56 protein-coding genes and 4 tRNA genes (2 of these 60 cut by a window edge) are annotated in these 54,914 nt (G+C 63.5%); 25 read left to right on the top strand and 35 right to left on the bottom strand.

The window, feature by feature from the left end; all coding sequences use genetic code 11:
• Together cysT and U5A67_RS21620 are read right to left on the bottom strand one after the other, a co-directional pair.
• Positions 1 to 73, bottom strand: the 5' portion of a protein-coding gene (cysT, locus tag U5A67_RS21625) for a sulfate ABC transporter permease subunit CysT (RefSeq protein ID WP_321815808.1). It extends 818 nt beyond the left edge of the window; only the first 73 of its 891 coding nucleotides appear in the window; its start codon is at positions 71 to 73; its stop codon lies off the left edge, out of view.
• A gap of 142 nt (positions 74 to 215) precedes the next feature.
• A complete protein-coding gene (locus U5A67_RS21620; protein WP_205983915.1) occupies positions 216 to 1,259 on the bottom strand; it encodes a sulfate ABC transporter substrate-binding protein in 1,044 nt (347 codons plus the stop codon).
• Positions 1,260 to 1,562: 303 nt separating this feature from the next.
• On the opposite strand from U5A67_RS21620, the gene lexA reads away from it, so the two are divergent.
• The 3 genes from lexA (at position 1,563) to U5A67_RS21605 (ending at position 3,414) form a co-directional block, all read left to right on the top strand.
• Positions 1,563 to 2,213: a transcriptional repressor LexA gene (gene lexA / locus U5A67_RS21615; RefSeq protein WP_205983914.1), complete on the top strand. Its 651-nt coding sequence runs from the start codon at positions 1,563 to 1,565 to the stop codon at positions 2,211 to 2,213.
• Between the two features lie 56 nt (positions 2,214 to 2,269).
• Complete coding sequence (locus tag U5A67_RS21610; protein WP_205983913.1) at positions 2,270 to 2,641, top strand: hypothetical protein; 372 nt, start codon at positions 2,270 to 2,272, stop codon at positions 2,639 to 2,641.
• Positions 2,642 to 2,730: 89 nt separating this feature from the next.
• Complete coding sequence (locus U5A67_RS21605) at positions 2,731 to 3,414, top strand: DUF2939 domain-containing protein (protein WP_321815807.1); 684 nt, start codon at positions 2,731 to 2,733, stop codon at positions 3,412 to 3,414.
• Positions 3,415 to 3,498: 84 nt separating this feature from the next.
• On the opposite strand, the gene U5A67_RS21600 is transcribed toward U5A67_RS21605, so the two are convergent.
• Entirely contained in the window at positions 3,499 to 3,969 is a 471-nt protein-coding gene (locus U5A67_RS21600; protein WP_205983911.1) for a universal stress protein, read from the bottom strand.
• A 359-nt stretch (positions 3,970 to 4,328) separates the two neighbouring features.
• Between U5A67_RS21600 and nodI the strand changes: the two genes are divergently transcribed.
• Together nodI and U5A67_RS21590 are read left to right on the top strand one after the other, a co-directional pair.
• Positions 4,329 to 5,237, top strand: a complete 909-nt coding sequence (gene nodI, locus U5A67_RS21595; protein WP_205983910.1) for a nodulation factor ABC transporter ATP-binding protein NodI — start codon at positions 4,329 to 4,331, stop codon at positions 5,235 to 5,237.
• Positions 5,238 to 5,299: 62 nt separating this feature from the next.
• Positions 5,300 to 6,145, top strand: coding sequence for an ABC transporter permease (locus U5A67_RS21590; protein WP_205983909.1), 846 nt, complete (start codon positions 5,300 to 5,302; stop codon positions 6,143 to 6,145).
• 2 nt (positions 6,146 to 6,147) lie between these two features.
• On the opposite strand, the gene U5A67_RS21585 is transcribed toward U5A67_RS21590, so the two are convergent.
• The 4 genes from U5A67_RS21585 to U5A67_RS21570 all read right to left on the bottom strand — a co-directional run bounded on the left by U5A67_RS21585 (position 6,148) and on the right by U5A67_RS21570 (position 9,601).
• Positions 6,148 to 6,570, bottom strand: a complete 423-nt coding sequence (locus U5A67_RS21585; protein WP_205983908.1) for a hypothetical protein — start codon at positions 6,568 to 6,570, stop codon at positions 6,148 to 6,150.
• A gap of 146 nt (positions 6,571 to 6,716) precedes the next feature.
• Positions 6,717 to 7,817, bottom strand: a complete 1,101-nt coding sequence (locus U5A67_RS21580) for a permease (protein WP_205983907.1) — start codon at positions 7,815 to 7,817, stop codon at positions 6,717 to 6,719.
• A gap of 262 nt (positions 7,818 to 8,079) precedes the next feature.
• Positions 8,080 to 9,132: an NADP(H)-dependent aldo-keto reductase gene (locus U5A67_RS21575; protein ID WP_321815806.1), complete on the bottom strand. Its 1,053-nt coding sequence runs from the start codon at positions 9,130 to 9,132 to the stop codon at positions 8,080 to 8,082.
• 139 nt (positions 9,133 to 9,271) lie between these two features.
• A complete protein-coding gene (locus U5A67_RS21570; RefSeq protein ID WP_415767899.1) occupies positions 9,272 to 9,601 on the bottom strand; it encodes an RcnB family protein in 330 nt (109 codons plus the stop codon).
• A 207-nt stretch (positions 9,602 to 9,808) separates the two neighbouring features.
• Between U5A67_RS21570 and U5A67_RS21565 the strand changes: the two genes are divergently transcribed.
• Entirely contained in the window at positions 9,809 to 10,051 is a 243-nt protein-coding gene (locus U5A67_RS21565; protein WP_205983904.1) for a hypothetical protein, read from the top strand.
• 103 nt (positions 10,052 to 10,154) lie between these two features.
• On the opposite strand, the gene U5A67_RS21560 is transcribed toward U5A67_RS21565, so the two are convergent.
• Positions 10,155 to 10,430, bottom strand: coding sequence for a hypothetical protein (locus tag U5A67_RS21560; protein WP_205983903.1), 276 nt, complete (start codon positions 10,428 to 10,430; stop codon positions 10,155 to 10,157).
• Between the two features lie 442 nt (positions 10,431 to 10,872).
• On the opposite strand from U5A67_RS21560, the gene dusA reads away from it, so the two are divergent.
• Both dusA and U5A67_RS21550 read left to right on the top strand, forming a co-directional pair.
• Complete coding sequence (dusA, locus tag U5A67_RS21555) at positions 10,873 to 11,886, top strand: tRNA dihydrouridine(20/20a) synthase DusA (protein ID WP_205983902.1); 1,014 nt, start codon at positions 10,873 to 10,875, stop codon at positions 11,884 to 11,886.
• Positions 11,887 to 11,994: 108 nt separating this feature from the next.
• Positions 11,995 to 12,070, top strand: a tRNA-His gene (locus U5A67_RS21550).
• Positions 12,071 to 12,225: 155 nt separating this feature from the next.
• Here the strand turns inward: U5A67_RS21550 and U5A67_RS21545 are convergent.
• The 6 genes from U5A67_RS21545 to ssuD form a co-directional block, all read right to left on the bottom strand.
• Entirely contained in the window at positions 12,226 to 12,888 is a 663-nt protein-coding gene (locus U5A67_RS21545) for an SOS response-associated peptidase (RefSeq protein WP_321815804.1), read from the bottom strand.
• Positions 12,889 to 13,127: 239 nt separating this feature from the next.
• Positions 13,128 to 13,370 carry a hypothetical protein gene (locus U5A67_RS21540; RefSeq protein ID WP_205983895.1) on the bottom strand — a complete coding sequence of 81 codons (243 nt, stop codon included), beginning with the start codon at positions 13,368 to 13,370 and terminating at the stop codon, positions 13,128 to 13,130.
• Positions 13,371 to 13,472: 102 nt separating this feature from the next.
• Complete coding sequence (locus tag U5A67_RS21535; RefSeq protein ID WP_205983894.1) at positions 13,473 to 13,688, bottom strand: TOBE domain-containing protein; 216 nt, start codon at positions 13,686 to 13,688, stop codon at positions 13,473 to 13,475.
• An 87-nt stretch (positions 13,689 to 13,775) separates the two neighbouring features.
• Positions 13,776 to 14,690, bottom strand: coding sequence for an ATP-binding cassette domain-containing protein (locus tag U5A67_RS21530; protein ID WP_321815803.1), 915 nt, complete (start codon positions 14,688 to 14,690; stop codon positions 13,776 to 13,778).
• Positions 14,687 to 15,541 (bottom strand): aliphatic sulfonate ABC transporter permease SsuC, encoded by an 855-nt coding sequence (gene ssuC / locus U5A67_RS21525; protein WP_205983892.1) that lies wholly within the window; start codon positions 15,539 to 15,541, stop codon positions 14,687 to 14,689. Before ssuC ends, U5A67_RS21530 begins: the two co-directional genes overlap by 4 nt.
• Positions 15,542 to 15,613: 72 nt before the next feature.
• Positions 15,614 to 16,771, bottom strand: coding sequence for an FMNH2-dependent alkanesulfonate monooxygenase (ssuD, locus tag U5A67_RS21520; RefSeq protein WP_321815802.1), 1,158 nt, complete (start codon positions 16,769 to 16,771; stop codon positions 15,614 to 15,616).
• A 402-nt stretch (positions 16,772 to 17,173) separates the two neighbouring features.
• Between ssuD and U5A67_RS21515 the strand changes: the two genes are divergently transcribed.
• Entirely contained in the window at positions 17,174 to 17,599 is a 426-nt protein-coding gene (locus U5A67_RS21515; RefSeq protein ID WP_205983890.1) for a hypothetical protein, read from the top strand.
• Positions 17,600 to 17,677: 78 nt separating this feature from the next.
• On the opposite strand, the gene U5A67_RS21510 is transcribed toward U5A67_RS21515, so the two are convergent.
• From U5A67_RS21510 to U5A67_RS21500, 3 genes are all read right to left on the bottom strand, one after another.
• Positions 17,678 to 18,841: an enoyl-CoA hydratase/isomerase family protein gene (locus U5A67_RS21510; RefSeq protein WP_321815801.1), complete on the bottom strand. Its 1,164-nt coding sequence runs from the start codon at positions 18,839 to 18,841 to the stop codon at positions 17,678 to 17,680.
• Positions 18,842 to 18,954: 113 nt separating this feature from the next.
• Positions 18,955 to 19,599, bottom strand: a complete 645-nt coding sequence (locus U5A67_RS21505) for a TetR/AcrR family transcriptional regulator (protein WP_321815800.1) — start codon at positions 19,597 to 19,599, stop codon at positions 18,955 to 18,957.
• A 36-nt stretch (positions 19,600 to 19,635) separates the two neighbouring features.
• Positions 19,636 to 19,920, bottom strand: a complete 285-nt coding sequence (locus tag U5A67_RS21500) for a DUF1488 domain-containing protein (RefSeq protein WP_205983887.1) — start codon at positions 19,918 to 19,920, stop codon at positions 19,636 to 19,638.
• A gap of 279 nt (positions 19,921 to 20,199) precedes the next feature.
• Here U5A67_RS21500 and U5A67_RS21495 point away from each other — a divergent pair, with 279 nt between their 5' ends.
• On the top strand, positions 20,200 to 20,400 hold the full coding sequence (locus U5A67_RS21495; protein ID WP_321815799.1) for a hypothetical protein: 201 nt from the start codon (positions 20,200 to 20,202) through the stop codon (positions 20,398 to 20,400).
• A gap of 29 nt (positions 20,401 to 20,429) precedes the next feature.
• Here U5A67_RS21495 and U5A67_RS21490 read toward each other — a convergent pair whose 3' ends face one another.
• A complete protein-coding gene (locus U5A67_RS21490) occupies positions 20,430 to 20,768 on the bottom strand; it encodes a DMT family transporter (RefSeq protein ID WP_205983885.1) in 339 nt (112 codons plus the stop codon).
• 4 nt (positions 20,769 to 20,772) lie between these two features.
• Positions 20,773 to 21,270, bottom strand: a complete 498-nt coding sequence (locus U5A67_RS21485; protein ID WP_321815798.1) for a heme-degrading domain-containing protein — start codon at positions 21,268 to 21,270, stop codon at positions 20,773 to 20,775.
• A gap of 243 nt (positions 21,271 to 21,513) precedes the next feature.
• Here U5A67_RS21485 and U5A67_RS21480 point away from each other — a divergent pair.
• From U5A67_RS21480 to U5A67_RS21450, 7 genes are all read left to right on the top strand, one after another.
• Positions 21,514 to 21,590 (top strand) — tRNA-Met (locus U5A67_RS21480).
• A gap of 216 nt (positions 21,591 to 21,806) precedes the next feature.
• Positions 21,807 to 22,352: an NUDIX hydrolase gene (locus U5A67_RS21475; protein WP_205983883.1), complete on the top strand. Its 546-nt coding sequence runs from the start codon at positions 21,807 to 21,809 to the stop codon at positions 22,350 to 22,352.
• A 12-nt stretch (positions 22,353 to 22,364) separates the two neighbouring features.
• Positions 22,365 to 23,135, top strand: a complete 771-nt coding sequence (gene aat / locus U5A67_RS21470; protein WP_205983882.1) for a leucyl/phenylalanyl-tRNA--protein transferase — start codon at positions 22,365 to 22,367, stop codon at positions 23,133 to 23,135.
• A gap of 220 nt (positions 23,136 to 23,355) precedes the next feature.
• Positions 23,356 to 24,120 carry an arginyltransferase gene (locus U5A67_RS21465; RefSeq protein ID WP_321815797.1) on the top strand — a complete coding sequence of 255 codons (765 nt, stop codon included), beginning with the start codon at positions 23,356 to 23,358 and terminating at the stop codon, positions 24,118 to 24,120.
• Positions 24,121 to 24,265: 145 nt separating this feature from the next.
• Entirely contained in the window at positions 24,266 to 25,300 is a 1,035-nt protein-coding gene (locus U5A67_RS21460; protein WP_205983880.1) for a quinone-dependent dihydroorotate dehydrogenase, read from the top strand.
• Between the two features lie 108 nt (positions 25,301 to 25,408).
• Positions 25,409 to 26,206 carry a transporter substrate-binding domain-containing protein gene (locus U5A67_RS21455; protein ID WP_321815796.1) on the top strand — a complete coding sequence of 266 codons (798 nt, stop codon included), beginning with the start codon at positions 25,409 to 25,411 and terminating at the stop codon, positions 26,204 to 26,206.
• 145 nt (positions 26,207 to 26,351) lie between these two features.
• Positions 26,352 to 27,011 (top strand): amino acid ABC transporter permease, encoded by a 660-nt coding sequence (locus U5A67_RS21450; protein ID WP_205983878.1) that lies wholly within the window; start codon positions 26,352 to 26,354, stop codon positions 27,009 to 27,011.
• 49 nt (positions 27,012 to 27,060) lie between these two features.
• Here U5A67_RS21450 and U5A67_RS21445 read toward each other — a convergent pair whose 3' ends face one another.
• From U5A67_RS21445 to U5A67_RS21435, 3 genes are all read right to left on the bottom strand, one after another.
• Positions 27,061 to 28,047: a Gfo/Idh/MocA family oxidoreductase gene (locus tag U5A67_RS21445; protein WP_321815795.1), complete on the bottom strand. Its 987-nt coding sequence runs from the start codon at positions 28,045 to 28,047 to the stop codon at positions 27,061 to 27,063.
• 176 nt (positions 28,048 to 28,223) lie between these two features.
• The gene (locus U5A67_RS21440; RefSeq protein WP_205983876.1) at positions 28,224 to 28,940 is read right to left on the bottom strand and encodes a FadR/GntR family transcriptional regulator; all 717 of its coding nucleotides are present in this window, start codon (positions 28,938 to 28,940) and stop codon (positions 28,224 to 28,226) included.
• 368 nt (positions 28,941 to 29,308) lie between these two features.
• On the bottom strand, positions 29,309 to 30,886 hold the full coding sequence (locus U5A67_RS21435) for a mannose-1-phosphate guanylyltransferase/mannose-6-phosphate isomerase (RefSeq protein ID WP_321815794.1): 1,578 nt from the start codon (positions 30,884 to 30,886) through the stop codon (positions 29,309 to 29,311).
• Between the two features lie 919 nt (positions 30,887 to 31,805).
• On the opposite strand from U5A67_RS21435, the gene U5A67_RS21430 reads away from it, so the two are divergent.
• The gene (locus U5A67_RS21430; protein ID WP_205983874.1) at positions 31,806 to 32,540 is read left to right on the top strand and encodes a Crp/Fnr family transcriptional regulator; all 735 of its coding nucleotides are present in this window, start codon (positions 31,806 to 31,808) and stop codon (positions 32,538 to 32,540) included.
• A gap of 287 nt (positions 32,541 to 32,827) precedes the next feature.
• Here U5A67_RS21430 and rpiA read toward each other — a convergent pair whose 3' ends face one another.
• The 4 genes from rpiA to rnr all read right to left on the bottom strand — a co-directional run bounded on the left by rpiA (position 32,828) and on the right by rnr (position 38,013).
• Complete coding sequence (rpiA, locus tag U5A67_RS21425; RefSeq protein WP_205983873.1) at positions 32,828 to 33,523, bottom strand: ribose-5-phosphate isomerase RpiA; 696 nt, start codon at positions 33,521 to 33,523, stop codon at positions 32,828 to 32,830.
• A 143-nt stretch (positions 33,524 to 33,666) separates the two neighbouring features.
• Positions 33,667 to 34,557, bottom strand: a complete 891-nt coding sequence (locus tag U5A67_RS21420) for an N-acetylmuramoyl-L-alanine amidase (protein ID WP_321815793.1) — start codon at positions 34,555 to 34,557, stop codon at positions 33,667 to 33,669.
• A 20-nt stretch (positions 34,558 to 34,577) separates the two neighbouring features.
• Entirely contained in the window at positions 34,578 to 35,318 is a 741-nt protein-coding gene (gene rlmB / locus U5A67_RS21415) for a 23S rRNA (guanosine(2251)-2'-O)-methyltransferase RlmB (RefSeq protein WP_205983871.1), read from the bottom strand.
• Positions 35,319 to 35,469: 151 nt separating this feature from the next.
• On the bottom strand, positions 35,470 to 38,013 hold the full coding sequence (gene rnr / locus U5A67_RS21410) for a ribonuclease R (protein WP_321815792.1): 2,544 nt from the start codon (positions 38,011 to 38,013) through the stop codon (positions 35,470 to 35,472).
• A 311-nt stretch (positions 38,014 to 38,324) separates the two neighbouring features.
• On the opposite strand from rnr, the gene U5A67_RS21405 reads away from it, so the two are divergent.
• The 4 genes from U5A67_RS21405 (at position 38,325) to U5A67_RS21390 (ending at position 39,350) form a co-directional block, all read left to right on the top strand.
• A tRNA-Leu gene (locus tag U5A67_RS21405) sits at positions 38,325 to 38,411 on the top strand.
• A gap of 6 nt (positions 38,412 to 38,417) precedes the next feature.
• Complete coding sequence (locus U5A67_RS21400; RefSeq protein WP_321815791.1) at positions 38,418 to 38,684, top strand: hypothetical protein; 267 nt, start codon at positions 38,418 to 38,420, stop codon at positions 38,682 to 38,684.
• 89 nt (positions 38,685 to 38,773) lie between these two features.
• A tRNA-Leu gene (locus U5A67_RS21395) sits at positions 38,774 to 38,860 on the top strand.
• 169 nt (positions 38,861 to 39,029) lie between these two features.
• Positions 39,030 to 39,350 (top strand): hypothetical protein, encoded by a 321-nt coding sequence (locus tag U5A67_RS21390; protein WP_321815790.1) that lies wholly within the window; start codon positions 39,030 to 39,032, stop codon positions 39,348 to 39,350.
• 6 nt (positions 39,351 to 39,356) lie between these two features.
• Here U5A67_RS21390 and oxlT read toward each other — a convergent pair whose 3' ends face one another.
• The 7 genes from oxlT to U5A67_RS21355 all read right to left on the bottom strand — a co-directional run bounded on the left by oxlT (position 39,357) and on the right by U5A67_RS21355 (position 48,438).
• A complete protein-coding gene (gene oxlT / locus U5A67_RS21385; RefSeq protein WP_321815789.1) occupies positions 39,357 to 40,685 on the bottom strand; it encodes an oxalate/formate MFS antiporter in 1,329 nt (442 codons plus the stop codon).
• Between the two features lie 139 nt (positions 40,686 to 40,824).
• On the bottom strand, positions 40,825 to 42,219 hold the full coding sequence (locus U5A67_RS21380) for an NAD(P)(+) transhydrogenase (Re/Si-specific) subunit beta (RefSeq protein ID WP_321815788.1): 1,395 nt from the start codon (positions 42,217 to 42,219) through the stop codon (positions 40,825 to 40,827).
• A 9-nt stretch (positions 42,220 to 42,228) separates the two neighbouring features.
• A complete protein-coding gene (locus tag U5A67_RS21375; protein WP_321815787.1) occupies positions 42,229 to 43,797 on the bottom strand; it encodes a Re/Si-specific NAD(P)(+) transhydrogenase subunit alpha in 1,569 nt (522 codons plus the stop codon).
• Positions 43,798 to 43,860: 63 nt separating this feature from the next.
• Complete coding sequence (locus U5A67_RS21370; protein ID WP_205983866.1) at positions 43,861 to 44,301, bottom strand: PAS domain-containing protein; 441 nt, start codon at positions 44,299 to 44,301, stop codon at positions 43,861 to 43,863.
• A 105-nt stretch (positions 44,302 to 44,406) separates the two neighbouring features.
• Positions 44,407 to 45,657 (bottom strand): formyl-CoA transferase, encoded by a 1,251-nt coding sequence (frc, locus tag U5A67_RS21365; protein ID WP_205983865.1) that lies wholly within the window; start codon positions 45,655 to 45,657, stop codon positions 44,407 to 44,409.
• A gap of 60 nt (positions 45,658 to 45,717) precedes the next feature.
• The gene (oxc, locus tag U5A67_RS21360; RefSeq protein WP_205983864.1) at positions 45,718 to 47,463 is read right to left on the bottom strand and encodes an oxalyl-CoA decarboxylase; all 1,746 of its coding nucleotides are present in this window, start codon (positions 47,461 to 47,463) and stop codon (positions 45,718 to 45,720) included.
• A gap of 255 nt (positions 47,464 to 47,718) precedes the next feature.
• Complete coding sequence (locus U5A67_RS21355; protein WP_205983863.1) at positions 47,719 to 48,438, bottom strand: GntR family transcriptional regulator; 720 nt, start codon at positions 48,436 to 48,438, stop codon at positions 47,719 to 47,721.
• Between the two features lie 248 nt (positions 48,439 to 48,686).
• Here U5A67_RS21355 and U5A67_RS21350 point away from each other — a divergent pair, with 248 nt between their 5' ends.
• A complete protein-coding gene (locus U5A67_RS21350; protein WP_321815786.1) occupies positions 48,687 to 49,067 on the top strand; it encodes a hypothetical protein in 381 nt (126 codons plus the stop codon).
• 84 nt (positions 49,068 to 49,151) lie between these two features.
• On the opposite strand, the gene U5A67_RS21345 is transcribed toward U5A67_RS21350, so the two are convergent.
• Together U5A67_RS21345 and U5A67_RS21340 are read right to left on the bottom strand one after the other, a co-directional pair.
• On the bottom strand, positions 49,152 to 50,855 hold the full coding sequence (locus U5A67_RS21345; protein ID WP_321815785.1) for a long-chain fatty acid--CoA ligase: 1,704 nt from the start codon (positions 50,853 to 50,855) through the stop codon (positions 49,152 to 49,154).
• Between the two features lie 158 nt (positions 50,856 to 51,013).
• Positions 51,014 to 51,787 carry an SDR family oxidoreductase gene (locus U5A67_RS21340; protein ID WP_205983860.1) on the bottom strand — a complete coding sequence of 258 codons (774 nt, stop codon included), beginning with the start codon at positions 51,785 to 51,787 and terminating at the stop codon, positions 51,014 to 51,016.
• Between the two features lie 370 nt (positions 51,788 to 52,157).
• Between U5A67_RS21340 and U5A67_RS21335 the strand changes: the two genes are divergently transcribed.
• Both U5A67_RS21335 and U5A67_RS21330 read left to right on the top strand, forming a co-directional pair.
• Positions 52,158 to 53,567: a hypothetical protein gene (locus U5A67_RS21335; protein WP_321815784.1), complete on the top strand. Its 1,410-nt coding sequence runs from the start codon at positions 52,158 to 52,160 to the stop codon at positions 53,565 to 53,567.
• 322 nt (positions 53,568 to 53,889) lie between these two features.
• Positions 53,890 to 54,914 carry the 5' portion of an MFS transporter gene (locus U5A67_RS21330; RefSeq protein WP_321815783.1) on the top strand. The gene runs 190 nt beyond the window's last position, so only the first 1,025 of its 1,215 coding nucleotides appear in the window; the start codon lies at positions 53,890 to 53,892; its stop codon lies beyond the right edge, outside the window.

The raw sequence follows: 54,914 nt of genomic DNA, 5'->3' as shown, positions 1-54,914 counted from the left end.
ACGCCACCGTAATGCCGAGCGTCACGCCGAACCCGGGCAAGGCGCCAGGCTTCTGTAATCGGAACGTCGTCATGCTCTATCTCTTCACATGGGTTGCGCGGCGTCTTCTGCAACTTCAAGGCGTGCAGGCCGCTGCGCCGAAAGGCGCGCCTCGTTGGGCGCGCCTTGTTTTATGGTGCTTTTATGTTTGCTGCTTGCGGCTCGTATTGCAACTCTTACTGCGGCTGATAAATCGAGTCGAACACGCCGCCATCGGCAAAGTGCGTCTTCTGCGCGTTGGTCCAGCCGCCGAAGGTGTCATCCACCGTGTAGAGTTTGAGCTTCGGGAACTTCGCCGTGAGCGCCGCCGGCACCTTGTCCGAACGCGGACGGTAGAAGTTCTTCGCGGCGATCTCCTGGCCTTCCTCGCTATAGAGGAATTGCAGATACGCCTCGGCCTGCTTGCGCGTGCCTTTCTTGTCGACGACCTTGTCGACCACGGCCACCGGCGGCTCGGCCAGAATGCTCACCGACGGCACCACGATCTCGAACTTCTCCGGCCCGAACTCCTTGAGCGACAGGAAGGCCTCGTTTTCCCAGGCAATCAGCACGTCGCCGATCCCGCGCTGCACGAAGCTGGTGGTCGCGCCACGCGCGCCCGAATCGAGCACGCCGGCGTTCTTGTAGAGCTTCGTGACGAATTCCTTGGCCTTCTGGTCGTTGCCGCCCGGCTGGTGTTCCGCATACGCCCAGGCCGCAAGGTAGTTCCAGCGCGCGCCGCCCGAGGTCTTCGGATTCGGCGTGACGATCGACACACCCGGTTTGGTCAAATCGTCCCAGTCCTTGATGTGCTTGGGATTGCCCTTGCGCACAAGAAACACGATGGTCGAGGTGTACGGCGAGGCGTTATCGGGCAGACGCTTTTGCCAGTCCTTCGCGACGATGCCCTTGTTGGCCAGTGCGTCGATGTCCCAGGCCAGCGCCAGCGTCACCACATCGGCCTGCAGGCCGTCGAGCACCGAGCGCGCCTGCGCGCCCGAACCGCCGTGCGACTGCTTGATCGTGAGCGTTTCGCCGGTCTTGGCCTTCCACTGCTTGATGAAGGCTTCGTTGACCTCCTGGTACAGCTCGCGCGTCGGATCGTAGGAGACGTTGAGCAGGGAGGTATCCGCGTGCGCAGCCGGCGCCATCGCGACCATGCCCAGCAGCGGCGCCGCGCCGATAACCAGTTTTGCCGCCAGTGTCGTGAACCAGCCGCGCCCCGTAGTGCCTTGTTTCATCCCGCTTTCTCCGTGTTGTCGTGTGCCGTGTGGTGCTGCGCGCCACCGCGTTCTTGTCTGTGCGGCGATCGATGAAGGCCAGTCTAGCGATTGGCTTACATTATTAAAAATGATGTTTTTTCATTTTTTAATACGCAAAAGTGGTAAGCGCGGATAAATCGGCTGTCGGAGCACGTTTTCGTCCGTCAGACCATCGCAAAACGCCGTTGTAGCGCCACCCAAACGACAAACCTCAAGTAACACTTGAAAAGCGGCGAGTACTGTATAAAAATACAGCTACCTGTTCAAACATACAGTGTCGACATGACCAAACTCACCGCACGACAGCAGCAGGTTTTCGATCTGGTCCGCCGCGCGATCGAGCGCACCGGCTTTCCGCCCACGCGCGCCGAGATCGCTGCCGAACTCGGCTTCAGCTCGGCCAACTCCGCTGAGGAGCACCTTCGCGCGCTGGCGCGCAAGGGCGTGATCGAACTGGCTGCGGGCGCCTCGCGCGGCATCCGCCTGATGCCGGGGCCCGACGACCTGCCGCATCAATTCACGCTGCCGCACGCAAGCATCATGCAGCTCACGCTGCCGCTGGTTGGCCGCGTGGCCGCGGGTAGCCCGATCCTCGCGCAGGAACATATTTCGCAGAACTATGCGTGCGACCCGGCGCTCTTCTCGAGCCGCCCCGACTACCTGCTGAAGGTGCGCGGCCTGTCGATGCGCGACGCGGGCATCCTCGACGGCGACCTGCTCGCCGTGCAGAAGAAAGCCGAAGCGAAGGACGGCCAGATCATCGTCGCGCGTCTGGGCGACGACGTGACCGTGAAACGTCTGAAGCGTCAGCCCAACGGTATCGAGCTGATCGCCGAAAACCCCGACTACGACAACATCTTCGTCGCCGCCGGCAGCGCTGAATTCGCGCTCGAAGGCATCGCCGTCGGTCTGATCCGTCCCACCGAATTCTGATAATTCCGACCGCGCCTTGTCAGCGCCTGGTCCGCGCATCTTCTGGAGAGAGAGTCATGGAACGCCTTGCCCGCCTGTTGCCCTTCCGTCAATTCGGCCGTCTGCGCCATCTGCGCGGGATCGCGTCGTGTGCATTGCGCGACGCGCGCGCCTCGGCGGCAGCGCTCAATGGCTCGCTCTTCGAGAACACCGCTGAAGAGACGTACACGCCGGAACTGCCGCCCCTGCCGTCGGCACAACCTGCGTTCGCGCGCGTGTCGCTCAACAGCACGCTGAATACGGAACAGCCGGATCGCCGCGCGCCGGTGCGCGTCTATCACGGTCCGTCGCGCCTCATCATGGTCGGTACGATGGATGCGGTGTGCCGCGCGCTCGACCGTTGCATCGCCGAACAAACCGGCGACATGCCGGTGGCACTGGCGAAGTAACAAGCTGTTTCATGGGAAATTTTCTGGCGCGCGGGCGGTCAACACCCTGATTGAACTTTTGCCCCGTTCGCGCGGGGCCGCCCTGCCCGATGACCCATCCGACTGTCTCCACGCCTTCAGGCGCGTCCTCGAACTGGAAGAAACCCGTTGCGATTGCAGTCGCGGCGGTGGCCGTTGTCGCGGCGCTCGGCTATGGCTATGCGTCGCCGTACATCGCGCTCAACCACCTCAAGCAGGCGGCGGATGCGCGCGACGCCGTCGCGTTGAACGAATACGTCGATTACCCGGCGTTGCGCGTGAGTCTCAAGCAGCAGGTGGGCGAGATGCTGCAGGAGCGCATTCACGCGCAGCACAGTAGCAATCCGCTGTTGATGCTGGGCGCGGTGATCGGCTCGGCGTTGATCGGGCCGCTGGTGGATGCGTACGCGACGCCTGAAGGTGTGGCGGCGCTGCTCAATGGCATGCCGCCCACGGGCAAGCCCGGCGATCGCCCGGCACCGCCGCCGCCCGGGACGCAGGCTTCATCGGCACCGGCTGAAACAGCGCCGCCGGCGCAGCAACCCGCGCCCGCCAATACGGATACGTCGCAAGCGCCACCGCGTGCGCAAACCTCGGCGGGTTATCGCAGCCTCAATGAATTCGCCGTGACATGGCAGCGCAGCGCGAGCGGCGAGCACTATGCCGCCATCCTTCAGCGGCACGGGCTTTTCTCGTGGAAGCTTGCTGCGGTGGAATTGAACAACGCGAATGCCGGCAACGGCGCGGCCAATTAATCGAACGCCATTGAACCGCTACGCGCCCAGCCATTGCGACTGGGCGCATGTGAGTGCCTGTCACTGACAGAACACGGCGCGCCGTTACGCGGCCGCCTGCTGCTGCTTCTCTTCGGCTGCCGAAGAACACGCCACCAGAATGCTGCACGACACGCGATCGAGCAGCGGCGTAGTGCCCGCGCCCATCCACCAGCGCGACAGCCCCGTGCGGCAGCGATGCCCCACCACCACCAGATCCGCCTGGATTTCATTGGCCAGATTGGCAATTTCGTCGATCGGATGACCGAACGCGAAATGCCCCTGCGCGCGCACGCCGCGCTCGGTGAGCCAATCGACGCCTTCCTGCAGGATCTCGCGCGCCGTTTCCTCGAAGCGCCCGCACGCCACATCGGTCAGCAAACCGGCGCTTTGCGCGATGGTCGAACGCATATCCACCACCGAAAGCAGGTGCGTTTCCGCCTGCAGATCCAACGCCAGATCGGCGCCGCAGCGCAGCGCCTTGCGGCCCTCGCGCGAGCCGTCGTAACAGAGCAGAATCTTTTTGTAGCTCGCCATGATCGCTTCTCCCCACCCGCTCGAAGCGCAGGTTGTAACTGCATGATGGTGCGCCGCAATTCAGCGCGCAAGGGTTGGAAAACGCCAGGTAAGCGGACGACATGCATGCACCGTTCTGGCGCCTCGAAAGCCTTACGGCACGGGCTTTGCGCTGAATCTGGATGCTTGCCGTGACAGCCATTGCCGCAGCATCGGAATCGCGTTTGTGGCGCGGGCGCGCGCCACCTCGCGCGCGGCGATGCACTAGAATAGGCCGCCTTGCGACGTGCGACGCGTGCACCCCATGCACGCCCTGCGCACGATCGAAGGGACGCTTCAGGCGAACCCAAACCGACGATAAAACCGGAAAACGGTACGACATGCCCGCCATCGAATTCGAGCAGGTAATCAAACACTATGGAGACCGGACGGTCGTGAACGGCCTCTCGTTCAACGTCGTCCCCGGCGAATGTTTCGGACTGCTCGGCCCTAACGGCGCGGGCAAGACCACGACGCTGCGCATGCTGCTCGGCATTGTTTCGCCCGATGCGGGACGCATCAGCCTGTGCGGCGAGCCGGTGCCCGCGCGTGCGCGTCACGCGCGGGCACGCGTCGGCGTCGTGCCGCAGTTCGACAATCTCGATCCCGATTTCACCGTGCGCGAAAATCTGCTCGTGTTCGGCCGGTATTTCGGGCTTTCGGCAAGCGAGGCGAAGGCGCTTGTCGCGCCGCTGCTCGAATTCGCGCGCCTCGAAAGCAAGGCCGATGCGCGCGTGAGCGAGTTGTCCGGCGGCATGCGCCGGCGTCTCACGCTCGCCCGCGCGCTCGTCAACGACCCCGATGTGCTGGTGATGGACGAACCCACCACCGGGCTCGATCCACAAGCGCGCCACCTGATCTGGGAGCGGCTGCGCTCGCTGCTCGCGCGCGGCAAGACGATTCTGCTCACCACGCACTTCATGGAAGAAGCCGAGCGGCTGTGCAACCGCGTCTGCGTGATCGAGGAAGGCCGCAAGATCGCCGAGGGCGCACCGAAAGCGCTGATCGAATCGGAGATCGGCTGCGATGTGATCGAGGTCTATGGACCGGACCCGGCCGCGCTGCGCGACACGCTCGCGCCCTTCGCCAAGCGCACGGAAATCAGCGGCGAGACGCTGTTCTGCTATGTCGACGATCCCGCGCCCGTGCATGCGCAATTGCGCCCGCGCTCGGACCTGCGTTATCTGCATCGGCCTGCGAATCTGGAAGATGTTTTCCTGCGGCTGACGGGCCGCGAGATGCAGGACTAAGCCGCGGCATTCAGCCCCCAACGCACGCAGCGAAACCACCCAGCAGAACAGCCGATCACGCCATGCAGACACGCACTCAACCTCCGCCGCCCACGCGCCCCACCCGCCCCGCCCACCCGCCGCTGCGCGAGCCGCGCGCGGCCCTGCCCTCGAACGCGACGCACTGGATCGCCGTGTGGCGGCGCAACTATCTGGTCTGGCGCAAGCTCGCCATCGCGTCGATGTTCGGCAATCTCGCCGATCCGATGATCTATCTGTTCGGTCTGGGTTTCGGCCTCGGCCTGATGGTCGGGCATGTGGACGGCGTCTCGTACATCGCGTTTCTGGCGGCGGGCACGGTGTCGTCTTCGGTGATGATGTCGGCGAGCTTCGAGTCGATGTATTCGGGCTTTTCGCGCATGCACGTGCAGCGCACGTGGGAGGCGATCATGCACACGCCGCTCTCGCTCGGCGACGTGGTGCTCGGGGAAGTGATGTGGGCCGCCAGCAAGTCGATGCTCTCGGGCGCGGCCATCATGATCGTGGCGGGCGGGCTCGGCTATGCGAGCTTTCCGTCGATGCTGCTGGCGCTGCCCGTGATCGCGCTCGCGGGCCTCGCCTTCGCGAGCTGCGCGATGATCGTCACCGCGCTCGCGCCGTCCTACGACTTCTTCATGTTCTATCAGACGCTCGTGCTCACGCCGATGCTGCTGCTCTCGGGCGTATTTTTCCCGATCACGCAATTGCCGCCCGCCGCGCAGCACATCACGCTGATGCTGCCGCTCGCGCACGCCGTCGATCTGATCCGGCCGGCCATGCTCGGACGGCCTGTCGAGCACGCCGCGCTGCATCTGGGCGTGCTCGCGTTCTACATCATCGTGCCGTTCAGCATCGCGTCGATCCTGTTCCGGCGCCGCATGATGCGCTGAGGTCAGTCTTCGTCGTCGCCCCAGGGAATATCGACGTCCGAAATAAACGCGACCGTGGCGAACGGACCGCCTTCCTGACGGCCAATCTTGCCGTCCGAGCGATGCCACTCGACGCGGAACACCGTCGCCTGGGTCTGCGCGTGCAGACGCACGGTGCGGATTTCTTCCGGGTCGGCTTCCTCGACGGGTTCGTCCAGCGAGATCAGCAGTTGCTGCGGCCAGAGGCCGTCGGCGGGATCGTAAATACGGTCGCCGTCGGGGATCGAGACGTGCGCCTGCACGCCGATGGTCGCCGAAGCCTCGACGATCATCTTGCCGAGCGCGCGCAGCACCGCCGTCGCGCGAGCGGAATTGGCCTGGCGGATCGCGAGGTCGCCGCGCGTGAGCGCCTGTTCGAGTTTCGGATTGGTTTTTTGCTGTGCCATACCGTTTCCTGGGCCTGAGCCCTCATCTATGCGGACGGCCTGGCGGCCATCCGCGGTCTTAAGCTTGATCGTTAAAACGTCGTCGTTAGCGCCGCGCGATCGCTATCGATTCATCGTAGCACCGCGGCCACTGGCCCGACGCGCATTCAGGCCGCTACGCCGAACCCCAGCCCCACGGCCGCCAGCCCGGACACGATGCCGAACAGCACGACCACCACCGCCACGAGCGTCAGCACGCGCGGACGGAACGAGCCTGCCAGCATCGCCAGCGACGGCACGCTCACGGGCGGCAGCGTCAGCAGCAGCGCGCCCGCCGGGCCAACGCCCATGCCGAGCGCCAGCATCGCCTGAATGATCGGCACTTCGCCGGCGGTCGGAATCACGAACAGCATGCCCGCCACCGCAAACGCGACGATCCAGCCGATGCTGCTGGTGACGTCCGGGCCGATGTGCGGGAACAGCCACGCGCGCGCCGCGCCCAGCAGCAGCACGAGCACGATGTACTCCGGCACGAGGCGCACGGCCATGCGCGCAAAAATCCGCGCCCAGCGCGCGAACACATTGCCGCCTTCGGCCTGCTGGCGCGCGAGCAGCGCGAGACGGTCGTCGGCGGCGCGCGCTTCCTGCGGCGTCACGAGACGGTTGGCCAGCCAGCCGAGACCAAACACCAGCAGCACGCCGAGCACCAGACGCAGCGCGCTCCATTGCCAGCCCAGCACGAAACCCATGAACACGAGCGTCGCGGGATTGAGCACGGAATTGCCGAGCCAGAACGCGATCGCGCCGCCCGCCGACGCATTGCGCGCACGCAGGCCCGCCACCACGGGCGCCGCGCAGCAGGTGCACATCATGCCCGGCACCGACAGCAGACCGCCCGCCGCCACGCTGCCGAAACCGCGCCGCCCAAGCACGCGCGCGACCCACTGCACCGGCAACAGCGCCTGCACGCCGGAGCCGAGCAGCAAGCCCAGCACCATCGCTTGCCAGATCGCCTTACCGTACGCAAGGGCGTAATCGAGCGCGGCACCCAGCGACGGCGCGGGCGCGCTGGCCGAAGCGCCCATCAGGATCGATTTGCCGATCGAATGGGTCGATTCGGCGGTGAAAGCGCGGTGGTAATAAGGGAACCACTTCACGTAAAACAGGCCGGCCACGGCCAGCAACAGAAAAATGGCCCAGCCATAGCCGGGCACGGCCGCGCCGGATTGAGGCGACTGTGGCGATTGCGCGTTCGGTGCGCTCGTCATCGTGGGGTACTCCGCAAAGGGCGATAGGTCTAAGGATTGATTGCAAACGAGCCGCGCGGAACGTTTTCGGCGCAGGACGCGCGAATGGCCCGATCGGGGAAATCCACGGCCGCGCGGGTGTTGGCAGGATCGTAGTGCATGCCTTGCGAATCGCCAACGACTTTGGCGTGACACGCGTGGCCGCAACAGCGGCCGATACAGCAGGGAAGAACCGATTCGGGCCGCCCGGCGACAGCAAACCGCCGGGCGGCGAAGGCACGCGTTACGGTGCCGGATTAGGCTGCTGTTCGTGCAGCGCATCGATGCGCGCGAGCACGTCGGCCGACAGTTTCACATCGACATTGGCGATGTTTTCCTTCAGTTGCGCCATGCTCGTCGCGCCGATCAGGTTGCTCGTCACGAACGGACGGCTGTTCACGAACGCCAGCGCAAACTGCGCGGGCGTGTAACCGAGTTCCTTCGCGAGCGCCACGTAGCTCGACGTCGCGGCCACCGCCTGCGGCTTGCTGTAACGCTGGAAGCGCTCGAACTTCGTGATGCGCGCACCTTCGGGCCGCGCCCCGCCCTCGTACTTGCCCGAGAGCCAGCCGAACGCCATCGGCGAATAAGCCAGCAGGCCGAGCTTGTCGCGATGCGAATACTCGGAAAGCCCGAATTCGAACGTGCGGTTCACGAGGCTATACGGATTCTGGATGCTGACGATGCGCGGCAAGCCCAGCTTTTCGGCCGCGCGCAGGAATTGCGCAACGCCCCAGGGCGTTTCATTCGACACGCCGATGTGGCGCACCTTGCCCGCCTTGACGAACTCGGCGAGCACCGCAAGCGTTTCCTCGATCGGCACCGTGTAGGCGTCGTCGACCCACGGATACATCGGGCGGCCGAAAGTCATCGTGCTGCGGTCGGGCCAGTGCAGCTGATACAGATCGACGTAATCGGTCTGCAGGCGCTTGAGGCTGCCGTCGAGCGCTTCGGTCAGATTCTTGCGATCGAACTGGTTGCCTTCACCGCGGATATGACGCGGATTGTGCGGCTGGCGCGCCGGACCGGCGATCTTGGTCGCCAACACGATGCGCTCGCGCGCGGCCCGATGTTGCGCGAGCCAGGTGCCGATAAAGCGCTCGGTCTGACCTTGCGTTTCGGGGCGCGGCGGCACGGGATACATCTCCGCGGCGTCGATCAGCGTGACGCCTTGATCGAGCGCGTAGTCGATCTGTTCGTGTGCGTCGCGCTCGGTATTCTGTTCGCCCCACGTCATCGTGCCGAGGCCGATCAGGCTTACCTTGACGTCCGTATCGCCGAGTGTGCGGTATTCCATCGAAGCGTTTTCCATCATTGGTTGGGGAGAACGCAGAAGCTATCACGGCGCACGATTTTTTTCAGGAGACGCCGAATAACGGCAAAGCCGGGCTCGACCCGGCTTTGTGCGTTGCATTGAGGCGATGCTTGCGCCCGGCTTACGGCCCGACGCGTTCCACGGCCCAGTTCGAGTTATGCACGAGGTAATACTGGCCACCGACGCCTACCCAGTGATAACCGCGCGGCGGCGGCTTGAGGTGATATTGACGCCAGTCGTCGATCACGTACTGACGGTCGCGATATTCAGGCGCGACGCGATCGCCCTTGTGCCACTGCGGCGGCGGCATATCGGCCGGAGGATGTTCCGGCGGCGGCCCGCCGCGATACTCGTTCGGCCCGCCATGCGGCGGCGGTTGCTGCGCGATAGCCGCGGCCGACACGAAAACAGCCGGCAGCGCCAGTGCGGCGAGAAGCACAACGCGTTTCATCATCGTTCACCTCCTGTTGGGCCAGCGACGGCCTGGCGTGGCGGGCGAACGCCACTCAGAGAACGGCGCGCGCCCATCGCAACTGCTGCAGATCATGGTAGTACAGCGCGCGCGAGGGCCGGCGCGAACGCGTCCGCGCAAAGAGCGGCGGCGCGGGCGCGGGACGTGCCATCATCGGCGGAGGATCACGCGACGCGGAGGAGCGGCATGCAACACGAGCGCAGCTACGAATATATGGGCTACACCATGACCGCCGGCGTGGATGGCGAACACGACACCGGTTTTACGATCACGACCCAGCGCATCCATAGCCTCACCGACGACACCCACGCGGATGTGCCCATCGACGGTATCGCCGATGAACGCTTTCCCACCCAGGACAACGCCTTCGACGCTGCCTTCGACCGCATCCGCGACGCCATCGACCAGCGCGTGCGCGCGGCGTCGTAGCGGATTGCTTGAAGTATCGGCGCAGAAATGCAGAACGCCGGGGTCTGAAAGACTCCCGGCGTTCCAGCCGCCCCTGCAGGCGCGGCGCTTCGGCTAATCGCGCTTAGTTGCCGAAGAACACTTGCTGCGCGCGCGGCGTTTGTGCGTTGTGCGCGCCCGACTGGGTCGATGCACCTGCAACGCCACCGTACGACGAATCGACGCCTTGCTGCTGGGCGCGTTCGGCGGCCACGGTCTGGGCGCTCTGGCCTTGCTGCGAAGCCGGTGCGCCAACGTTCGGACGGTAGAACGGTGCCGGGCCGTAGCCGCTGGCGAATGCCGGAGCGGCGATGGAAGCGGAAGCTGCGACGAGCAGTGCGGCGATCAGTTTGGTCTTCATGGTGGACTCCAATATCCGGTTCAACTTGCGGGGAAAGGCGCCACACATGGGAGTCGGAGAGAGCCCACGAGCCGCGTCAATGAGGCTCAGTGTATACACCTACTATCGGAAAATAATCTCGATAATCCGAATTGTTTATTCCGACTTTGGAAACAATCCGGAGTCGCAATCCTGGCTTGGCTGAGCGACGAACAGACCCTAAAAAGGCGTCTCAAAAAAATTTTCGCGCCGCAACATTGGACAGGCGGATTACATAACGCCGGAAGGGTCTTTCGGCCTGGAAGAACCGGTGGAACCGCTTTCTGTCTGGGTTTGCAAACATCTCAAGCGTGTCGATCGGAGGATGGCGCAGCGCAAAATCGCGGCCGGCGCGAGAGCAAAAATACGTTAAAATACAAGGTTGTTCCTCGTCTGCCGCGCGTTGATTGCGCACGTATTTACCATGTCTTCAAACCGTATCGCCAGCCCCCGCCGCGTTTCCGTTGCGCCCATGATGGACTGGACGGATCGCCACTGCCGCTCGCTGCACCGCTTCATCTCGCAGCACACCTGGCTGTATACAGAGATGGTGACGACGGGCGCCCTGCTCCACGGCGACGTGCCGCGTCATCTGGCGTTCACGCCCGACGAAGCGCCGGTCGCCCTGCAACTGGGCGGCAGCGAACCCGACGACCTCGCCCGTTGCGCCAAGCTCGGCGAACAATGGGGCTACGACGAGATCAACCTGAATTGCGGCTGCCCGTCCGAGCGCGTGCAGCGCGGTGCGTTCGGCGCCTGCCTGATGAACGAGCCGAAGCTCGTGGCCGATTGCGTGAAGGCGATGCGCGACGCGACGTCGGTGCCGGTGACGGTCAAGCACCGCATCGGCGTGGATGCGGTCGAGGAATACGCTTTTGTGCGCGATTTCGTCGGCACGATTGCGGATGCCGGTTGCGAAGTGTTCATCGTCCACGCGCGCAACGCGATCCTGAAGGGCCTAAGCCCGAAAGAGAACCGCGAAATCCCGCCGCTCAAGTATGACTACGCGTACCAGCTCAAGCGCGATTTCCCGCAGCTCGAAATCATCATCAATGGCGGCATCAAGACGCTCGACGAAGTCGAAACGCATCTGGAACATGTCGATGGCGTGATGCTCGGGCGCGAGGCCTATCACAACCCCTACGTGCTGGCCGATGTCGACGCGCGCTTCTATGGCGCGACCGGGCCGGCGCTCACGCGCGATGAAGTGGAAGCGAAGCTGATCGAGTATTGCGCGGGCGAGATCGAGCGCGGTACGTTCCTCGGCTCGATCACGCGTCACGCGCTCGGACTCTATCGCGGCGAAGCCGGCGCGCGTGGCTGGCGTCGTGTGCTGTCGGATAGCCGTGAGCTTGCCAAGGGCGATCTCGCCATCTTCGAAACGGCGCGTGCGCACCTGCGCGCCCCGCTCGAAGCCGCCGCCGAACTTTCTTCATAATTTTTTGAATAAAGGGCTAGGCAAGATCGATATGGCATGTATATAATCTTGCTTCTTGATTGACGCCGCTAACAAAGCAGCGACAAACAAGAAAACAGTAAGACAGTGGTGGCTGTAGCTCAGTTGGTAGAGTCCAGGATTGTGATTCCTGTCGTCGTGGGTTCGAGTCCCATCAGCCACCCCAAAAGATTCAAGCGAAAGCCCAGTCCTCGTGACTGGGCTTTTTGCTTTGTGCGCCTGAAAATCGCTTACGACGATGCAGGTGTATGCGCAGTCGCTAGAGCGACACGACCTGCCTCAAGCTGGCATCGCGAGCAATCATTCGCAATGCCAATCAATCTACTCTTCACCTGCCCCACTGGCAGTTGACCTCGGCGCAACCGCATCCTCCACCGCCGCCATCTGCTGTGCCGGGAAAGGCGTCAAGAACGATCGCGCCTCATCCATTGATCGGCTGCCAAGCCAATCTTCCCGCACACTTTGCGCGAGGATCACCACCGACCGCTTCTCGTCACCGGGTTTGTGAAAGCGCGACATCAGCGCATGCTCCGCCGCATTGACCGTGAGCATGGTGAATGAGAACGCGGGGCCGTCGGGTTCATCCCACTCGCGCCACAACCCCGCGATCGCCAGCGGCTCGCCGGACGTCAACCCAATCCTCCAGCGCACCGCTTTGCCGGTTTCATAACACGGCTCGTAAAACGCCTCGCAAGGCACGAGACACAATTGCTGACGCTTCCACGCGCCGCTGAAACTGCGCTTCTCGCCGACCGTCTCGGCACGCGCATTCATCGTGTCGAATACACGCACGCCGGGTGGAATATGTTTGCGCGGCACCATGCCGAAGGTCGCGAGATCGGCGCGTGGCGCGCCATCGACATGCCGGATGATCGGCGCCGCATAGTCTTTATAGATTTCGTCGCGCCAGGGCGAATCGGGCGGTTCGATGCCAAAGTGCCGGAAAAGACGGTCGCGTCGCGCGGCGGCATAGTTAGTGCACATGGCGGCTCCAGTCGGAATGCCTCCATCTTAGGCGCCGTTCAAGGCACGCGCTCGTTCGAAGCAAACAACGAAGCATCCATCCGAAGTAAGAAATCGAAATATCACCGTGTATACAGCGATAGTCCGATTTGTTACCTTTGAACCTGATCGAAGGCACGGGGTCATCTCTCCAACATCGGCTGGCCCCGTCTTCCCCTGAGCCGCGCTCCCCCCAGAGTGCGGCATTTTTTTATCCGCAATCAGGGCACGGCGCCCTGCTCGATCCATGCGCGCGCAGCCGCGAAACCGGCTTCGGCGGCCGCATGTTCGGTCGACCAGAGACGGTCGATGTGGACCAGTTCCCAATCCTTGAGCACGACACCCGCGCGCGTGACGCGAAAATGCGCTTTCACGCCCGTGAGCACCTGCTCGACCGCGACTTCGATGTCGTAGTCCTTGTAGCGCTCCTCGTAGTCGCCCATGTCGAGGCCTTTCGGCTCCATGATCGTCCCTCCGTGGTGGCTTGACCGCATGCCGGTTCATCGTAGCACTTTGGCGTCGGCCGCCAGCGAGGGACGCACGCGTTCACGGGCTGATCTGCGCGCTCACAGGCGCGCGATCGACACCTCCGTCGATTTCACCAGCGCGACAACTTCCGAGCCGACCTTCAGGTCGAGTTCGTCGACCGAACGCGTGGTGATCACCGACGTCACCACGCCGAACGGCGTATCGACATCGACTTCCGAGACGACGGACCCGCGGATGATCTCCTTGATCTTGCCGCGAAACTGGTTACGCACGTTGATGGCGGAAATGCTCATTGATTCGGCTCCAAAGTTTTCAGGTTTCAATGTTTGAAAAGCAGGTTTGCCCAGCGGATGTGGCGAAAAGCTGGCGATACGCGGGATTCAAAGTGCCCAGCGCACGTCGGTGGGACGCAGGCCATAGGCGTTGTGCGGATGCGGCACGTGCGCGGGCGGCGGCGTCGCGCTGCCCAGCACGCGTTGCAGCACGCGCTCTTCCAGCGCCGCGAAACGCGCATCGGCGCGCGCACGCGGACGCTCGAGCGGCACGGTCTGGTCGAGCGCAATGCGGCCCTCCTCCACCAGCAAAATGCGATCGCCCAGCGCGACGGCTTCGTGCACGTCATGCGTCACCAGCAAGGCCGTGAAGCGATGCTCGCGCCACAGACGCTCGATCAGCGCGTGCATTTCGATGCGCGTGAGCGCGTCGAGCGCGCCCAGCGGTTCGTCGAGCAGCAGCAGGCTCGGACGATGCACCAGCGCACGCGCCAGCGCCACGCGCTGACGCTGGCCGCCCGACAGACGCGCCGGCCATTCGTCGGCGCGCGCGAGCAGTCCCACTTCGTCGAGCACGGCGCGCGCATCGTCACGGGCACCGCGGCCGAGGCCCAGCATCACGTTCTGCAGCACCGTCTTCCACGGCAGCAGGCGCGCGTCCTGAAACATGATGCGGGTGTCGAGCACCGCGCCCGCTTCGCCGCGTCGCGTGAGTTCGCCTGCATCGGGCTGCTCGAGCCCCGCCACCAGACGCAGCAGCGTGGACTTGCCGCAACCGCTACGCCCCACGATCGCCACGAAGCTGCCGCGCTCGATCGAGAGATTGAAATCGTCGAGCACCACGCGCTCGCCATAATGCTTGCCGACACCGCGCAATTCGATCGCAGGGTCCTGCGCACGCGCTTCGCCGCGCAGGCTCACGTTCCGGTCGACGTTCGCCACGTTGTCGCCGCGCGACTGGTCGGCTTCGCGCTCGCGGCCCGCCACGCCGCCAAAAGCCGCTGCCAATGTGCTTGCGTTCATGCGTCGCTTCCTTGTTGATACGCGGGGTGCCAGCGCAGCGCCACGCGCTCGAGCCATTTGGCGAGCACGTCGGCGAGTTTGCCGAGCGCGGCATAGAGCAGGATGCCGACCACCACCACGTCGGTCTGCAGGAATTCGCGTGCGTTCATCGTCATATAGCCGATGCCCGATTGCGCCGAGATCGTCTCCGCCACGATCAGCGTGACCCACATCAGGCCGAGCGCGAAACGCACGCCCACGAGAATCGACGGCAGCGCGCCGGGCAGGACCACTTCGCGATAGAGCGCAAAACCCTTGAGGCCATAGCTGCGCGCCATCTCGACCAGATTGGCGTCCACCGACCGGATGCCATGAAAGGTATTCACGTAGACCGGGAAGAACACGCCCAGCGCAACGAGAAACACCTTCGCTTCTTCTTCGATACCGAACCAGAGGATCACGAGCGGAATCATCGCGAGCGCCGGAATATTGCGGATCATCTGGATGGTGGAATCGAGCGCGGTTTCGACGGGCTTGAATAGACCCGTGGCGAGACCGAGCGCAAGACCGATACCGCCGCCGATCGCAAAGCCCGAGATCGCACGCCACGTGCTCACGCGCACGTCCTGCCACATCTCGCCCGACTGGATCAGCGACCACGCAGCCTTCACAACCGCGAGCGGTTCGGGCAGCACGCGCGTGGACAGCGCGCCGCTACGCGCCGCCAGTTCCCACGCGGCGAGGATCGCGAGCGGCACGAGCCACGGCGCGAGGCGCTTGAATGCCGCACGCGCGAGCGCGGCAAACGGCCGTGCGCCGCGCGACGCGTAACGCACGCCTGCGCCGCCGGCAGCGACAGTGGATTGAGTCATCGGTTGGTCCTCTTCTTGCAAACTTGCTGCATACGGGCGATGTGCCATGCACACCGCCCGCGTGATTGCGTATCAGCTCTGGCTCGCTTTCGGCAGATAGTGATTGCCGACCACTTCGCCAAACGGCCCCGACAGCGGACCGCCCGCCGTCTTCGCCTGGCGGCCCGGCAGCAGCGGGAACACCAGCTCGGCGAAACGGTAGGATTCCTCAAGATGCGGATAACCCGAGAGAATGAAGGTCTCGATACCCAGCGACGCGTATTCCTGCATGAGCGCCGCGACCTGCTGCGGATTGCCCACCAGCGCCGTGCCCGCCCCGCCGCGCACGAGGCCCACGCCCGCCCACAGATTCGGATAGACCTCCAGATCCTTGCGCGAACCGCGCTTGCCGCCGTGCAGCGCAGCCATGCGGCGCTGGCCTTCCGAATCCATCTTGTTGAACGCGGCCTGGGCACGCGCGATGGTGTCGTCGTCGAGACGGCTGATCAGGCGATCGGCGGCGGCCCACGCTTCTTCCTCGTTCTCGCGCACGATCACATGCAGACGGATGCCGAAGCGGATCTTGCGGCCACGCTGTTCGGCGCGTGCGCGGATATCGGCGATCTTCTTCGCGACCGCTGCGGGCGGCTCGCCCCACGTCAGATACGTATCGATATGCTCGCCGGCAATCTCGTGCGCCGCCGGCGACGAACCGCCGAACCACAGCGGCGGATGCGGATGCTGCACCGGCGGATACAGCGCCTTGCCGCCCTTCGACTGCAGATGCTTGCCGTCGAAATCGATGGCCTCGTTGGTATGCGAGGCTTCCAGCAGCTGGCGCCAGATATGCAGGAATTCGTCGGTGATTTCGTAGCGCGTATCGTGATCGACGAATACGCCATCGCCTTCGAGTTCGGCGGTATCGCCACCCGTCACCACGTTGATCAGCAAGCGGCCGTTCGACAGACGGTCGAAGGTGGCGGCCATGCGCGCAGCGAGACCCGGCGACGACAGACCCGGACGGATCGCGACCAGAAACTTCAGTCGCCTGGTGGCGGCAATCAGGCTCGACGCCACGACCCATGCGTCCTCGCACGAACGGCCCGTCGGCAGCAGGACGCCTTCGTAACCGAGCGTGTCGGCCGCCACGGCCACCTGCTGGAAGTACGCGAGATCAGCGGCGCGTGCGCCTTCGGTGGTGCCCAGGTAGCGGCTGTCGCCGTGGGTCGGGATGAACCAGAACACATTCATGCGTGACTCCTGCTTTTGTTCAAAACGTAAAAATGAAAGCTGAAAACGGCATAAGCGGCGCGACGCACTCGTAAAGCGTCAGGACGAGTCGATCCGCGAACGCCTGGCGAACCAGAGCGGCCGGAAAAATCGTTGACGGAATCGGTGACTGACGCGGGAGGCAAAGCACGACACCGCTTGCATGGGGAACCAGTCTAGGGATCGCCCTAAGCCTTTTGAACGATTTTTTTTAGCTTAGGTTTTCCACTTTCGTGCTTTACGCGACGCTTTAGCATACGGGGGTGCATCGCGGACGCAGCGCGCCGATATAATGGCGCGCATACCGACACAACATCCGGCCAGCCGCTCGCCGCCTCTTCATGGGCACACGCGCGCCGCGCCGCGCAACTCTCGCCCGCTCTCATGCAAAAAATCATTTTGCCGTTCGTATCCGGCTTTCTGGCCTCGCTATTCTTTCGCGAAGCGACGCTTGCACTGCTGCACGCCGCACAGGTGATCGACGTCGCCGGTTTCTCCACCGATCCGTTCGCGCCGCTCGGTCTGCCCGAGTTTCTGGTCAACGCCATCTGGAGCGCCCTGTGGGCCATCCCGATGACCTGGCTGCTGCGCATTTCGCCGTCGCGGCCCGCGCCCTGGGTGCAGGCGTTCGTGTTCGGCGGCATCGTCCTCACGGCGGCGATGGTTTTCGTGATCGATCCGCTGCGCGGCATCTGGCCGAGCGGCAATATGCTGCCGCGCCTGGCGATGGGTTTCGCCTCGAATGCCGTGTGGGGCTGGGGCGCGCTGGTGTTCATGCGCGCATTCATGAGCGAAACCGACGAAGACTGACCGGCTGCACCACGCGCGGTGCGTCCTGCGCCGCGCGCTATCACGCTTCTCTTCCACGCTTCTCCATCACTTTCGATGTCAGCCCGGCAGCGTCCGCAACGGATGCTCCGTCACACTCCACGGGCTTTTGAACATCGCTTCCACGTCGGCCTGCGGCACCTCCTCGATACGCGCGAAGCGCCAGTGCGGATGATTGTCCTTGTCGATCAGGCGCGCGCGAATCCCTTCCACCACATCGCCTTGCGTAAAGCTCGAACGCGTCAGATCGAGATCGCGGCGCAGCACATCGGCCATCGATCCTTCGGCGCGCGAGACCACTTCCAGCGATACCGCCATCGATAATGGCGAACGCTCGCGCAAGACGCCCACGGTCTGCTCGGCCCATTCGCTTTGCGGGCCGCCCGCTTCGCGCTGCGCGGATTCGAGCGACGCCAGAATATCGGGCACCGAAGGCCGCGAAAAATGCCGGTCGATCCAGCTGCGCGAGGCCGCCAGCGCGCAACCGTTCTCTGCAGCGGTAGCGCGCGCAGCCGCGTCAGATCCGGCCGCATGGCGAATCCGCTTGACCACATCCTCGCCCGACATGAACGGCTCGGTCTGCAGCGCATCGAGCAAGGCGGGCCGCGCACCCGCGTCGATCAAGACATCGGCGAGACCGGTGTAGAGCGCGCTATCGGCGTCGATGGTGTCGCCCGTCACCGCCAGATAACGCCCGAGCGCGCCGGGCGTGCGCGCGAGAAACCAGCCCATGCCAACATCGGGAAAGAGACCGATGCGCGTTTCCGGCATCGCCATGCGTGTGCTGCTGTCGACCACACGCAGCCCGCCCGTGCGATGCGCGCCCTGCGAAATACCCATGCCGCCGCCCATCACCACACCGTTCAGCAACGCGATATAAGGCTTCGGATAACTAAATATCGTGTGATTGAGCCGATATTCATCGATAAAGAAAGTATCGATCGCGGCCTGCTCGCCGGCGCGATACGACTCGTAAAGAAAGCGGATATCGCCGCCCGCGCAGAACGCGCGCGCAAGCTGCGTATGCACGATCACGGCGAGCACTTCGGGGTCATCGCGCCAGGCGTCGAGCGCAGCCTGCATCGCGCGCACCATGGCGGTCGACAGCGCATTGAGCGCCTGCGGCCGGGCGAGTTCGATAAAGCCGATGCGGTTCGTCACATGCGCAAGCACGTGCTGCGCGGCATCGGCGGAAGATGAAGAGTCGTTGGCTTCCTGTGACATGGCAATCGATCGACGTGATGAAAGCGCGATGAAAAGATGCGAATCCAATACGCGTGAATCGGCGTGATTTTCAGCACAATTCCCGGCGTGATTCGATGTTCATCGCGAGGCTATCACGTCGTATCGGCAGGCGTGTTTTGCGGTGCGCGCGGGCGGACGTAACCGGCAAGCCAGGCGTCGAGTGCAGCGTCGATCGCTGGCAGGCTCGCCGACTCTGGAACGCTCGCGGGGCCGGGAAACGAAAACGCCACGAAGCCATGCAGCAACGCCCACAGCGCGCGGGAAAGCCACGTGGGATCGGCGCAAACGGGCGCGAGTGCATCGACGAATAGCGCCTCGATCGCAGCGACATCGGCGTGAGATGGCAGGTTGTCCGGCGCGCCCTCTTCCTGCACCCGGGCGATCACCGGCTCGCCTGGCAGAAAAAACATCATGCGATACGTATCGGGATGCGCAAAGCCGAACGTCACATACGCATGCGCGAGCGCGTGAAGCCGCACGCGCGGCTCGGCGATTTCCGTGCAAGGCTGCAGGCTCGCAAGCAATTGCGTAAAACCTTCATGACCCAGCGCGCGGGCGATGGCGTCGCGGCCTTCGAAATGCAGATAAAGCGACGCGGGCGAATAGCCGATCGCGCTAGCGATCTTGCGCATCGAGAGCGCGTCGATGCCTTCGCGCAGCACGATACGGCGCGCGGCGTCGAGGATGCGCGCGCGCAGCGCGGCGGCACGCGTGTCTTTCGGTTCGGTGGTACTCACGGAACGCGATCGCTTAGGGTCGATGAACGTCGAAAATCAGGACAAAAGATGGCCAGGCGGGAAATGGCCGCTCTTGAGCAGCACCGGCGTGCCGTTGCTCAGTTCGAGATGCGCGCGCGCGACCGCTTCGATACGCGGGCGGCCCGCATCGAAGGCCTGCATCCACGCCTCGCGGCCTTCGGGTATCGCGCCGAAATGGTCCTCGAGCGCTTCGACGGAAATCGCGCACGGCACGCGCGCGCCATCGACCAGCGCGGGAAACACCACGGTCAGATTGGAGTCGTGCCAGGACGGCGCTTCGGAAGGAAAACGGATATCCATATCCAGCCCCGCGGGGAAAATCAGCTGAGGAAAACGCGCGAATCGTCGCGTCTTGTCGCGTCTTGTCGCGCCGGGTCACGGTTGGGTCGCGGTCAAGCCGCGCTCGGTCGGACCGCGCTCCATGTTACGCGCAGCGCTGCGTGCCTGACCTGAAGTTGTGCATTTTGCATCGGCATGCAGGGCGAATCTGCCACACTGCGACTGCGGCCCGAAAGACGTTCGCCGCACCGCCCGCCCCTTTCACTTCTGCAAGCACGACGACTCGCAATGGACGCCCTCATGTCCAGTCGATACTACGAAGCCGAGCGCGAAATTCCCGAGCCGCAGGCCGCGAATCGCTGGTTCCGCTACGCCCAGGAGCACGACATCGACGTGGCGCGCGCGATCAGTCTCTGGGAAGACGCGGCCACGCTCGAAGGCGAGCGCAGCCGCGAAGCCGTCGCGGGTTGCGGTATCCGCATCGTGCCGCCCGGCCGTTGAGCGCAGCGCCCGGCGGTGCTCGATGAGCGTCAGTGCGCCTGCATCTTCGAAAACAGATTGAGCACCAGCACGCCGGCCACGATCAGCCCGAGGCCGAGCATCGCGGGCAGATCGGGAATCTGCTTGTAGAGCACGATCGCGACGAGCGTGATCAGCACGATGCCCACGCCCGACCACACCGCATAGACGATCCCCACCGGCAGCGTCTTGAGCGTGAGCGAGAGGCAATAGAACGACACACCGTAACCGGCGATGACGATCGCCGACGGCACGAGCCGCGAAAAGCCATTCGAAGCCCGCAGCGCGGAAGTGGCGATCACTTCGGCGACGATGGCAATGGCAAGGATGAGCCAGGGTGAGGAGCGCATCGCGTCAGGCCTTGGCGAGCGCGAGCTGGCTGTAGTCGGCGCCCAGATGCGCGCACAGCGCCTCGACGACGAGTTCGTGATCGAGGCGCTGCGGCAGGCCCGACACCGTCACCGAACCAATCACGCCGACGTTCTCGACGATCAGCGGAAACGCGCCGCCGTGCGTGGCGTAATCCGTGGCCGGCAGACCGTGTTTATCGGCGAGCGTCGTGCCGGACTGCTGCAGACGCAGACCGACCGCGTAGGAACTGCGGCGAAAGTGCTCGACCACGCGCGACTTGCGCTGCACCCACGAAACGTTGTCGGGCGAGGCGCCGGGCAGCGCGCAGAAGAACAGCGGCAGGCCGAACGTCCGCACGTCGATGGCAACCGCGTGCGAACGCGCCACGGCCAGCTCGCGCAGGAAAGCGCCGAGTTGCCAGGCGCGATCGGCATCGAAACGGGGGAAAACGAGGGCGTGCTCTTGTGCGGCGATGGTTTGCAGGTCGTGGGCGATATCCATATCTACCGTCAGTCTTGGGAATGCGAGGGTGGAAAACACTTCGGCCCCGATTCTAGCCTGGCGTTTGTCGCACTTCTGTCCTCCTTCCGCCGCTCTTCTGTCAGTTCTGTCAGCGCCTGACACCGCCACCGACAAGCTCGCCGATAGCTTCCGATCATCCTTCTGCAAGCCGTCCGAAAAACTTTCGTCAAATAGCTGTTGCACGATCCCAGGATCTACCCTATAATTCTTTTCTCTGACGGACGCGGGGTGGAGCAGTCTGGCAGCTCGTCGGGCTCATAACCCGAAGGTCGTAGGTTCAAATCCTACCCCCGCAACCAAAGCTGTTCTGTCAGAAGCAATCAAGGGTTACAACGCATCGGCGTGTAACCCTTTTTTGTTTTCCGCCGCCAAAAAAGATCGACACATCATCGACGCAACGTCGATAGCGGCACTCGGCCTTCATGCCGATCCGCTTATGCAGGCGCTCCGGGTCAAGCTCCCGTCATGACGCGCCGCGGTGATACACTCGCAACACCCATCCCCCTATCGTGCCCATGAAATTCTGCTCGACTTGCGGTCAGGCGGTCAGCCTGCTCGTGCCGCCCGGTGACAACCGCGAACGCTACGTCTGCGCGCACTGCGGCACCATTCACTATCAGAATCCGCGTAACGTGGTCGGCACGGTGCCGGTCTGGGAAGACAAGGTGCTGCTGTGCCGCCGCGCGATCGAGCCGCGCTACGGCTACTGGACGCTGCCCGCGGGTTTCATGGAAATGGGCGAAACCACCTCGGAAGCCGCCTCGCGCGAAACGCTGGAAGAAGCCGGCGCGCGCGTGGAGGTGCAAAGCCTGTTCTCGCTGCTGAACGTGCCGCGCGTGCATCAGGTGCATCTCTTCTATCTCGCGCGCCTGCTCGATCTCGATATCGAAGCCGGCGAGGAAAGCCTGGAAGTGCGCCTGTTCGAGGAACATGAAATTCCGTGGGACGAGATTGCGTTTCCCACGGTCGGCCAGACCCTGCGCTTTTTCTTCGCCGATCGCCAGTCGGGCAGCTACGGCCTGCACACCGGCGACGTCCTGCGCCCGCTGCGCGACGGCTGAGCCGCTCCGGCGATGGTGCCCTGGCTCTCGCCCGACGACCCGTTTCCGCCGGTTGAACGCGCTCTGGGCGCGTCGAGCGGCGCGCCGGGCCTGCTCGCCGCCAGCGCCGATCTGCTGCCTTCGCGCCTGATCGACGCTTATCGGCACGGTATTTTTCCGTGGTATTCGGACGGCCAGCCCGTGCTCTGGTGGAGCCCCGACCCGCGTATGGTCCTGCGCCCCGACGAATTCAAGGTCTCGCCGTCGCTGAAGAAAACCTTCAAGCGCGTGCTGCGCGACCCGGCGTGGGAAATTCGCGTCGATCACGACTTCGCCAGCGTCATGCGCGCCTGCGCCAATGCGCCGCGCCGCGGCCAGCGCGGCACCTGGATCACCGCGGATGTGATCGACGCCTATTCCAGCCTGCACCGCATCGGCGACGCGCACAGCATCGAAACCTGGTTCGAAGGCCAGCGCGTGGGTGGCCTGTATGGCGTATCGCTCGGCACGATGTTCTTCGGCGAATCGATGTTCGCCTCGGTGACGGATGCTTCGAAGATCGCGCTTTCCGCGCTGGTCGCGCATCTGCGCCGCAACGGCGTCGCCATGATCGACTGTCAGCAGAACACCGCGCATCTGGCGTCGCTGGGCGGGCGCGAAATCACGCGCAAGGCGTTTATCGCGCATGTGCGGGCGAATGTGGTCGCGCCCGCGATCGGCTGGCCATTCGACAAGACCGTGCTGGCCGACTGGCTCGGGCAGGGTCACGGGCACGCAGCAAATCCCGCCCTGCCGACGGTCTGAAACTGCGCCCGCGCGTTCATCCCGATATCGCTCCGAACGGCCGCATTCAGCACGCCGAAATCTCCGCCAATCGCGCCCACACGTGCGCCACGCCGCGTAATTCGATAGATGCGAAACTGGCGTCGATGTTAGTATGCAGTCGTAACACGTCGCTTTTTGCGCCAGTCCAGGCGTTGATCCGAGACGCGCGACGTTCCGATCTGCTTCGAGAGCTGCCAACGTGACTCATCCAAACGAGCTGCCGCTTTCACCGCTTTCCGCGCTGCAATTCTATGCAACGGCGCCCTACCCCTGCAGTTATCTGGAGGGGCGCATCGCGCGCTCGCAGGTGGCCACGCCCAGCCACCTGATCAATTCCGACGTCTATACCGATCTCGTCAAGGCCGGCTTTCGCCGCTCGGGCGTGTTCACTTATCGCCCCTATTGCGATGGTTGCCGCGCCTGCGTGCCGGTACGCGTGCCGGTCGATCACTACACGCCCAATCGCACGCAGCGCCGCACCTGGAAACATCACGGCGAACTGGTCGCCACGGTCGCGCCGCTGCATTACGACGAAGCGCATTACGCGCTCTACATGCGCTATCAGTCGGCGCGCCACGCGGGCGGCGGCATGGATCGCGACAGCCGCGACCAGTACGAACAGTTTCTGCTGCAAAGCCGGATCAACTCGCGTCTCGTGGAGTTTCGCGAGCCCGATCCGCAGCATCCTGACGCGCCGGGCATTCTGCGCATGGTCAGCATGATCGACATCCTCGGCGACGGGCTGTCCTCGGTCTACACCTTCTTCGAGCCCGATACGCCGCACGCGAGCTACGGCACCTACAACATCCTCTGGCAGATCGAACAGGCGCGCAGCCTGCAACTGCCTTATGTGTATCTGGGCTACTGGATTCGCGAAAGCCCGAAAATGGCCTACAAGGCGCGTTTTCAGCCGCTCGAAGGCCTGTTCGACGGCGTCTGGCACGCACTCGATCCGCTCGCCTGAGCGCCCATTCACGGCCGTCGGACGCCAGGCGCGTCGCCTGCGCACGCGACGTCGTGTGCGACGGATTCCAGCCCGCGCGCCAGCCGCCTCGCCTTTGTCGCTAAAATAGCGGGTTCTCATTTTTCGGCGCCCGCGCCTACCTCCCGTGTTCAGCACCCTTTATCCGTTCGTCCGCGACCAGCTCTTTCGCATGGACGCCGAAGACGCCCACCACCTTTCCCTGCGCATGATCGGCGCGGCGGGCCGCACCGGCATGGCCGGGCTGCTCGCTTCGCGCGTGCCCGATTCGCCGCGCACCGTCATGGGCCTGACCTTCCGCAATCCGGTTGGCCTCGCCGCAGGCCTCGACAAGGAAGGCGCCGCCATCGACGGATTTGCCGCGCTGGGCTTCGGTTTTATCGAGGTGGGCACGGTCACGCCGCGTCCGCAGCCGGGCAATCCGCGTCCGCGCATTTTCCGTCTGCCGCAGGCGGGCGGCATCATCAACCGGATGGGTTTCAATAACCACGGCGTCGAACAGTTCGTGAAGAACGTGCAGGCCGCGCGTTATCGCGGCATTCTCGGCCTGAACATCGGCAAGAACGCCGATACGCCGATCGAGCGCGCCGCCGACGACTATCTCTTCTGCCTCGAGCGCGTCTATCCGTTCGCGAGCTACGTGACGATCAATATTTCGTCGCCGAACACCAAGAATCTGCGCCAGCTGCAAGGCGGCGGCGAACTCGACGCCCTGCTCGCCGCGCTCAAGGACAAGCAGCAGCGTCTGGCCGATATGCACGGCAAGCTCGTGCCGCTCGCGCTCAAGATCGCGCCGGACCTCGACGACGAACAGGTCAAGGAAATCGCCGATACGCTGCTGCGCCACAAGATCGAAGGCGTGATCGCCACCAATACGACGCTCTCGCGCGCGGCCGTCGAAGGTCTGCCGAACGCGAACGAAACCGGCGGTCTGTCGGGCCGTCCGGTATTCGACGCGTCGAACGAAGTGATCCGCAAGCTGCGCGCCGAACTGGGCGATCAGGTGCCGATCATCGGCGTGGGCGGGATTTTCTCGGGCGAAGACGCGCGCGCGAAGATCGCCGCGGGCGCGGCGCTCGTGCAGGTCTATACCGGCTTCATCTACCGCGGTCCGGCGCTGGTCGCCGAGTGCGCGCGGGCGCTGGCCTCGGGCCGCGCCTGAGGCTATAGTTTCAGGCCATGTGCGGCGCATCGAACCTCGCACGGTTCGCGCCGCACGACGCCATGCCGCAAAACAGCAGCAACATCGCAGCAAAACAAGAGGACAACAATGAAATTCGCCTTGCTCAAGAAGCTCTTCGCGCTCGCGCTGGTGGGCACGTCGTTCGTGGCGGGAAGCGCCCACGCTGAAGACCTGCTCGACCAGGTCAAGGCGCGCGGCACGCTGCGCATCGGTCTCGAAGGCACCTTCCCGCCGTTCAACTCGAAGGCGCCCAACGGCGATCTGGTCGGCTTCGATGTCGATATCGCCAAGGCCGTCGCCGCGAAGCTCGGCGTGAAGCCGGAATTCGTCACGACCGAATGGAGCGGCATCATCGCGGGTCTGCAGGCTGGCAAGTTCGACGTGATCGCCAACCAGGTGGGCATCACCGATCAGCGCAAGGCCGTGCTCGACTTCTCGCCGGCTTACACGTACTCGGCCGCGCAGCTCATCGAGCGCAAGGACGACACGCGCCAGTTCAAGTCGCTCGACGACCTCAAGGGCAAGAAGCTCGGCGTGGCGCTCGGCACCAACTACATGGATATGGCCAAGGCCGTGCCGGGTATCGACGTGAAGACCTACCCGGGCGCGCCCGAATATCTGCGCGATCTGGCCGCCGGCCGTCTGGACGCGGCGCTCAACGACCGCCTGATGCTCGCCTACCTGATGAAGAACTCGCAGCTGCCGCTGCGCGCAGGCGCGCTGGTCGGCGACGGCAATCCGTCGGGCATTCCGTTCAAGAAGGGCAATCCGAAGTTCGCCAAGGCGATCGGCGATGCGATGGCCCAGCTCGAAGCCGACGGCACCTTCACGAAGATCTCGGACAAGTGGTTCGGTATCGACGTGACGAAGCCGGTCACGAAGTAATGCGCATGTTCACGCCGCGCGCTCGCCTGGGCGGCCGCGTGACATGACAGGCGCGGGGCGCGCATTCTGCCATCAGCAGTCAAGCAGAATGCGCGCCCCGCGGTTTTTCCAGGCCAGGCGCCAAGCCTTTATTCCCGCGTTCCTCATGCCCATCTCCACGCTCATCATCCAGTCGCTGCCGGTGCTCGCGCAGGGCGCGGTGCTTACGGTCAAGTTCGCTGTCCTGTCGATGATCTTCGGGCTCATCGGCGGCGCGGTGCTCGCCCTCATGGGCATCAGCTCGAACCGCGTGTTCGTGTTCATCGCGCGCGTCTACGTGAGCCTCATGCGCGGCACGCCGCTGCTGGTGCAGATCTTCGTGATCTATTACGGCCTGCCGAGCGTCGGCATCTCGCTCGATCCGACGCCTGCCGGCGTGATCGCGCTGTCGGCCAACGTCGCGGCGTATCTGTCCGAAAGCATGCGCGGCGCGATTCTCGGCATTCACCGCGGCCAGTGGCTTGCGGCTTACAGTCTCGGGCTCTCGCGGCGTCAGACGCTGCGCTACGTGATCGCGCCGCAGGCGCTGCGCATTGCCGTGCCGAGCCTGTCGAACAGCCTCATCAGCCTGATCAAGGACACGTCGCTGGTCTCGGTCATCACGGTGACGGAGCTGCTGCGCAGCGCGCAGGAAATCATCGCGTCGACCTATCAGCCCTTGCCGCTTTATCTCGCGGCGGCGGCGATCTACTGGGTGCTGTGCCAGATCCTCGAATGGGTCCAGCACTGGTATGAAAAGCGTCTCGCGCTGCCCGCGCGTCATTGAGTGTTGAATCGGCGCGGCGGTGTTGACCTCCGCCGCGCCTGCCTCCGATTCACTCGCAGTCGAAACGCAAGCCGAGCGCCGCGCGCGCGGCATCGGCCATCGCGATCATGCGCCGCGACGTATCGTGCGGCATCACCGGACTTTCCAGCGCGCCCGCGCGCAGCAGTTCGCAGAAGTGCGCGGTCTCGTAGTTGAGGCCGCCGCCTTCGAACGGCTCGTCCAGTTCCACCGTGCGGCCATCGACGTAACGAATGGTCGCGCGCGCCGGATTCCACCAGTTCGCGTGGATCGTTACGTTGCCGAGCGGCCCCGCCAGCAGCGCATCGCCAAAGCCATGCAGATCGAGCCCGCAGAACAGTTGCGCGATGCCGTGCTCGTGCTGGCAATTGAGGCTTGCAAACGTGTCCACACCGGTTGCGCCCAGCCGCCCGAAGGTCTGCACCTCGCGCGGCGCGCCTAGCCAGTCCACCGCCAGAAACATCTCGTAGACGCCGATATCGAGCAGCGCTCCGCCCGCGTGCGCGAATGAAAACGACGGGTGATCGGCCGGCACGTTCGCCACCGAACAGCCCGCGCGCACGAGCCCGACCGGGCCGATGGGATCGGCCTGCAGATGCGCGCGCAAGGCGCGATAGAGCGGATAGAACGGCGGTTTCATCGCCTCCATGAAGAGGCGTTTCGCGTCGCGCGCGGCCTGCAGCACGCTTTCGAGTTGCGCGGCGTTGACGGTCGCGGGTTTCTCGCAGAGCACCGGCAAGCCCGCCTGCAGCGCCGCGCACGCGTAATGCGCGTGGCTGTCCTGCATCGTCGCGATATAGACGGCGTCGACGCCGCTGGCGAGCAGCGCTTCGAAGCTCGCACAGGCGCTCGCGTTGAATTCCTGCGCCAGCGCCTCGGCGGGCGCCGGGCGGCGCGACCAGACCGCACTCACCTGCGCGCCTTCGACGTGCGCCACACCTTGCGCGAAACGCCGCGCGATGCGGCCCGCGCCCACGATGCCCCAACGAATCGTTTTACTGGCGTCGATATCGACCATGTCTCTCGCCTCTCCTTGAACGCAAGAGACGCACGATACTGGCTGGCGCGCACGATGGCAAACGTCGATACAAACGTAACACGCGCGCGGTCAAAGGCGCGCGTGGCGAGCGGCTCCGGCGCGTGCGTGCGCCGCGCGCAACGTTGGCAGACGTTCGCGCCTGACGACGCGCCGCTTTACTCGGTCGTTTCCGGTGCGAACGCGCGGTTCAGTTCGTCGGCGGTGTAGGCGATCATCGCCGCGGCGGCCGCCTGGGCATCGGTCGGCGAGCGCCGCTCGATCGCCTCGACGATCCGTCCATGCGCGTCGACCACGTTGCTCCAGCCATCCGCACGCTGGCTCAGGATCGGATTGACGATCGTGAGCGCGCCGCGAATGATCGCCGCCATCTGCTGATAGAACTGATTGCCGCTCGCCGCGAGGATCCGCGTGTGCAGCAGCGCGTCGGCCGCCTGGCAGCCGGTGTCGCCCGGACTCGTCTGACGCAGCGCATCGAACGCATCGCGGATGCCGGCGATATCCGCCGCGCCCGCGCGTTCCGCCGCCAGCGCACAGGCCGCCGGTTCGATCAGCGTGCGAAATTCGATCACGTCGCGCAGAAAGGTTTTGTCCGGCTTCGCGCGAAAGCGCCAGCTGACGACGTCTTCGTCGATCATGCGCCAGTCGCGCATCGGCCTGATGCGTGTGCCGATCTTGGGCCGCACGTCCAGCATATGGCGCGCGAGCAGCATGGACAGCGCTTCGCGCATGACCGTGCGGCTCACGTCGAACTCCTTCGACAACACGTCCTGCGGAGGCAGGATCGCGCCATAACGCTCTTCGACGATGCCCGAAATCAGGCCATCCATGACCTTGCTCACGAGTGAGCGTTCCTTGTTGTTCCCCAGTTCCATGACCCCTCCCCCCGATGGCGTTAATCGCCCTGTTTGCCGGTTACTGCGTGGGCCCTCGTGCTTCGTCGAACTCATCCGTACGTTGCCATGCTAATTGCATAAAACGTAAGCCAGGATATCTCCTGACGCAAATTTCGCGTGACAAATGCCCAGCCTGTACAAGTTCTTCGTCTCTCGGCCCTTCGGTTTCCCGAATTTCGTCTTATGAAGTTATTCGTTGTCTTTTCGTAAGTGATTTGTATGAAGCAAACGCTTATTAGCCATGTTTCCGCGCTGTTTCCACGATGCTTCCATCGCAATCCTGATCGTCCTTTTATGTGCATATGCAATCATGTGCATATGCAGCGACGCCTCGCTGACCGGTCCTGTCAACGCGGCGTCGTCGAATCTGCGTTTTGCGGGACGCGTCCGTACTGATCGTCGAAGCGCACGATGTCGTCTTCGCCCAGATACCCGCCCGATTGCACTTCGATGATTTCGAGCGGCGTCTTGCCCGGATTTTCGAGCCGATGCTTCACGCCCAGCGGAATGAAGGTCGATTCGTTTTCCGACAGCAGGAACACGTCTTCGCCACGCGTGACGCGCGCGGTGCCGCGCACGACGATCCAGTGTTCGGCGCGATGGTGATGCATCTGCAGCGACAGCACGCCGCCTGGCTTCACCACGATGCGCTTGACCTGAAAGCGCTCGCCGCGATCGACCGAGTCGTAGCAACCCCACGGACGTTCCACGCGCCGATGGTGTTGCGCTTCTTCGCCGCGCTGCGCCTTGAGCTTGCCGACGATCGCCTTGACGTCCTGCACGCGATCCTTGGCGGCAACCAGCACCGCGTCGGCCGTTTCCACCACCACGACGTTGTGCACGCCCACGCATGCCACGAGGCGCCCGTCCGAATGCGCGAAGCTTTCGGTCGAGTCCTCGAACAGCACGCGGCCGCGCGCGACGTTGCCGCTCGCGTCCTTGTCCGAGACCTGCCAGACGGCGTCCCACGCGCCCACATCCGACCAGCCCGCGACCAGCGGCACGACCACGCCGGCAAGACGCGCTTCGGCGCCGATCGATTCCATCACGGCGTAGTCGATCGAATCCGACGGGCAGGCTGCGAGCGACGCGGCGTCGAGATGCACGGCGCCATCCGCATCGACGCGCGCGAGTTCGAATGCCTGCGCGCAGTACATGGCGATGGCGGGCCGGCACAGCGCGATGGCCGCGAGCCACACCGAGGCGCGCACGACGAAAATGCCGCTGTTCCACCAGTAATCGCCCGAAGCGACATAGCGCGCGGCGACGTCGGCATTCGGCTTTTCGACGAAACGCTCGATCGTGCGCGCGCCGCTGGCTCCGAGCGTCGCACCTGCGCCGATATAGCCGTAACCGGTTTCCGCGCGCTGCGGCGGCACGCCCAGCGTGACGATGGCGCCGCGCGACGCATAGCGCACGGCGTCTTCGAGCGCGGCCGCGAATGCGGCACGATCGGCGATCAGATGATCGGCGGGCATGGCGATGAGGATCGGGTCGCTGTCGGTCTGCGCGGCATCCGCCGAATGGGCAGCCTGCGCCGCGAGCGCGGCCACGGTGAGCGCCGGTGCGGTATTGCGCGCGACCGGCTCGAACACGATGCGCGAAGACTGGCCAAGACGGCCGAGCCGGTCGGCGGTCATATGGCGCAGTTCCTCGCTGCTGACGACGAGCGGCGCGGCCTTGCGCACCGACGCGCCGGCGTGTTCGCCGCCTTGCGCATACAGCCCGTCGAGACGGCGCACGGTTGCTGCAAGGAGCGACTCGCCGTCGAGCAGATCGATCAACTGTTTCGGACAATGCTCGCGCGACAGAGGCCAAAGCCGCGTGCCCGAGCCGCCGGCGAGCACCACCGGCTGCACGACAAGCGCGACTTCGGGTTCATTGGCTGCGGCGATCAAACCCGCCGGAGTGACTGCCTGGTTCATGTTCGAGCTCCCCGTCCGAATGTCTGGTCCTGGGCTGGGCGTGCAGGCTGGTCGGTCGGCTTCGTCCGGACTTCGCCTGGGTTTGCCTGCTGTTGCCTGGGCCAGCCTGGCAACAGCATGCGCACGCGCGTTCCCTCGTTTTCGGACTCCATTGGAGCAAAGGCAGCAAGACGATTCTGTTCGCATACCCACACTGACCGAGCGCTGCCGCACGGCGACGCGCCCGTGCGCTTCGCTACGCTGGGGTCATGCGTCGTGCGTCGGGAAAACACCGGGGTGCCGATTCGTTGCGCGGACAACACCTTGAAGCGGACCGCTGTCGCGCGTCGCTGGCCTGCGCCGGCAGCAAAGCCCGCCGCGTTATGTGCGGCAGCGCACACGTAACGTGACGTGCCGTAACGCGGGCATGTTTCACAGGCGAACGTTTCCCGGCACGCCAGCCGCAGCGCAGCAGCGGTGATTCAAAACCGAACGCACTCATGCCCACCCTGACCCCGCCGTGGCGACGTGTCGCGCAGCATGTTTCAGTCTGGAGTCATTTTCGAAAGGCCGTCCCGAAGCCCCGTTAACACCATAAAAATCAACAACTTACGTCAATACAAATTGCTCAGTCCATTGGCGCGGCCCGCGCAGGCGTCGTACAGATATGAAACAAAAAACCGGGAATGCCCGGAAGCGTTCGGATCGTAACGTCCGCGAAACCGCATAGCGGCGCGGTTTGCGGGTCTCTGGCACATACCCTGCTTAGAGAGAAGCGCCACACAGCGTGACGCAAACAAATACGGCGGACGCACTCGGGACTATGGGGCCGGCACGACGAACGAACAGCCGCTACGGGAAGCGGCAAACAACAAGCGATTCGGCGACCGGAATGAAAAGACGGAAGGCAGCGCAAGCGCCTTCACACGAGGACCAAATCATGTTGACCCTTCAATCGGATCTGCACGGCAACCATTTGCTCGGCGCACTGCCCTCGCATGAGTGGCAAGCTCTCGCACCGCATCTCGAACTCGTCAATCTGCGCACCGAACAACTCCTCTGCGATTCCGGCCAGCGCATTCATCACGTCTACTTTCCGACCACGGCCATCATCTCGATGCTTTCGACGATGGAAGACGGCAGTTCCGTGGAAATCGCCGCTGTGGGCCGCGAAGGCATGACGGGCGTGCCCGTCCTGACGGGCGGCGAAACCATGCCGAACCGCGTGCAGGTGCAGTGCGCGGGCTTCGCCTACCGGATGAGCGCACAAAGCCTCAAGCAGCAGTTCGCGCGCTCGGACTTTCTGCGCCGCCTGATGCTGCTGTACATGCACGCACTGCTCACCCAGGTCGCGCAAACCGCCGCCTGCAACCGTCACCACTCGCTGAGCAAGCAGCTGTGCCGCTGGCTGCTGATCGAAGTGGACCGCGTGGCTTCGAACGACCTCACGGTCACGCAGCAGCTCATCGCCGATATGCTCGGCGTGCGCCGCGAAGGCATCACGGAAGCAGCCGGCAAGCTGCACGACGAAGGTTTGATCCACCATAGCCGCGGACGTATCCGCGTGCTCGACCGCGAAGGCCTCGAAGCCCGCGCCTGCGAGTGCTACGGCCTCGTGCGCCGCGAGTTCGACCGCCTGCTGCCGCGCCTGCGTCAGGCCGAAACGGTGGAATAAGACGCGGAGGCCCGGCCAGGGCCGCCGGACGAAGTTGCCCGGCGAACCCTGCGCCCCGTTTCTCGTGTGTGTGTGTTTGATTTTGCAAAGCGTTCCGGCTCCGGCGCGCTTTGCCTTTTCTTCGCTTCAGGCGCTCGATGTGGAATGATTTTTAGTCAGGAATCCATATCGATGTGCGCGCATGACCTGCTGCGATTGACGTGCCGCCATTTACGACCCGCAAAACAACGCGGACGGCGTCATGTGCAACACGTGTGCATCACGCCGCCGTCCGCGAATTCAGTGCATCAGGCCTTGCGGTAGTCGATACGCTCGACGCCGTTTTCGCCGCCGAGCAGGCAGAAGTCCGCGCCGCGCGCTGCGAACAGGCCCACGGTCACGACGCCCGGCCAGGCATTGACGTGCGCTTCCAGCGTACGCGGATCGCTGATGCGCAGGCCCTTCACGTCGAGAATCTCGTTGCCGTTGTCGGTGATGAACGGCGAGCCGTCCTTCTGCACGCGCAGCACCGGCACGCCGCCCAACGCCGTCACGCGGCGGCCAATGGCCGTGCGCGCCATCGGCACGACTTCGATCGGCAGCGGAAACTGGCCCATCACCTCGACGCGCTTGCTGGCATCGGCGATACAGACGAACACTTCCGACACCGACGCCACGATCTTCTCGCGCGTGAGCGCCCCGCCGCCGCCCTTGATCATCGCGCCCGAAGCGTCGATTTCATCGGCGCCGTCGACGTAGACGGGCAGCGATTCGATTTCGTTGAGGTCGAAAATCTTGAAGCCGTGCGCTTCGAGGCGTGCCGTGGTGGCAACCGAGCTGGACACCGCACCGCGATAGCGGCTCTTGTTCGCGGCCAGCGCGTCGATAAAGCAGTTCGCGGTCGAGCCGGTGCCGACGCCGATGATCGAGCCTTCCGGCACGTTCGCGTTGACATAGTCGGCCGCGGCCTGGCCAACCAGCTTCTTGAGTTCGTCTTGAGTCATGATGGGTGCTGCCCGAGAGAGAAAACCGGAAAACGCCTAGTTTACCGGAGTTGCGGGCGCCGCCCGCCGGCAAGCGATGCGTTTTCGGTCATATCCCGGCTGGAAGCGGTTCCGGCGGATGCCGCGAACACGCTCCGGGCAATTCAGGGCGCCGTTTCGGTCGCGCCTGGCACCACGGGCGCGGTGCGATCGACGTATTTGTCGAGCAGCGCCTGGGCGATTGCATCGGTTTGCGCGTCCGGCGTGCCGGAGTAGTCGCGCGGCCGGAAGTGCATCTGGAACGCCGCGAACACACGGCGCGTGGGTTCGTCGAGCACGCCGTCGGTGGTCACGTCGTAGCCGTAGCGCGCGAGCTTCGTCTGCAACGCGCGCACATCGGCGGGCGCATCGGGCGCGCGGCCGGCGAGATCGGCTTTCACCGTGGCGTCGTCGGGCCAGGCGCCCACGCCTGCATCGTAAAGCTGCTTCCACGGAAACGCCGCGCCCGGATCGATCTTGCGCTGCGGCGCGATGTCGCTATGCCCCACCACGCGCGTGGGTGGGATGTGATAACGCGCAACGATGTCCTTCGACAGCGCGATGATCGCCGCCACCTGATCGGCCGGCCAGGGCGCCCACGTGCGGCCTTGCGGCGTATCGTGCGGACCCGAGTTGACGTTTTCGATGCCGATCGACGCGGCATTCAGCTCCGTCGTGCCCTGCCACTCGCTCACGCCCGCGTGCCAGGCACGCTGCGACTCGGGCACCAGTTGCAGCACGACGGGCTTGCCGTCGCGCAGCGGTGGATGCTCGGGCACGAGGTAATGGGCGCTCACGTTTTCACGCGTGAGTTCCTCGAGCGAGGTCGGCTCGTCGCCTTCCGTGTAATGCAACACGAGGAAGCGGATGCGCGAATCGGCACTGCGCGCGTGATATTGCGAGTCCGCGACGTAGGCGCCGCGGTCGGTCATCGTCACGGGCGCGCACGCGGCGAGCGCGAGCGCGGCCGCAGCGGCGGCCAGCGCCCCCCGTCCCGCGTGAAGCAAGGTCGTCATACTGCGTCGATCAAGGTCGATCAGCGTGCTGCGCGCTGACGCACCGCCTCGAACAGGCACACGCCCGACGCGACAGAAACGTTCAGGCTTTCGACCGTGCCGGCCATCGGAATCTGCATGACTTCGTCGCAGGTTTCGCGCGTGAGACGGCGCATGCCTTCGCCTTCGGCGCCCATCACGAGTGCCACCGGACCGTCGAGCTTGGTCTGGTACAGGCCCGCAGGCGCATCGCCCGCCGTGCCGACGATCCACACGCCCGCGTCCTTGAGCTCGCGCAGCGCGCGCGCCAGGTTCGTCACGGTGATGTACGGCACCGTGTCGGCGGCGCCGCTCGCCACCTTGGCGGCGGTTGCGTTCAGGCCCACGGCGCGATCGCGCGGCGCTATCACGGCATGTGCGCCGGCCGCATCGGCCACGCGCAGACAGGCGCCGAGGTTATGCGGATCGGTCACGCCGTCGAGCACCAGCAGGAGCGGCGAGCCCTGGATGCCGTCGAGCAGCTCGGCCAGATTCTGCGCGAGCGCCATGTCGTGCACGCGCGCGACCACGCCCTGATGGCGCTCGGTGTGCGCGAGACCCCAGAGACGCGTTTCGTCGGCGGCGATGATGCGCACGCCCGCTTCTTTCGCGGTGTGCAGGAAGTCCTGCATACGGCGATCGCGCCGCGTCGGATCGTAATAGACATCTTCGACCGTGGACGCGTCGTGCCGCATACGTGCGGTCACCGCATGAAACCCGTAAAGAACCTTGAGACGTGACATGACTGGATACAACCCCTGATAAACGGTTCGCGGCGCATCAAAGCGCCGCGAACGAGTGATATTGCGCCGATGCGCCGGATGATTCCGCGCACCGGGTCACGGCGCACGCACGCTCGTTGATACGAGCGAGGCGCGCGCCGTGGGTACGGCTTTAACGCTTCTTGCGCGGCGGCGACTTCTTGGCCGCCGGTTTCGACGGCGCACGCTTCTTCGCGGTCTTGGCCGCACCACGCGCTGCACGCGCTTCCTTCACGGCTGCGCTCTGCGGCGGCGCGGCCTTCTTGCGCCGCACGTCGTCTGCGGCCATCGGCATGGGACGCACGCGCGCACCGCCTTCGCCAGCACTGCGCTCCTGCTGGGCCTGCGCGCCGCGATTCACGGCGGGCTTGACCGGCGTGTCGCGCACGAGACGGAAGTCGATCTTGCGCGCATCGAGATCGACGCGACTGACCTGCACGCGCACCCGATCCGACAGACGATAGCGGATGCCGGTGCGCTCGCCGCGCAGCTCGTTCTTGATCTCGTCGTACTGGAAGTAATCGGAACCGAGTTCCGTCACGTGTACCAGACCTTCGATAAAGAGCGAATCGAGCTGCACGAAGATGCCGAACGACGTCACGCCGCTCACCATGCCGCCGTATTCCTCGCCGAGCTTGTCGCGCATGAAATAGCACTTGAGCCAGGCTTCGACGTCGCGCGAGGCTTCGTCGGCGCGGCGCTCGTTGGCCGAGCAATGCAGACCCAGCTCTTCCCAGATCGCCGTGTTCGCACCGCGAGCGGTACGCGCGCTGCGACCGCGCTTCTCTTCGTCCTCGGCCTGCATGGCGCGGGCGCGCGGCGACAGCGCCGTGTTGAGATCGACGCCTTCGGGCGCAGCCGGCTGATACTTCTTGCCTTGCAGGATCGCGTAGATCGCGCGGTGCGTGAGCAGGTCGGGATAGCGGCGGATCGGGCTCGTGAAGTGGGCGTACGCCTCATACGCGAGACCGAAGTGGCCGATATTGTCCGGGCTGTAGACCGCCTGCTGCATCGAACGCAACAGCATCGTCTGCAGCATCTGCGCATCGGGACGGTCGCGGATGTGCGCCATCAGCGCCGCGTAGTCGCTGGCGTGCGGCGTGTCGCCGCCACCGAGCGAAAGCCCCATGCCGCGCAGGAAAGTCCGCAGGTTTTCGAGCTTTTCCGCGCTCGGACCCGCGTGCACGCGGTACAGGCCCGGGTGCTTGTTGCGCTTCATGAAGTCCGCCGCGCAGACGTTGGCCGAGAGCATGCACTCCTCGATCAGCTTGTGCGCGTCGTTGCGCTGACGCGGCACGATCTGCTCGATCTTGCCCTGCGCATTGCAGACGATATAGGTCTCGGTGGTGTCGAAGTCGATCGCGCCGCGCTTCTGGCGCGCCGCGAACAGTGCCTTATAGACGCCGTACAGGTTCTGCAGATGCGGCATCAGCGCCGCGCGGCGCGTGGCCTCGGGACCCTTGGTGTTGGTCAGGACCGCCGCGACTTCGGTATACGTGAGACGCGCCGCCGAATGCATCACGCCCGGATAGAACTGGTACGCCTTGATCTCGCCGCGCGCGGTGATGACCATGTCGCAGACCAGCACGCAGCGATCCACGTGCGGATTGAGCGAGCACAGGCCGTTCGAGAGCTTCTCCGGCAGCATCGGGATCACGCGGCGCGGGAAGTACACCGAGGTGCTGCGCTCGATGGCGTCCACATCCAGGCCGCTGCCCGGCAACACGTAATGCGAGACATCGGCGATCGCGACGAGCAGACGGTAGCCTTCGCCCTTGCCCACCTGCATCGGTTCGCAATAGACCGCATCGTCGAAGTCGCGCGCGTCTTCGCCGTCGATCGTGACGAGCGGCACATCGCGCAGATCGACGCGGTAGCGGATATCGGTCGGACGCACGGCATCGGGCAGCTTCGCGGCATCCGCGAGCGCTTCCTTGCTGAACTCGTGCGGCACGCCGTACTTGCGCACGGCGATCTCGATTTCCATACCCGGATCGTCGATGTCGCCGAGCACTTCCACCACGCGGCCGAGCGGCTGCGAATGACGGCTCGGGAAATCGGTCAGCTCGACCACCACGACCTGGCCTGCCTTGGCCTTCTTCGGATTCTGCGTGACGAGGATGTCGTGGCCGATGCGCTTGTCTTCGGGCGCAACGATCAAAGCGCCGTTCTCGTTGAGCAGACGGCCGATCACGCGGCGGTTCGCGCGGTCCGTGACCTCGACGATATGCCCTTCCGGGCGGCCGCGGCGGTCATAGCCGACGATGCGCGCAAGCACGCGATCGTTATGCATGACCTTCTGCATCTCGCCTTGCGGCAAGAACAGATCGTCCTGGCCGTCGTCGCGAATCAGGAAACCATAGCCGTCGCGATGGCCCTGAACGCGGCCCGCGACGAAATTGGAAGGATGCGCGAGTTGATAGTGGCCGCGCGAGTCGAGCCGGATCTGCCCGTCGCGCTCCATCGCGGCGAGCCGCCTGAAGAACCCTTCGCGCTCCTGGCGCTTGATCGCGAGCGCCTCGGCGATATCGTTCGCGGTGCAGGGCGATTCGCTGGTCCGCAGCACGCCAAGGATTTCTTCGCGGCTGGGAATCGGGTACGGATATTTGCTCAAGGGCTTGTCGATGGTTGTTCTCGTTGCGTGGACGTCGGATATCACGCGGATCGTGGCAATCATGCCGCGCCGCGGTCTTCGAATGCTGCAACATGCGGCTGACGTAACGGGTGCGCGACGCGAGCGGCGCGCCACCTATACTGCTGCGAGGCATTCTAACACCCGCGCCGCACCCGACAATTCAGTGCGCAAGCCGCTGAACGCGCGATGAGCGAATGTCGGCTCCCTGATATTCATCGCAAGCGACGAACAACTGTCGATCAAGCCCGCCGCAAAAGTTTTTGCATTCACCTGTTGACAAGCTCTACAGATGCGCTAGAATCTCGTTCTCTGCTGCACGACACAGCGCAGCAGCAAGTAGTAAGCGACACCTTGCCCAGGTGGCGGAATTGGTAGACGCACCAGGTTCAGGTCCTGGCGGTGGCAACACTGTGGAGGTTCGAGTCCTCTCTTGGGCACCAAGATTCATGAAAAAAGCCAGCTTTATGCTGGCTTTTTTCATTTCTCCCGCTGAATCGCATCTTGCCGATACAGCGACAGCGCGCAAGCGCAGGTTTGTCTGCGCCATCATGTTGAGCATGGCTCCACTGCCCGACCGAAGCGAAACCGCTTGCTCGGGTTTTTGTTTTTCAGCCTCTGCATTTTCCCGACATCGACGTTCGCAAATCGAGTCCATCTCTCTCACGCTGCAGCCCATGAGAACGCAGTTGTTCTGCGATGTGAAGATTTTTTGAAAAAGCCTATTGACAGGCTCTACAGATGCGCTAGAATCTCGTTCTCTGCTGCACGACACAGCGCAGCAGCAAGTAGTAAGCGACACCTTGCCCAGGTGGCGGAATTGGTAGACGCACCAGGTTCAGGTCCTGGCGGTGGCAACACTGTGGAGGTTCGAGTCCTCTCTTGGGCACCAAGATTCATGAAAAAAGCCAGCTCTATGCTGGCTTTTTTCATTTCTGCTTCTATTTCTGCCTCTTTCTTCTCTACCCTCACGTTTTCTTGACACTTCGGTTCCGCCAACGCGTTATATTCTTCGGTATACATTGCCAGACATCGGCGATACCCGAACGAATGGAGACCGGATGGAACTCGTTGTCATCGCTACGATCGTTGCCTTGGGCTTCGGTGCCGCAGCGACCTGGCTCATCGCGACCCGCCTGAACGTCGATTGGATCGAGCGCACTCAGGCTGACAGTCGCTATGGTTCGCTAGTCGACGCCACCGCCCCTTCTGTTCCGACTGAGAGCGATGCGCGCCGTCTGCAGGCACGCACCGACACGCGACGCATCCGGCGCGCTCGCATCCGCGCGACTTCCCCGGCCATGATCTTCCTGCGCGCGGTCCGTAACCGTGCCGGCAAGGCTTGCGCGGTCAAGCGAACCACGCAAGGCAACGCAACCTGAGGCGCTTCATTCCCGCGAGCCTATCGGCGCAGCGTTAAACCTCGTTTCCACCGGCGAAGCCACCGGTACGGCCGACTGGAAGATCCAGCGCCGCCGCATCGGCTGCAACACGACCTTCGCGCACACGCCTGCCATCATCGCGATACAGGCCACGAACTCGAATACGCTATTCCAGCCGCCATGCAGCGCAAGCAGTGTCGCCACCGGCACAAGCAGCGCAGCGGTGCCTTTGGCCGTATAAAGCGTGCCGGCATTGCCCGCCGCATAACGCGCGCCGAAGGTATCGGCGCAGGTGGCCGGGAAGTTCGAGAAGATGTCGCCGTAAAACAGGAACACGAGCCCTGAAAACAGCATGAACAGATACGGATCGTGCCCGAAGTAACGCAGCCCGAGCAGCGCCAGCCCTTCGCCGAGAAACGTGATGAACATCGTGTTCTCGCGCCCGATCCGATCCGAAATCATGCCGCACAGCGGTCGCGTAAAGCCGTTGCAGAGATTGTTGATCGACAGCGTCATCGTGAGTAGCGGCAAGCTCACGCTCATGAACGCCACCGGCATCGACGCAAAACCGTAGGACTTCGCAATCGGCCCGATCTGCGCGGTGGCGATGATGCCGCCCGCCGCCACGCAGACAAACATCGCGTACATCACCCAGAACAAGGGCGCGCGCACCATTTGCTGCGTGGTGTAATCGGTCTTCGTTGCGACGACGCGTTTCATCAATGCAGCGTGCGCAGGCGGCTTGGGGCGCACCATCACCAGCGCGAGCGCCATGATGCAGACACCTTGCAGGAGTCCGAAGAATATGAACGCGGTTTCGTAACCCGAATGCTGGATCATGCGCGAGATCGGAATCACCGTCAGTGCTGCACCGGCGCCAAAGCCCGCTGCCGTCATGCCTGCCGCAAGGCCGCGCCGATCGGGAAACCACTTGAGCGCCGTGCCCACGCAGGTGCCATAGACGCAACCCGCGCCGATACCTGAAATCACCGCCGCCACGTAAAGCACGGGCAACACGGGCGCCCACGCATCGAGCAGCCAGCCCAGCGCCACGCACACCGCGCCGCCCATCACGACCGGACGCGGCCCGAAACGGTCCACGAGCCAGCCTTCGACCGGCACGAGCCAGGTCTCGGTGACGATGAAGAGCGAGAACGCAAGCTGAATCGCGGCTTGCCCCCAATGATGGCGCGCGTCCATCGGCACGACGAAAAGCGTCCATGCGTACTGCAGATTGGCGACCAGCCCCATGCAGGCAATGCCCGCTACGAGCTGCACCCAACGGTTATGGCGTCGCGCCGTATAAGGGGCGTCGATGCGATCGGTGTGTGCCACGGTTGTCTCTCTCCATGTGTTGACGCTTTGATTGCGTCAATCTGCTTTAAGCCCTTCCTTACACTGCTTCCGGAACGGCGTCCCAGCCGCTTCTCGAGCCACTTCTCGAGCCACTTCTCGAGCCACTTCTCGAGCCGCTTCAAGCCGTTTCCAGTTGCCTCAGCAAGGCATCGACACTCCCCTTCGCGTCACCGAACAACATCCGTGTGTTGTCCTTATAGAACAGCGGATTGTCCACGCCCGCGTAGCCTGTCGCCATACTACGCTTGGAGACCACCACCGTGCGCGCCTTCCACACTTCGAGCACCGGCATACCCGCGATCGGGCTGGCCGCATCCTCCTGCGCGCCCGGATTGACGATATCGTTCGCGCCGATCACGAGCACGACATCGGTATTCGTGAAGTCTTCGTTGATCTCGTCCATTTCCAGCACGATGTCGTACGGCACTTTCGCCTCGGCAAGCAGTACGTTCATATGGCCCGGCAAACGCCCCGCCACCGGATGAATGCCGAAGCGCACCCGCACGCCCTGGGCACGCAGCCGTCGCGTGATCTCGCTGATCGTACCTTGCGCCTGCGCGACCGCCATGCCATAGCCCGGCACGATCACGACTTCGGCGGCATCACGCAGCAGCGCGCCCACTTCGTCCACGCTGGTGGCTACCACCTCGCCTTCGGGCGCTGCGCTCGCCGTTGCCGCCATCGAGCCGAAGCCGCCAAGGATCACCGAAACAAAGCTGCGGTTCATCGCCCGGCACATGATATAGCTGAGAATCGCGCCGCTCGAACCGACCAGCGCGCCCGTCGTCACCAGCAGATCGTTGTCGAGCATGAAGCCCGTCGCGGCCGCCGCCCAGCCCGAATAACTGTTGAGCATGGAGACGACCACCGGCATATCCGCACCGCCGATCGCCATCACCAGATGCACGCCCAGCACCGCGGCAATCGCACACATGATGCCGAGCGCCGCGAGCGCCTGCGTGGCATCGCTCGTCGAAACAAACACGTAACCGAGCACGATGCACACCACGAGCGCGACCGCGTTCATCAGATGCCGAGCCGGCAATACGAGCGGTTTTCCGCCCAGCGTGCCCTGCAACTTGAGAAACGCGACGATAGAACCCGTGAACGTGATCGTGCCGATAAAGGCGCCGACGTAGATCTCCGTATCGTGAATCGCGCGCTCGACGCTGCTTGATTCCACCGCCGGCGAAAGCGCATTGGCAAAGGCGATGAGCGTCGCCGCAAGACCGACGAAGCTATGCAGCACCGCCACGAGTTGCGGCATCTGCGTCATCTCCACGCGACGCGCCAGCACCGCACCGATACCGCCGCCCACGACCGCCGCGACGATGGCGATACCCAGCCCCGCGCCGCGTGTCACCAGCAAGGTGGCCAGCACCGCGATCGTCATGCCGCAGACGCCATAGATATTGCCGCGTCGCGCGCTCGTGGGATGACTCAGTCCGCGCAGGCTGAGGATGAACAGCGTCGCCGCGCCCAGCCACGCCATATTGCCGATTCCGTTCAGCATGACGTCTCCTCAGGTCCGTTGGAACATCTTCAGCATGCGCTGGGTGACCAGGAAGCCACCCGCGATATTGATCGTGGCAATCACGAGCGCCACGCCCGCCAGCACACTCACGAGCGCATTCGCACCGACAGGATGAAGCAACGCGCCGATCACGATGATGCCGCTGATCGCATTCGTCACGCTCATCAGCGGCGTGTGCAGCGCGGGCGTGACGTTCCACACCACCTGATAGCCGATAAAGACAGCCAGCACGAATACCGTGAAATGCGCCACAAAAGCGGGCGGCGCGATGGCGCCGAGCGCAAGCAGCAACACGGCAATCGATGCGAGCGCAACGATTGAACCGACACCGCTTTTGCGCTCTACCTCCTTGTCTTTGTTCGCATCGCCATGCGCTGGCAAAGTCGATTTGGCGGTTTCCGGCTTCGCCGCGGGGCTGGCCGCCGTGGGCACAGGCGGCGCAGGCCAGCACAATTCGCCCTTCAACATCACGGTCGTGCCGCGCTGCACGACATCGTCCATATCGATCTTCAGCTCGCCGTCTTTCGCGCTCGTGAGATCGGTCAGCAGATGCCGCAGATTGGTCGCGTAAAGCTGGCTCGACTGATTCGCCATGCGGCTCGGCAGATCCGTATAGCCGACGATGGTCACGCCATGCGCCTGCACGACTTCGCCCGCACGTGTGAGTTCGCAGTTGCCGCCCTGCTCGGCAGCCAGATCGACGATCACACTGCCCGCGCGCAAACAGGCCACCGTCTGCGCATCGAGCAATCGCGGCGCGGGCTTGCCGGGAATCAGCGCGGTCGTCACGATGATGTCGACCTCCGCCGCCTGCGCCTTGAAGAGCGCCATTTCGGCTTCGATGAATTTCGCGCTCATCTGCTTCGCGTATCCACCGGAGCCGCCGCCCTCTTCCTCCAGTTCGACAGTGAGGAACTCCGCGCCCATGCTCTCGATCTGCTGGCCGACTTCGGGCCGCGTATCGAATGCGCGCACGATCGCGCCCAGTCCACGCGCCGCGCCAATGGCGGCCAGCCCAGCCACACCCGCGCCGATCACCAGCACTTTCGCGGGCGGCATCTTGCCCGCCGCGGTAATCTGCCCGGTGAAAATACGGCCGAAATATTGCGCTGCCTCGATCACGGCACGATAGCCCGCCATGTTGGCCATCGAGCTCAGCGCGTCGAGCTTTTGCGCACGCGAAATACGCGGCACGCAATCCATGGCCAGCACTGTCGCACCACGCGCGGCGAGCGCATCGAGCAAAGGCCCCTGCTGCGCGGGCCAGATAAAGCCGATCAGCGTGGCGCCCTGCTTGAGCTGTTGCGCTTCTTCGATCGACGGCGGTCGCACCTTGAGCACGATATCCGCGTTGCCCCAGAGTTCGATCGCATCTTCGACGATGCAGGCGCCCGCGGCACGATAGGCATCGTCGCTATACGACGCGCCATTTCCGGCGCCGGATTCCACTTCGACCACATAGCCCAGCTTCAGCAGTTGCGCGACGCTTTCCGGCGTGGCGGCCACGCGCCGTTCGCCTGCAAATCGCTCGCGCGGTATCGCGATGGTCATCGCCATGCCGTCCGTCTCCTGATCGTTTTGTTGTGCGTGTCTTGCGCGCCCGAGCGACGGGCGCAAGCATCAGGACTGCTGAGCGTGTGCCTGAGCTTCGAGTTCCGTGACGCGCTTGCGCAGATTGCGCTCTTCCTGGAAGCGGGCCGTTTCGTCGCGAATCACCGCGACGATGCCGCTCAATGCGCCCTGCGCATCATGCAGAAGCGCCACGGTGAATGCGATGGACAATGCGCGGCCGTCCTTGTCGACGGCAGGTACGCGCAGCACGTCGTTGCCATAGCGCGTCTGTCCGGTCGCCATGGTCTTCTGATAGCCCTCCCAATGCCGGCCGCGCAGGCGTTCCGGGATAATCAGGTCGAGCGTCTTACCCATCGCCTCATCGCGCGTATAACCGAACATGCGCGTTGCGGCGGGGTTCCAGTAGGTAATATCGCCGGCGGCGTCCGAGATGACGATGGCGTCGCCGATTGCATCGGCAAGCTGGGCGAAGTCGATGGCGGATGTCATGGCGTTGACCCTGTGGGGAGCGGGTTCTTCGGTCGCGGGCGCATGAAGCGCGAGCCGTTCGGCCTGCGCTTTTTGCGCCCGCGTTGCGCGACTACATCGTCTGCATCAAACCGCACGTACCTCGTGCAAGGCCGCAATCTGCTGCGCCGAATAACCGAGGTCCTGCAACACTTCGTCCGTATGTTCGCCGAGCAGCGGCGAGCCCTTGATTTCCGGGCTGAGATCCGAGAACTTGATCGGGCTGCCCACGGTCAGATACGAACCGCGCTCCTTGTGCGGCACTTCGACAATGGTGCCGCTCGCGCGCAGCGACGGATCGTTCGCGAGTTCTTTCATGCTCAGCACCGGCGCGCACGGAATATCGAACTTGCGCAGAATATCCACGGCTTCGTACTTGGTCTTGTCGGAGAGCCACGCTTCGATGGTCGCGAAGATATCGAAGATATGCGGCTGACGCGCCTGCGCCGTGTTGTATTTCGGGTCTTCGATCCACTCCGGCTTGCCGAGCGCATGGCAGATCGGCTCCCACGCGTGGCCCTGCACCGTGAAATAGATGTAGGCGTTCGGATCGTTCTCCCAGCCCTTGCACTTGAGCACCCAGCCCGGCTGACCGCCGCCGCCCGCATTGCCACCGCGCGGCACCACATCGCTGAAGCTGCCATGCGGATATTGTGGGTACTCCTCAAGATATCCCACGCGGTCCAGACGTTGCTGATCGCGCAGCTTCACGCGGCACAGGTTGATCACGCTGTCCTGCATCGACACGGCCACCTTCTGCCCCTTGCCGGTCTTGTCGCGGCCAATCAGTGCCGTCAGAATGCCGATGGCCAGATGCATGCCCGTATTGCTGTCGCCGAGCGCCGCCGCGCTGACCGTGGGCGGACCGTCCCAGAAGCCCGTGGTCGACGCTGCGCCGCCCGCACATTGCGCGACGTTCTCATACACCTTGAGGTCGTCGTAATGATGGCCTTCGCTGAAGCCCTTCACCGAAGCCACAATCATCTTCGGATTGAGTTCGTTGATGCGCTCCCACGTAAAGCCCATGCGATCGAGCGCGCCCGGGCCGAAGTTTTCCACCATCACATCCGATTCGCGGATCAGCTTTTCGAGCACTTCCTTGCCTTCGGGCTTCTTGGTATCGAGCGTGAGCGAACGCTTGTTGCTGTTGAGCATCGTGAAGTACAGCGCATCCACTTCGGGAATATCGCGCAGTTGCGAGCGCGTGACGTCGCCCGAACCCGGACGCTCCACCTTGATGACGTCCGCGCCGAACCATGCGAGCATCTGCGTGCATGCCGGGCCGGCCTGCACATGCGTGAAATCGATGATCTTGATACCGTCGAGGGGTTTGCTCATGGCCTTATCTCCTGATAGTCCTTGGTCAGTCCGATTCTTCTGCAACGAGTGTGTCGGGATTTATTTCTTCATGGCCGCGCTTTGCGGATTCAGATTCGTGAGCCGTCCGCTTTCGGTACCCGCCGATTCGTCGATAACCGCGTTGATGAGCGTGGGCTTGCCGGAGGCAATCGCTTCCAGCAGGGCCGTGGTGAGTTCTTCGGGTGTGCTCGCGTAATGGCCGATTCCGCCGAACGCTTCGATCATCCGGTCATAGCGTGCGTTCTTGACGAACACCGTGGGCGCGACGTCGCTGCTACCGGTCGGGTTCACATCCGTGCCGCGATAGACGCCGTTGTTATTGAAAACAATCGTGCAAACCGGCAGGTTGTATCGGCAGATCGTTTCCAGTTCCATGCCGCTGAAACCAAAGGCGCTATCGCCTTCGATGGCGACGACCTGGGTGCCGCTCGTCACCGCCGCGCCGATCGCGAAACCCATGCCGATCCCCATGATTCCCCACGTGCCCGAATCGAAGCGCTTGCGCGGCAAGGCCATGTCGATGATGCTGCGGGCGTAGTCGAGCGTATTGGCGCCTTCGTTCACGACGTTGATCTCGGGACGCGTCTTGAGCACGTCGCGAATCGCGCGCAATGCGCTGTGGAAATTCATCGGCGACGGATTCTTGTCGAGCGTCGCGGCCATCTTCGCGAGGTTCGCGTTCTTGCGCTGCGCCACGGCGTCGAGCCATTCGGCGGGCGGCTGCGGGAAGTCGTTGCCGAGGCCCGCGACCAGCGCTTCCACGCACGAACCAATATCGCCGATGAGCGGTGCTTCGATCGCCACGTTGCTATCGATTTCCGTCGGCGCGATATCGATCTGCACGAAGCGCTTGGGCGTGGGCGCGCCCCACGTTTTGCCCTTGCCGTGGGCGAGCAGCCAGTTCAGACGCGCGCCGATCAGGACGACGGCATCGGCTTCGGCGAGCACGAACGAGCGGGCGGCGGAGGCCGATTGTGCGTGCGTATCGGGCAACAGGCCCTTGGCCATCGACATCGGCAGATAAGGAATGCCGCTCTTTTCTACCAGTTCGCGGATCTGTGCGTCGGCCTGCGCGTAGGCTGCGCCCTTGCCAAGCAGAATCAGCGGACGCTTGGCATTCCTTAGTACATCCAGCGCACGCTGGACCGAGTCCGGTGCCGGCAACTGGCGCGGCGCAGCGTCCACCACTTTCACGAGCGATTGACGGGCCTTGACGGCGTCGATCGTTTGCGCGAGCAGTTTGGCCGGCAGATCCAGATACACGCCACCGGGACGGCCGGAAACCGCCGCACGAATCGCCCGCGCCACGCCGATGCCAATGTCCTCCGCATGCAGCACGCGATACGCGGCCTTCGCATACGGCTTGGCGGCGTTCATCTGGTCCATTTCCTCGTAATCGCCTTGTTGCAGATCGACGATTTCACGCTCGCTCGATCCGCTGATCAGGATCATCGGGAAGCAGTTGGTCGTGGCGTTCGCCAGTGCGGTCAGACCGTTGAGGAAACCGGGCGCGGACACCGTCAGGCAGATGCCCGGCTTTTTCGTCATATAGCCGGCCACGGCGGCCGCATTGCCCGCGTTCTGCTCGTGACGGAAGCCGATGAAGCGCATGCCCTCGGCCTGGGCGAGACGCGCGAGGTCGGTAATCGGAATACCGACGAGACCGAAGATCGTGTCGATATCGTTGAGCTTGAGCGCGTCGATGACGAGATGAAAGCCGTCCGTCGTCGCCTGCTCGTCCTGCGCAGGGCTGTTCTGCGCGTCGTTGATGCCTGCTTCTGCCATGACGTCTCCTCTTTGGCGGGGCGTTGTCGATTCGTGATATACAATATTCCACACACAGTATTAGTCAAGACGTTTTTCGACATCCTCACTACATGCTGCGATGCGATACGTGATGCCAGCTGGATGCAGCGCATTTCGCGTCGATGAATTGATGCGTCACAACGCGCAAGCGCTACATCTATTAATACGGACTACGAACAACATAAGGAGCACTGACACATCGATTCATACGAAAAACGTCTCAGTGCACGGCACTCAATCGAGAAAATCGCAATTCGCTTCGACGAACAGCGCGAGGTCGATCGAATGCTGGCGCACGAGGCGCTCGACGCGTTCGGTATCGCGCGCCTCCAGTGCCTCGATAATGCGCATGTGATCGACGATAGAACGCGAGGCGCGATCGCTCTGCGCGATCGTCATGCGGCGAATCGCGCGCACATGCATAAAGATGTTCTTGATGGTGTCCACGATGATCGGCGACTGCGATAGCTCGACCAGCGCTTGATGGAACATGATATTGGCTTCGGAGTATTCCTCGATATGCTCGGCCGGAGCCTGCTCGCCAAAGCCGGAGAACATACGCCGCAATCGCGCAATGTCTTCATCCGAAGCGCGCTGGGTCGCGAGACGCGCCGCAATGCTTTCGAGCGCGGCCCACATATAGATCATCTCGACGATTTCCTTGCGCGTCTTGCGCAGGATATACACGCCGCGCCGCGGCACCGTGCGCAGAAAACCCTCCTGCTCCAGCAAAGTCATGGCCTCGCGGACCGGCGTGCGGCTCACACCGAGCTTTTCGGTGAGTTCCTTTTCATCCAGACGAATTTCGTCTCGCGAGCGATAGATATCGGTTTCGGCAATCGCCTGCCTCAGCTTTGCATACGCCTGATCACGCAGCGAGATCGTGGCGTTGATGGGTTCGAGCGTCAGGGTCAGCGGCGACGCTCCGGCTTCGTCTTGGGTTTCAGCGGACATCGGTGACGGGTCTCCAACGTACGGTTTGGCCGGGACTTCAGGCGAATTCGATATTTTCAATACAATATATCAGCGACCAAGACGTCACAACGCGGGGTTTACGCTCAGATCAGAGGGTCAGTTGCCTCGGGGATTTCGATGCATACGTGATGATTTATACAAATCGAAAAAAACTTTAACTATCGTTTATTCATGGTCCCTCCTACGCTTGGTTCACGCCACTCTTCATCTGCACCAGGAGAATCGCCATGAGCCAAACGTCCCCCGCCGAGCATGAACCGCATACGCACGCACAATTGAGCGCATTCAATTCGGCCTTCGCCGAACTGGGTTTGCGGTTTCGCTGGGATACGGCCACGCTGCACGCGCTCGCGTCAATCGAAGGCGAAGCGGCACGCCTGTCCACCTACATCGAGACCCATCACGCTCACCTGCTGAAGGCCTATAGCCTCGACTTTCTGTGTGAAGCGATTCTGGGACGCAAGAATGCGCAGGCGCCTGGCGAGTGGAAGCCGGCAAACGTCGCACAGCAAGGCGGCGGTAGACACGCGCAGCATGCGATGCAGGGACAGGAAACGGGGGGATGGGACTGGAGCGAGCCGGGCCTGCCTGCGCTGGCCGGTGCGTGATCGATAGGAAAAACGTCTTGATCGGCGGCACCCGCATGCGCGAGGCCGCCGTTGATACGTGACTAGCGAAAGTTCACGCGCCGATCAGCGCGTGGCCTCCTCTTCTTCCTGCAGCTTGCGCCAGAGGATCTTGCCGCTGCCCGACTTCGGCAGCGTATCGACGAACTGCACGATGCGCGGCGCCTTATAAGCCGCCATATTCTCGTGCGCCCACTTGATGATGTCGTCTTCGTTCACGCTGCCGGTTTGCTGCGGGTCGAGCACGACCACCGCTTTCACGGTCTCGCCGCGCTTCGCGTCCTGCGTGCCGATCACACAGACTTCCTTGATGGCCGGATGGCGATACATCAACGCCTCCACTTCCGCAGGCCACACCTTGTAGCCCGACGCATTGATCATGCGCTTGAGGCGATCGGTCATGAAGTAATAGCCATCCGCGTCACGGCGCACGAGATCGCCGGTACGCAGAAAGCGCTTGCCGTCACGCTCGATAAACGCTTCTTTCGTGGCCTTGGGATTGCCCCAATAGCCTTGCATGACCTGCGGCGCGCACATAATGAGTTCGCCCGCCTCGCCTTCCACCACTTCTTCGAGCGTAATCGGATCGACGATACGCGCATCGACATCGAATACCGGAATGCCCAGACATTGCGCCTTGGGGTTTTGCGGCGGATTGATATGCGTGGCGGCCATGGTTTCGGACATGCCGTAACCTTCCACGAATTCCAGCCCCGTGAGATCGCGCAGTTTCTTGACCACGGCGTCGGGCATCGTCGCGCCGCCGCCACGCATCCACGCAAGGCTGGATAGGTCGTATTCGCCGATGCGCGGATTCGAAATGAAATCGACCACCATGGTCGATATCGCCTGCCAGCCGTTGATGCGGTAATGCTCGATCGCGCGCGCCGCGGCGTCGCGATCCCAGCGCGGCAGAATCACCACCGTCGAACCGTTGTAGAGCGGGCTGTTCATGCCGCCCTGCATGCCGGTCACGTGAAAGAGCGGCAACACCGATAACTGTACGGCATCCTGATTACTGCCAAACCAGTTGCAGCCGCCGACGGCCGTGCACATGACGCTGCGATGCGTATGCATGCAACCCTTCGGCTTGCCGGTCGTGCCCGAGGTATAGGGCATCACGCAGAGATCGTCTGCGCCTGCCGTCAACGGGCCGGGCGCGATGTTCGCTGCCAGCACATCGGCCCAATGCGTAACACCCGGACCTTCTACATGGCGCGGTGCGCTCACGAATTCGGGCGGCGGCGAGAACGGCTCGTTCTTTATATAGTCGCTATAGGTGGCCACAAGCAGATGACGCAGCCCCGGCCCTGCGCCCTCGCCCACCAGCGGCGCGATACGCCCATACAGTTCCTGCGTGACAAAGGCCGTCGTGGCTCCGCTGTCTTCGACGTAGTGCTCGAGTTCGTCCGTGAGATTCATCGGATTGACGGGCACGACCACGGCATTCGCGCGCAGGATGCCGTAATAGGCAATCACCCATTGCGGACTGTTCTGCATATAGAGCAGCACACGGTCGCCGGCCTTCACGCCGCATTCCGTCTGCAGATAACCGGCCACGCGCTCGGCTTCGTCCTTGAATTGCGCGAAGGTGACGGGCGTGTCGTAGAAAACGATAAAGGGTTTATCGGGGTAACGCGCGGCGGAAACTTCGGCGTTATAGAACAGGTTCGTGGCCGGAATGCTCAGATGCGGCGAGAGTTGCGCGGGCCAGAACGGCGAACGCTTTGCTGCAATTTGCGACGATACAGCGACGGCGGACGTAGACATGGGCAGGTTCCGTCTCGTGGATTGCGCACCGCCAGCGACGGCGCGCAGGTCGTGCAATCGGCGTGGGCGGCACAAGGGTTACAAGGGTTGCGCCGCCAGCCGTCCGTATACTTAGGCATGCGTATCAATAGACGATAGCGGCCACGCGGCCGCCATCGTCAGACGATGCTCGCGCCGCCGTCGATCGCCAGATACTGACCCGTGATATGGCGCGACGCGCCGCTCGCGAGAAACACCACCGCGCCCTTGAGATCGCTCTCGTCGCCCAGACGCTGCAGCGGCGTGTGATCGATCACAGTCTGGCCGAGCTTGTCGAGCAGGCCCGCCGCCATTTTCGTCGGGAAGAAACCCGGGCAGATGGCGTTCACGTTGATGTTGTACTTGCCCCATTCGGCAGCGAGCGCGCGGGTGAAGTTGATCGCCGCGGCCTTCGAGGTGTTGTAGGCAATCGTCTGCATCGGCCCGAGCGAGCCCTTGAGACCGGCAATCGACGCGATATTGATGATCTTGCCGCGCTTGCGCCCGATCATGCAGCGCTTGCCCACTTCGCGCGCGAGAAAAAACGGTGCATTGACGTTCAGGTTCATCACCTTATGCCAGGCTTCGTCGGGATAATCCTCGGCGGGCGCGCCCCATGTGGCGCCCGCGTTGTTGATGAGGATGTCGATCTGGCCGCACGCCGCCAGCGTTTCATCGACGAGCTTGACGGCCGCGTCGGGCCGCTGCAGGTCGCTGACGATCGTCATTGCCTCGATGCCGAGCGCCTGCAAGTGCTTTTGCGCCTCGGCGAGTTCGTCGGCCTTGCGCGCCGAGATCACCACGCGCGCGCCCATTTCGCCCAGCGCCTCGGCCATCTGCAAGCCAAGGCCGCGCGAGCCGCCCGTGATGAGTGCCACCTGACCGTTCAAATCGAACAATTGCCTGACCTGCATGCTTGCGTCTCCTTGATGTCTGTCTGCCTGACTGGGCCGCGCTGCGACCCGGCGGGTTCTGCGGGTTCTGCTGACTCTCTGCTCATTCATGCACGCCCGCGCTTCACGCTGAATCGTTCGGCGAATTGGTTCCGCACAGCGGAACTCACAGGCACGAATCCGATTCTAGTCACTTCCCTCTACGAAGTGAATCCGGAAAAGCACGGTCGTTCATTATCAACGAAAGTGTGCGAGGCATGCTGCGAGCGCGGCAGATTCGCCGCAAAACGCTATCCGGCCGCAGCACACGGTTTTTAAGACGACTCCGATATCAGTGCGTCCGACGTCTCGATAAGATTTTTCTTATAAACACAGTGACTTAGGACTCGCCATGCTCCCCGATGCCGAACATCGTCTGATCGACGCTTTCACCGCGCACACGCGCGAACCCTCCAACACAGACACGCTGCTGCAGATCTGCGACGCGCTGATCGGCGCGCAGCGCGACGAGCAGATGCTGCCGTGGGCCGAAAAAGGTCTGGCGCTCGAGCCCGGCAACCGCAGTTTCATCCACGCGCGCGCCCGTGCCTTGCGTCTGCTCGGCGATCACAACCGCGCGGCGCAAACCTGGCTCGATCATTCGACGCTGGACTGGGCGCCGGTTTTCTATCTCGGGCGGCTTGGCCGCGATCTTTATCTGCGCGGCGATGTCGACCTTGCGATCGCCGTCCTGCAGCAGGCCATCCAGCAACCGGGCGAGGCCTCCCATCCCGACAAACTGCGCGCGCACAAATGGCTGGCCGAAGCCATGCTGAGCACCGGCAACGCACAGGGCTTCATGCAGTGGATCTGGCGCAATTGCGGCGACAGCGGCAGCTACCGGCATAACGAAGTGCCGCTCTGGAGCGGGCAACGCGACCTGCGCGGCGAACGCGTGCTGGTGACGCATCAGATGGGTTACGGCGACCAGTTCATGCTGTTCGGCAGCCTGCGCCACTGGCGCGAAGCGGGCGCGGAAATCATGGTCACCTGCGATGCGCAAATCCACAGTCTGATCGAAGCCTCCCTGCCCGATTGCCGCGTCGTGGCCGCCAGACGCCCGCTCGCGCTGTTCGCTCCGTGCGGCGACGACATCCTGCCCGCGATCAACGAATTCGCACCGACGATGCAGGCAACGCTGCTGCATCTGCCGATGCTCGCCATGCGCGACGCGCCGCAGCCTTATCCGTACTTTCCCGCCTTCCTGCGCGCGCCCCAGGCTCAGCGCGAAGAAGCCGCTACGTGGGCACACCAGTTGCGCGCGCAACATCCTGGCCGTGCGTTGGTCGGTGTCTTCTGGGATTGTGCGCAGCGCCACGAAGAGAGCATACGCAGCAAGGAGCGCAGTTGGGCCGGGCTGCGCAGCATTCCTGTGGACGCGCTCGAACGCCTGACGCTGAACCCGGATCTGGCGCGCCGCGTGCAGTTCGTCAGCCTGCATCATCCGGTTGCCGAGATCAGGAATGGCACGCCGCGTGGCGCGCTGGCGCACTACACGCCCGGCATCGCGAGTTTCGCCGACACCATGGCCTGCGTCGAACAACTCGACGCCGTCGTAAGCGTGGACGCGGGCGTCGCGAATCTCGCGGTCATGGCGGGCAAACCGACGGCCGTGCTGGTCAATCCCACTGGCGAATGGCGCTGGGGACGCCACGGCACACGCTCGCCGTGGATCGCCTCGGCCCATGTGCTGCGGCAATCTGCGATGGGCGACTGGAGCAGCGTCATTGCCCGTACCGCCGACTGGCTGGCACAGCGCTGATTCACGCAAACGCCGGACCAATCGATAAGGATCGCCAATCAAATCGCCATTGATTTATTCGACTTTCATACTCATTCGATTGCACATTAATTACATTTAAATTACTTTTAAAACAATAAGCTTTCAACTGATAAGTCCCGATAAATCCAAAATCCAGGGATTAGTACGGGTTGCGCCCAACATTCATGCAAATGTTTAATGCCGGGCGTACACTCGTACGAAGCTCGCAGCGCCGCGCACACGCGGGCGCGCAACGGCGCGGCGGGCCACTGACGCGATGCCTGGAGACGGCAGATTGCGGCTATATCAGGAGAAAAAAGACATGAGCTGGACGCGAGAGCAAAAAAACGTCACGATCGCAGCGTATTTGGGGTGGACGCTCGACGCCTTCGATTTCTTTCTGATGGTTTTCGTTCTGAAAGATATCGCCACTGAATTCAATACCAAGATTCCCGCAGTCGCTTTTGCCATTACGCTGACGCTGGCCATGCGCCCGATCGGCGCGCTGATATTCGGGCGACTGGCCGACCGTTACGGCCGCCGTCCCACGCTGATGGTCAACATCGCGTGCTACTCGCTGCTCGAACTGCTCACCGGTTTCTCCCCCAACCTCACCACATTCATTGTGTTGCGCGCGCTGTTCGGCGTGGCGATGGGCGGCGAATGGGGCGTGGGTTCGGCGCTCACGATGGAAACCATTCCGCCCAAGGCGCGCGGCATCGTTTCCGGCCTGCTGCAGGCGGGTTATCCGAGCGGCTATCTGCTGGCTTCCGTAGTATTCGGCGTGCTTTATCAATATGTGGGCTGGCGCGGCATGTTCTTTATCGGCGTGCTGCCCGCGCTGCTCGTGCTGTATGTGCGCGCTCACGTGCCCGAATCGCCGGCCTGGAAGGAGATGGAAAAGCGCGCGCGCCCCAGCCTGCTTTCCACGCTCAAGCACAACGCGGCCCTGTCGATCTACGCGATCGTGCTGATGACGGCGTTCAACTTTTTCTCGCACGGCACCCAGGATCTCTATCCGACCTTCCTGCGCGAACAGCATCACTTCGATCCGCATACGGTTTCGCTGATCACCATCGTGCTGAATATCGGCGCTATCGTGGGCGGACTGTTCTTTGGTTCGATCTCCGAAAAGATCGGCCGCCGCAAGGCGATCTGTATCGCTGCGCTGATCGCGCTGCCGGTGCTGCCGCTGTGGGCCTTCTCGGTTACGCCGGTGATGCTCGCGCTCGGCGCGTTCCTTATGCAGATTTCGGTGCAGGGCGCGTGGGGCGTGATCCCCGTGCACCTCAACGAAATCTCGCCCGATGAAGTGCGCGCGACGTTCCCGGGCCTGGTTTATCAGCT

Source organism: Paraburkholderia sp. J69-1, from assembly GCF_905220255.1.
Lineage (GTDB): Bacteria > Pseudomonadota > Gammaproteobacteria > Burkholderiales > Burkholderiaceae > Paraburkholderia.
The sequence above is the reverse complement of the archived record's forward strand: the minus strand, read 5'-3'. Positions and strand labels throughout refer to the sequence as shown.

What these genes read in the sequence shown, in the direction of transcription:
- U5A67_RS21495 (WP_321815799.1), top strand. Translation starts at nt 20,200, where the DNA reads ATGTCCAGTCGATACTACGAAGCCGAGCGCGAAATTCCCGAGCCGCAG.
- U5A67_RS21440 (WP_205983876.1), bottom strand. Translation starts at nt 28,940, where the DNA reads ATGGAACTGGGGAACAACAAGGAACGCTCACTCGTGAGCAAGGTCATG.
- U5A67_RS21485 (WP_321815798.1), bottom strand. Translation starts at nt 21,270, where the DNA reads ATGGATATCGCCCACGACCTGCAAACCATCGCCGCACAAGAGCACGCC.
- ssuC (WP_205983892.1), bottom strand. Translation starts at nt 15,541, where the DNA reads ATGACTCAATCCACTGTCGCTGCCGGCGGCGCAGGCGTGCGTTACGCG.
- U5A67_RS21610 (WP_205983913.1), top strand. Translation starts at nt 2,270, where the DNA reads ATGGAACGCCTTGCCCGCCTGTTGCCCTTCCGTCAATTCGGCCGTCTG.
- rlmB (WP_205983871.1), bottom strand. Translation starts at nt 35,318, where the DNA reads ATGTCACGTCTCAAGGTTCTTTACGGGTTTCATGCGGTGACCGCACGT.
- U5A67_RS21545 (WP_321815804.1), bottom strand. Translation starts at nt 12,888, where the DNA reads ATGTGCACTAACTATGCCGCCGCGCGACGCGACCGTCTTTTCCGGCAC.
- U5A67_RS21535 (WP_205983894.1), bottom strand. Translation starts at nt 13,688, where the DNA reads ATGAGCATTTCCGCCATCAACGTGCGTAACCAGTTTCGCGGCAAGATC.
- lexA (WP_205983914.1), top strand. Translation starts at nt 1,563, where the DNA reads ATGACCAAACTCACCGCACGACAGCAGCAGGTTTTCGATCTGGTCCGC.
- U5A67_RS21510 (WP_321815801.1), bottom strand. Translation starts at nt 18,841, where the DNA reads ATGTCACAGGAAGCCAACGACTCTTCATCTTCCGCCGATGCCGCGCAG.
- U5A67_RS21570 (WP_415767899.1), bottom strand. Translation starts at nt 9,601, where the DNA reads ATGAAACGCGTTGTGCTTCTCGCCGCACTGGCGCTGCCGGCTGTTTTC.
- U5A67_RS21490 (WP_205983885.1), bottom strand. Translation starts at nt 20,768, where the DNA reads ATGCGCTCCTCACCCTGGCTCATCCTTGCCATTGCCATCGTCGCCGAA.
- U5A67_RS21580 (WP_205983907.1), bottom strand. Translation starts at nt 7,817, where the DNA reads ATGACGAGCGCACCGAACGCGCAATCGCCACAGTCGCCTCAATCCGGC.
- U5A67_RS21345 (WP_321815785.1), bottom strand. Translation starts at nt 50,855, where the DNA reads ATGTCTACGTCCGCCGTCGCTGTATCGTCGCAAATTGCAGCAAAGCGT.
- U5A67_RS21530 (WP_321815803.1), bottom strand. Translation starts at nt 14,690, where the DNA reads ATGAACGCAAGCACATTGGCAGCGGCTTTTGGCGGCGTGGCGGGCCGC.
- U5A67_RS21420 (WP_321815793.1), bottom strand. Translation starts at nt 34,557, where the DNA reads ATGACGACCTTGCTTCACGCGGGACGGGGGGCGCTGGCCGCCGCTGCG.
- U5A67_RS21540 (WP_205983895.1), bottom strand. Translation starts at nt 13,370, where the DNA reads ATGGAGCCGAAAGGCCTCGACATGGGCGACTACGAGGAGCGCTACAAG.
- ssuD (WP_321815802.1), bottom strand. Translation starts at nt 16,771, where the DNA reads ATGAATGTGTTCTGGTTCATCCCGACCCACGGCGACAGCCGCTACCTG.
- U5A67_RS21350 (WP_321815786.1), top strand. Translation starts at nt 48,687, where the DNA reads ATGAGCCAAACGTCCCCCGCCGAGCATGAACCGCATACGCACGCACAA.
- U5A67_RS21560 (WP_205983903.1), bottom strand. Translation starts at nt 10,430, where the DNA reads ATGAAGACCAAACTGATCGCCGCACTGCTCGTCGCAGCTTCCGCTTCC.
- U5A67_RS21380 (WP_321815788.1), bottom strand. Translation starts at nt 42,219, where the DNA reads ATGCTGAACGGAATCGGCAATATGGCGTGGCTGGGCGCGGCGACGCTG.
- U5A67_RS21500 (WP_205983887.1), bottom strand. Translation starts at nt 19,920, where the DNA reads ATGGATATCCGTTTTCCTTCCGAAGCGCCGTCCTGGCACGACTCCAAT.
- U5A67_RS21605 (WP_321815807.1), top strand. Translation starts at nt 2,731, where the DNA reads ATGACCCATCCGACTGTCTCCACGCCTTCAGGCGCGTCCTCGAACTGG.
- U5A67_RS21450 (WP_205983878.1), top strand. Translation starts at nt 26,352, where the DNA reads ATGCCCATCTCCACGCTCATCATCCAGTCGCTGCCGGTGCTCGCGCAG.
- U5A67_RS21600 (WP_205983911.1), bottom strand. Translation starts at nt 3,969, where the DNA reads ATGGCGAGCTACAAAAAGATTCTGCTCTGTTACGACGGCTCGCGCGAG.
- U5A67_RS21400 (WP_321815791.1), top strand. Translation starts at nt 38,418, where the DNA reads ATGAAAAAAGCCAGCTTTATGCTGGCTTTTTTCATTTCTCCCGCTGAA.
- U5A67_RS21335 (WP_321815784.1), top strand. Translation starts at nt 52,158, where the DNA reads ATGCTCCCCGATGCCGAACATCGTCTGATCGACGCTTTCACCGCGCAC.
- U5A67_RS21565 (WP_205983904.1), top strand. Translation starts at nt 9,809, where the DNA reads ATGCAACACGAGCGCAGCTACGAATATATGGGCTACACCATGACCGCC.
- U5A67_RS21390 (WP_321815790.1), top strand. Translation starts at nt 39,030, where the DNA reads ATGGAACTCGTTGTCATCGCTACGATCGTTGCCTTGGGCTTCGGTGCC.
- U5A67_RS21515 (WP_205983890.1), top strand. Translation starts at nt 17,174, where the DNA reads ATGCAAAAAATCATTTTGCCGTTCGTATCCGGCTTTCTGGCCTCGCTA.
- U5A67_RS21430 (WP_205983874.1), top strand. Translation starts at nt 31,806, where the DNA reads ATGTTGACCCTTCAATCGGATCTGCACGGCAACCATTTGCTCGGCGCA.
- U5A67_RS21355 (WP_205983863.1), bottom strand. Translation starts at nt 48,438, where the DNA reads ATGTCCGCTGAAACCCAAGACGAAGCCGGAGCGTCGCCGCTGACCCTG.
- U5A67_RS21475 (WP_205983883.1), top strand. Translation starts at nt 21,807, where the DNA reads ATGAAATTCTGCTCGACTTGCGGTCAGGCGGTCAGCCTGCTCGTGCCG.
- U5A67_RS21585 (WP_205983908.1), bottom strand. Translation starts at nt 6,570, where the DNA reads ATGGCACAGCAAAAAACCAATCCGAAACTCGAACAGGCGCTCACGCGC.
- U5A67_RS21620 (WP_205983915.1), bottom strand. Translation starts at nt 1,259, where the DNA reads ATGAAACAAGGCACTACGGGGCGCGGCTGGTTCACGACACTGGCGGCA.
- U5A67_RS21590 (WP_205983909.1), top strand. Translation starts at nt 5,300, where the DNA reads ATGCAGACACGCACTCAACCTCCGCCGCCCACGCGCCCCACCCGCCCC.
- U5A67_RS21455 (WP_321815796.1), top strand. Translation starts at nt 25,409, where the DNA reads ATGAAATTCGCCTTGCTCAAGAAGCTCTTCGCGCTCGCGCTGGTGGGC.
- aat (WP_205983882.1), top strand. Translation starts at nt 22,365, where the DNA reads ATGGTGCCCTGGCTCTCGCCCGACGACCCGTTTCCGCCGGTTGAACGC.
- oxc (WP_205983864.1), bottom strand. Translation starts at nt 47,463, where the DNA reads ATGGCAGAAGCAGGCATCAACGACGCGCAGAACAGCCCTGCGCAGGAC.
- U5A67_RS21370 (WP_205983866.1), bottom strand. Translation starts at nt 44,301, where the DNA reads ATGACATCCGCCATCGACTTCGCCCAGCTTGCCGATGCAATCGGCGAC.
- U5A67_RS21575 (WP_321815806.1), bottom strand. Translation starts at nt 9,132, where the DNA reads ATGGAATACCGCACACTCGGCGATACGGACGTCAAGGTAAGCCTGATC.
- U5A67_RS21375 (WP_321815787.1), bottom strand. Translation starts at nt 43,797, where the DNA reads ATGGCGATGACCATCGCGATACCGCGCGAGCGATTTGCAGGCGAACGG.
- dusA (WP_205983902.1), top strand. Translation starts at nt 10,873, where the DNA reads ATGTCTTCAAACCGTATCGCCAGCCCCCGCCGCGTTTCCGTTGCGCCC.
- U5A67_RS21435 (WP_321815794.1), bottom strand. Translation starts at nt 30,886, where the DNA reads ATGAACCAGGCAGTCACTCCGGCGGGTTTGATCGCCGCAGCCAATGAA.
- U5A67_RS21340 (WP_205983860.1), bottom strand. Translation starts at nt 51,787, where the DNA reads ATGCAGGTCAGGCAATTGTTCGATTTGAACGGTCAGGTGGCACTCATC.
- rnr (WP_321815792.1), bottom strand. Translation starts at nt 38,013, where the DNA reads ATGATTGCCACGATCCGCGTGATATCCGACGTCCACGCAACGAGAACA.
- rpiA (WP_205983873.1), bottom strand. Translation starts at nt 33,523, where the DNA reads ATGACTCAAGACGAACTCAAGAAGCTGGTTGGCCAGGCCGCGGCCGAC.
- frc (WP_205983865.1), bottom strand. Translation starts at nt 45,657, where the DNA reads ATGAGCAAACCCCTCGACGGTATCAAGATCATCGATTTCACGCATGTG.
- nodI (WP_205983910.1), top strand. Translation starts at nt 4,329, where the DNA reads ATGCCCGCCATCGAATTCGAGCAGGTAATCAAACACTATGGAGACCGG.
- U5A67_RS21445 (WP_321815795.1), bottom strand. Translation starts at nt 28,047, where the DNA reads ATGGTCGATATCGACGCCAGTAAAACGATTCGTTGGGGCATCGTGGGC.